The 51,695-nt window shown below is 40.0% G+C and carries 49 protein-coding genes (1 of these 49 running past the window's edge); 35 read left to right on the top strand and 14 right to left on the bottom strand.

Features of this window, described 5'->3' with window-relative positions; genetic code table 11:
- Positions 1–306 (top strand): hypothetical protein (locus BP74_RS08900; RefSeq protein WP_496373203.1); only part of this gene is annotated, 306 nt, incomplete at its 5' end.
- Between the two features lie 340 nt (positions 307–646).
- Here the strand turns inward: BP74_RS08900 and BP74_RS08895 are convergent.
- Positions 647–1,618, bottom strand: coding sequence for an aldo/keto reductase (locus tag BP74_RS08895; protein ID WP_496373201.1), 972 nt, complete (start codon positions 1,616–1,618; stop codon positions 647–649).
- Positions 1,619–1,623: 5 nt separating this feature from the next.
- Positions 1,624–2,670: an NAD(P)-dependent alcohol dehydrogenase gene (locus BP74_RS08890; RefSeq protein ID WP_496373199.1), complete on the bottom strand. Its 1,047-nt coding sequence runs from the start codon at positions 2,668–2,670 to the stop codon at positions 1,624–1,626.
- 130 nt (positions 2,671–2,800) lie between these two features.
- Between BP74_RS08890 and BP74_RS08885 the strand changes: the two genes are divergently transcribed.
- The gene (locus tag BP74_RS08885) at positions 2,801–3,274 is read left to right on the top strand and encodes a hypothetical protein (RefSeq protein WP_496373197.1); all 474 of its coding nucleotides are present in this window, start codon (positions 2,801–2,803) and stop codon (positions 3,272–3,274) included.
- Positions 3,275–3,312: 38 nt separating this feature from the next.
- Here BP74_RS08885 and BP74_RS08880 read toward each other — a convergent pair whose 3' ends face one another.
- Positions 3,313–4,236 carry a DUF3078 domain-containing protein gene (locus BP74_RS08880; RefSeq protein ID WP_496373195.1) on the bottom strand — a complete coding sequence of 308 codons (924 nt, stop codon included), beginning with the start codon at positions 4,234–4,236 and terminating at the stop codon, positions 3,313–3,315.
- Between the two features lie 184 nt (positions 4,237–4,420).
- Here BP74_RS08880 and BP74_RS08875 point away from each other — a divergent pair, with 184 nt between their 5' ends.
- The 3 genes from BP74_RS08875 to BP74_RS08865 all read left to right on the top strand — a co-directional run bounded on the left by BP74_RS08875 (position 4,421) and on the right by BP74_RS08865 (position 6,450).
- Entirely contained in the window at positions 4,421–4,585 is a 165-nt protein-coding gene (locus tag BP74_RS08875; protein ID WP_496373193.1) for a hypothetical protein, read from the top strand.
- A 157-nt stretch (positions 4,586–4,742) separates the two neighbouring features.
- Positions 4,743–5,807, top strand: coding sequence for an NADH:flavin oxidoreductase/NADH oxidase (locus BP74_RS08870; protein ID WP_496373191.1), 1,065 nt, complete (start codon positions 4,743–4,745; stop codon positions 5,805–5,807).
- 64 nt (positions 5,808–5,871) lie between these two features.
- Positions 5,872–6,450, top strand: a complete 579-nt coding sequence (locus BP74_RS08865; protein ID WP_496373189.1) for an NUDIX domain-containing protein — start codon at positions 5,872–5,874, stop codon at positions 6,448–6,450.
- A gap of 67 nt (positions 6,451–6,517) precedes the next feature.
- On the opposite strand, the gene BP74_RS08860 is transcribed toward BP74_RS08865, so the two are convergent.
- Positions 6,518–6,859 (bottom strand): hypothetical protein, encoded by a 342-nt coding sequence (locus BP74_RS08860; RefSeq protein ID WP_496373187.1) that lies wholly within the window; start codon positions 6,857–6,859, stop codon positions 6,518–6,520.
- Between the two features lie 198 nt (positions 6,860–7,057).
- Here BP74_RS08860 and BP74_RS08855 point away from each other — a divergent pair, with 198 nt between their 5' ends.
- Positions 7,058–7,639 (top strand): WG repeat-containing protein, encoded by a 582-nt coding sequence (locus BP74_RS08855; RefSeq protein ID WP_496373185.1) that lies wholly within the window; start codon positions 7,058–7,060, stop codon positions 7,637–7,639.
- Between the two features lie 31 nt (positions 7,640–7,670).
- Here the strand turns inward: BP74_RS08855 and BP74_RS08850 are convergent, their stop codons facing one another.
- Complete coding sequence (locus BP74_RS08850; RefSeq protein ID WP_496373183.1) at positions 7,671–8,456, bottom strand: Rieske (2Fe-2S) protein; 786 nt, start codon at positions 8,454–8,456, stop codon at positions 7,671–7,673.
- Positions 8,457–8,656: 200 nt separating this feature from the next.
- Here BP74_RS08850 and BP74_RS08845 point away from each other — a divergent pair, with 200 nt between their 5' ends.
- Complete coding sequence (locus BP74_RS08845; RefSeq protein ID WP_496373181.1) at positions 8,657–9,034, top strand: SnoaL-like domain-containing protein; 378 nt, start codon at positions 8,657–8,659, stop codon at positions 9,032–9,034.
- Positions 9,035–9,092: 58 nt separating this feature from the next.
- Here the strand turns inward: BP74_RS08845 and BP74_RS08840 are convergent, their stop codons facing one another.
- Together BP74_RS08840 and BP74_RS08835 are read right to left on the bottom strand one after the other, a co-directional pair.
- On the bottom strand, positions 9,093–10,292 hold the full coding sequence (locus BP74_RS08840; RefSeq protein WP_496373179.1) for a DEAD/DEAH box helicase: 1,200 nt from the start codon (positions 10,290–10,292) through the stop codon (positions 9,093–9,095).
- Positions 10,293–10,551: 259 nt separating this feature from the next.
- Positions 10,552–11,646, bottom strand: a complete 1,095-nt coding sequence (locus tag BP74_RS08835; RefSeq protein ID WP_496373177.1) for an AI-2E family transporter — start codon at positions 11,644–11,646, stop codon at positions 10,552–10,554.
- A 134-nt stretch (positions 11,647–11,780) separates the two neighbouring features.
- On the opposite strand from BP74_RS08835, the gene BP74_RS08830 reads away from it, so the two are divergent.
- The 5 genes from BP74_RS08830 (at position 11,781) to BP74_RS08810 (ending at position 15,044) form a co-directional block, all read left to right on the top strand.
- Positions 11,781–12,962: an AI-2E family transporter gene (locus tag BP74_RS08830; protein WP_496373175.1), complete on the top strand. Its 1,182-nt coding sequence runs from the start codon at positions 11,781–11,783 to the stop codon at positions 12,960–12,962.
- A gap of 136 nt (positions 12,963–13,098) precedes the next feature.
- Complete coding sequence (locus BP74_RS08825) at positions 13,099–13,224, top strand: hypothetical protein (RefSeq protein WP_496373173.1); 126 nt, start codon at positions 13,099–13,101, stop codon at positions 13,222–13,224.
- A 238-nt stretch (positions 13,225–13,462) separates the two neighbouring features.
- A complete protein-coding gene (locus BP74_RS08820; RefSeq protein WP_496373171.1) occupies positions 13,463–14,467 on the top strand; it encodes a nucleoid-associated protein in 1,005 nt (334 codons plus the stop codon).
- Positions 14,468–14,496: 29 nt separating this feature from the next.
- Positions 14,497–14,745 (top strand): DUF1328 family protein, encoded by a 249-nt coding sequence (locus tag BP74_RS08815; protein ID WP_496373169.1) that lies wholly within the window; start codon positions 14,497–14,499, stop codon positions 14,743–14,745.
- A gap of 134 nt (positions 14,746–14,879) precedes the next feature.
- The gene (locus tag BP74_RS08810) at positions 14,880–15,044 is read left to right on the top strand and encodes a hypothetical protein (RefSeq protein ID WP_496373167.1); all 165 of its coding nucleotides are present in this window, start codon (positions 14,880–14,882) and stop codon (positions 15,042–15,044) included.
- Between the two features lie 298 nt (positions 15,045–15,342).
- Here BP74_RS08810 and BP74_RS08805 read toward each other — a convergent pair whose 3' ends face one another.
- A complete protein-coding gene (locus BP74_RS08805; RefSeq protein WP_496373165.1) occupies positions 15,343–17,736 on the bottom strand; it encodes a hypothetical protein in 2,394 nt (797 codons plus the stop codon).
- A gap of 131 nt (positions 17,737–17,867) precedes the next feature.
- Complete coding sequence (locus BP74_RS08800; protein WP_496373163.1) at positions 17,868–21,269, bottom strand: methylmalonyl-CoA mutase family protein; 3,402 nt, start codon at positions 21,267–21,269, stop codon at positions 17,868–17,870.
- Positions 21,270–21,483: 214 nt separating this feature from the next.
- On the opposite strand from BP74_RS08800, the gene BP74_RS08795 reads away from it, so the two are divergent.
- The 3 genes from BP74_RS08795 (at position 21,484) to BP74_RS08785 (ending at position 25,772) form a co-directional block, all read left to right on the top strand.
- A complete protein-coding gene (locus BP74_RS08795) occupies positions 21,484–22,959 on the top strand; it encodes a RapZ C-terminal domain-containing protein (RefSeq protein ID WP_496373161.1) in 1,476 nt (491 codons plus the stop codon).
- 5 nt (positions 22,960–22,964) lie between these two features.
- Positions 22,965–23,669: a nucleotidyltransferase family protein gene (locus BP74_RS08790; RefSeq protein WP_496373207.1), complete on the top strand. Its 705-nt coding sequence runs from the start codon at positions 22,965–22,967 to the stop codon at positions 23,667–23,669.
- A gap of 156 nt (positions 23,670–23,825) precedes the next feature.
- Positions 23,826–25,772, top strand: coding sequence for a M1 family metallopeptidase (locus BP74_RS08785; RefSeq protein WP_496373159.1), 1,947 nt, complete (start codon positions 23,826–23,828; stop codon positions 25,770–25,772).
- Positions 25,773–25,825: 53 nt separating this feature from the next.
- Here BP74_RS08785 and BP74_RS08780 read toward each other — a convergent pair whose 3' ends face one another.
- Complete coding sequence (locus BP74_RS08780; RefSeq protein ID WP_496373157.1) at positions 25,826–26,932, bottom strand: metallophosphoesterase; 1,107 nt, start codon at positions 26,930–26,932, stop codon at positions 25,826–25,828.
- 478 nt (positions 26,933–27,410) lie between these two features.
- A complete protein-coding gene (locus tag BP74_RS08775; protein ID WP_496373155.1) occupies positions 27,411–27,794 on the bottom strand; it encodes a RidA family protein in 384 nt (127 codons plus the stop codon).
- A 71-nt stretch (positions 27,795–27,865) separates the two neighbouring features.
- Between BP74_RS08775 and BP74_RS08770 the strand changes: the two genes are divergently transcribed.
- From BP74_RS08770 to BP74_RS08760, 3 genes are all read left to right on the top strand, one after another.
- Positions 27,866–28,474 (top strand): 3-hydroxyacyl-CoA dehydrogenase family protein, encoded by a 609-nt coding sequence (locus tag BP74_RS08770; RefSeq protein WP_496373153.1) that lies wholly within the window; start codon positions 27,866–27,868, stop codon positions 28,472–28,474.
- 112 nt (positions 28,475–28,586) lie between these two features.
- On the top strand, positions 28,587–29,201 hold the full coding sequence (locus BP74_RS08765; RefSeq protein ID WP_496373151.1) for a 2'-5' RNA ligase family protein: 615 nt from the start codon (positions 28,587–28,589) through the stop codon (positions 29,199–29,201).
- Between the two features lie 32 nt (positions 29,202–29,233).
- Positions 29,234–30,313: a PA0069 family radical SAM protein gene (locus BP74_RS08760; RefSeq protein WP_496373149.1), complete on the top strand. Its 1,080-nt coding sequence runs from the start codon at positions 29,234–29,236 to the stop codon at positions 30,311–30,313.
- A gap of 125 nt (positions 30,314–30,438) precedes the next feature.
- Here BP74_RS08760 and BP74_RS08755 read toward each other — a convergent pair whose 3' ends face one another.
- Positions 30,439–31,272 (bottom strand): hypothetical protein, encoded by an 834-nt coding sequence (locus BP74_RS08755; RefSeq protein ID WP_496373147.1) that lies wholly within the window; start codon positions 31,270–31,272, stop codon positions 30,439–30,441.
- 144 nt (positions 31,273–31,416) lie between these two features.
- Positions 31,417–32,634: an acyltransferase family protein gene (locus BP74_RS08750; protein WP_496373145.1), complete on the bottom strand. Its 1,218-nt coding sequence runs from the start codon at positions 32,632–32,634 to the stop codon at positions 31,417–31,419.
- A gap of 296 nt (positions 32,635–32,930) precedes the next feature.
- Here BP74_RS08750 and BP74_RS08745 point away from each other — a divergent pair, with 296 nt between their 5' ends.
- The 8 genes from BP74_RS08745 to rfbA all read left to right on the top strand — a co-directional run bounded on the left by BP74_RS08745 (position 32,931) and on the right by rfbA (position 40,818).
- A complete protein-coding gene (locus BP74_RS08745) occupies positions 32,931–33,443 on the top strand; it encodes a UpxY family transcription antiterminator (protein ID WP_496373143.1) in 513 nt (170 codons plus the stop codon).
- Positions 33,440–34,213: a polysaccharide biosynthesis/export family protein gene (locus BP74_RS08740; protein ID WP_496373141.1), complete on the top strand. Its 774-nt coding sequence runs from the start codon at positions 33,440–33,442 to the stop codon at positions 34,211–34,213. The genes BP74_RS08745 and BP74_RS08740 overlap by 4 nt, the downstream gene beginning before the upstream one ends.
- A gap of 14 nt (positions 34,214–34,227) precedes the next feature.
- Complete coding sequence (locus BP74_RS08735; protein ID WP_496373139.1) at positions 34,228–36,639, top strand: GumC family protein; 2,412 nt, start codon at positions 34,228–34,230, stop codon at positions 36,637–36,639.
- Positions 36,639–37,604 carry an SDR family oxidoreductase gene (locus BP74_RS08730; protein ID WP_496373137.1) on the top strand — a complete coding sequence of 322 codons (966 nt, stop codon included), beginning with the start codon at positions 36,639–36,641 and terminating at the stop codon, positions 37,602–37,604. Before BP74_RS08735 ends, BP74_RS08730 begins: the two co-directional genes overlap by 1 nt.
- A 180-nt stretch (positions 37,605–37,784) precedes the next feature.
- Positions 37,785–38,015, top strand: a complete 231-nt coding sequence (locus BP74_RS08725; protein WP_496373135.1) for a GxxExxY protein — start codon at positions 37,785–37,787, stop codon at positions 38,013–38,015.
- A gap of 236 nt (positions 38,016–38,251) precedes the next feature.
- The gene (locus BP74_RS08720) at positions 38,252–38,827 is read left to right on the top strand and encodes an acyltransferase (protein WP_496373133.1); all 576 of its coding nucleotides are present in this window, start codon (positions 38,252–38,254) and stop codon (positions 38,825–38,827) included.
- A gap of 45 nt (positions 38,828–38,872) precedes the next feature.
- Positions 38,873–39,949, top strand: a complete 1,077-nt coding sequence (gene rfbB, locus BP74_RS08715; RefSeq protein ID WP_496373131.1) for a dTDP-glucose 4,6-dehydratase — start codon at positions 38,873–38,875, stop codon at positions 39,947–39,949.
- A complete protein-coding gene (gene rfbA, locus BP74_RS08710) occupies positions 39,949–40,818 on the top strand; it encodes a glucose-1-phosphate thymidylyltransferase RfbA (RefSeq protein WP_496373129.1) in 870 nt (289 codons plus the stop codon). The genes rfbB and rfbA overlap by 1 nt, the downstream gene beginning before the upstream one ends.
- On the opposite strand, the gene BP74_RS08705 is transcribed toward rfbA, so the two are convergent.
- Positions 40,815–43,325 carry a glycoside hydrolase family 20 protein gene (locus BP74_RS08705; RefSeq protein WP_496373127.1) on the bottom strand — a complete coding sequence of 837 codons (2,511 nt, stop codon included), beginning with the start codon at positions 43,323–43,325 and terminating at the stop codon, positions 40,815–40,817. The two genes, rfbA and BP74_RS08705, sit on opposite strands and share 4 nt — an antisense overlap.
- 133 nt (positions 43,326–43,458) lie before the next feature.
- On the opposite strand from BP74_RS08705, the gene BP74_RS08700 reads away from it, so the two are divergent.
- The 9 genes from BP74_RS08700 to BP74_RS08660 form a co-directional block, all read left to right on the top strand.
- On the top strand, positions 43,459–44,457 hold the full coding sequence (locus BP74_RS08700; RefSeq protein ID WP_496373125.1) for an NAD-dependent 4,6-dehydratase LegB: 999 nt from the start codon (positions 43,459–43,461) through the stop codon (positions 44,455–44,457).
- Positions 44,458–44,465: 8 nt separating this feature from the next.
- A complete protein-coding gene (locus BP74_RS08695) occupies positions 44,466–45,626 on the top strand; it encodes a LegC family aminotransferase (protein ID WP_496373123.1) in 1,161 nt (386 codons plus the stop codon).
- Positions 45,623–46,267: an acetyltransferase gene (locus tag BP74_RS08690; protein WP_496373121.1), complete on the top strand. Its 645-nt coding sequence runs from the start codon at positions 45,623–45,625 to the stop codon at positions 46,265–46,267. Before BP74_RS08695 ends, BP74_RS08690 begins: the two co-directional genes overlap by 4 nt.
- Entirely contained in the window at positions 46,260–47,282 is a 1,023-nt protein-coding gene (gene neuB, locus BP74_RS08685; protein WP_496373119.1) for an N-acetylneuraminate synthase, read from the top strand. Before BP74_RS08690 ends, neuB begins: the two co-directional genes overlap by 8 nt.
- An 11-nt stretch (positions 47,283–47,293) precedes the next feature.
- Positions 47,294–48,439 (top strand): UDP-N-acetylglucosamine 2-epimerase, encoded by a 1,146-nt coding sequence (gene neuC / locus BP74_RS08680; RefSeq protein WP_496373117.1) that lies wholly within the window; start codon positions 47,294–47,296, stop codon positions 48,437–48,439.
- Positions 48,436–49,488 carry a nucleotidyltransferase family protein gene (locus BP74_RS08675; protein ID WP_496373115.1) on the top strand — a complete coding sequence of 351 codons (1,053 nt, stop codon included), beginning with the start codon at positions 48,436–48,438 and terminating at the stop codon, positions 49,486–49,488. The genes neuC and BP74_RS08675 overlap by 4 nt, the downstream gene beginning before the upstream one ends.
- Before the next feature lie 62 nt (positions 49,489–49,550).
- The gene (locus BP74_RS08670; protein ID WP_496373113.1) at positions 49,551–50,585 is read left to right on the top strand and encodes a Gfo/Idh/MocA family protein; all 1,035 of its coding nucleotides are present in this window, start codon (positions 49,551–49,553) and stop codon (positions 50,583–50,585) included.
- Entirely contained in the window at positions 50,582–51,343 is a 762-nt protein-coding gene (locus tag BP74_RS08665) for a cytidylyltransferase domain-containing protein (protein WP_496373111.1), read from the top strand. Before BP74_RS08670 ends, BP74_RS08665 begins: the two co-directional genes overlap by 4 nt.
- On the top strand, positions 51,340–51,695 hold the start of the coding sequence (locus BP74_RS08660; RefSeq protein ID WP_496373109.1) for a glutamate-1-semialdehyde 2,1-aminomutase. It continues 943 nt past the right edge of the window; the window shows 356 of its 1,299 coding nt (coding positions 1–356); its start codon is at positions 51,340–51,342; its stop codon lies off the right edge, out of view. The genes BP74_RS08665 and BP74_RS08660 overlap by 4 nt, the downstream gene beginning before the upstream one ends.

Here is a 51,695-nt window from a genome sequence, read left to right as displayed (position 1 = left end):
GATGTATTTACTGCCCTGTACCATTTCCTGGAAGAGCAAAAGCGTATCTCCCTTACCCGGGAGCAGTTTACCCTTTTGCTCTCTTCCTTTGAAGTGGAACTGGATCAAAGGCTGAAAGAGCCAAAGCCCGAAAAGGTAAAGAAGCTAAAGAATAAGCTGGATATTAAAGTTCAGGCACCGCTCAGTGATGAAGACAGGGAGTTCATGGAGCTATACATGAATGATTATGACTGGAAGGTAAGGTTTGAAGGAGACTTTCCACCGGATTATATGATTCCGCTGTTTCTCCTTAAGCATGCTGTTTAAAGAAGTTTGTAGTTTGTAGTGTGTAGTTTGTAGTTCTTTAGGTCTGGGCAGAACTATTATTTGCAATCATACATAAGGTCAAACAATTGGCTTAGGTTGCAGAGCACATTTGTAGGCAAGCTATTGCTTAAAACTACTTTTACTATACTTTTCAAAGTAACAACCTAACCGCAATATATAAACGCCCAGCCTTGTCATCCTGACGGAGGAAGGATCTTTGGACTGCATTGGAGCAATGTTTTTATTCTATAGATAGAATTATATTATACTGAATAGAATGTGTTATGACTAACAGTATAGTATAACCGACCTTTTGCCTCAAGTTTTTATCTTTTTGATTTTACCTTTTAACTTCGACTTCCTCTCCTTCACTTGCCTTATTCAAAAATCCTATCGCTTGTTGGTCAAGATTTAATTGAGCTGCTTCCAGCAGGTCATCCAGTTGTTCAATGCTGGTGGCGCTGGCTATAGGTGCAGTAATGGAAGGCCTGGCAAGTAGCCAGGCAATAGCAATACTGGCTGGCGTGGTGTTATAGTCTTTAGCAACTTCATCCAGCGCATTAAGTATGCGCAGTCCACGATCGTTCAGGTAAGATTTTACCACCCCGCCGCCCCTGGCACTTTTATCCACATCTCCAGGGTTGCGGTACTTGCCAGTTAAAAAGCCACTGGCAAGAGCGTAGTAGTTAATGACACCCAGCCCTTTTTCAAGGCATATAGGTTCATATTCCTGCTCATACTTCCGGCGTTTATAAAGATTGTATTCAGGTTGCAGTGTCTCATAGCGGGGCAGGCCATGTGTTTCACTATATCTAATAGATTCGATCAATCTTTCGGCACTTAGGTTGGATGCACCAATAGCCCTGACCTTGCCTTGCTTTACCAGTTCCGCATAGGTTTCCATGGTTTCCGCTACGGGTGTGTCCAGGTCATCCCAGTGGCTCTGGTAAAGATCTATGTAATCAGTCTGTAATCTTTGCAATGAATCTTCCACCGCCTGGAGGATGTGTTGGCGCGTGAGGGATTTTTTACCTCCGGCCACGGCACCACCCACCTTTGTTGCAATGATCACCTTGTCCCTGTTGCGCCGTTGCTTGAACCATTTGCCAATAATGGTCTCAGATTCTCCTCCTTTATTTCCTGGCTTCCAGTGAGAATAGACATCGGCGGTATCGATTAGATTAAATCCTGCATCCACAAATGCATCCAGCAATTCAAAGGATTTTTCTTCATCAATGGTCCAACCAAAAACATTTCCACCAAAAGCCAGGGGTGCTACTTCTATCCCGGTAGCCAATTTTCTTTTGATCATTGTAATTATTTAAGCGTAGCCATGTCAATTACGAACCTGTAACGCACATCACCTTTCATCATGCGTTCGTAAGCTTCATTGATGTAATTGATATTGATCACTTCCACATCTGAAACTATATCGTGCGCAGCACAATAATCCAACATTTCCTGGGTTTCGGGCAATCCTCCGATCAGGGAACCACCTATGCTGCGCCTGTTACCAATCAGGTTAAAAGCAGGAACTTGTGCCGGGGCGGGTGGGGCTCCTACGCAAATCATAGTTCCATTGGTATTGAGCATATTGAGGTAGATATTATAATCATGCGGAGCCGATACTGTATCAATGATAAAGTCGAAATAATTTTTAAGGTCTTTTAGCTGTTCAGGATCTTTGGTTAAAGCAAAACGGTGAGCTCCTAATCTTTTGGCATCTGCTTCCTTAGAAGGTGAATGACTAAGCATGGTCACTTCTGCTCCAAATGATACGGCAAACTTTACCGCCATATGACCCAGACCACCCAATCCTAAAATGCCAACTTTATGACCCTTTCCCACTTTCCAGAAACGTAATGGGGAATAGGTGGTAATACCTGCGCAGAGCAGTGGTGCAACTGCTTCCAGGTTCAATTTATCAGAAACCTTTAAAACAAAATCTTCGGTTACAACAATGCGATTGGAATAGCCACCATAGGTCACTGTTTTGCCGTCCTTTTCATAACTGTTATAAGTGGCTACAGAACCATTTACGCAATATTGTTCTAATCCTTTTTCACAATTGGAGCATTCCCGGCAAGAATCAACCAGGCAACCTACCCCAGCCAGGTCACCTTCCTTGAATTTAGAAACATGTGCACCGACCTTTGTTACCCTTCCTACTATCTCATGTCCCGGGACAATAGGATAAATGGTACCACCCCATTCGTTGCGTACCTGGTGAATATCGGAGTGGCATACCCCGCAATACAATATTTCTATCTGTACATCATGAAGTCCTGGTTCCCGCCTTGTGAATTCAAATGGGCCAAGAGGAGCTGTATTGTCTTGTGCTGCATATCCTTTCGTTGCTGTCATCTTGCTGTTGATTTAATAATTAGAACAGCAAAAGTAAGCCGTGTAGCATTCAACGAATGGCTGAGGTTGCCATTAGTATTGGCCTACTAAAATTTTGATGCTTTAGATTCGCAGGGTAGATAGTATAAATATGAAGGCTGCAACAAGTAATGAGATCAAACAGGAATTAAAGGAGTTGTCCGGCGCAAAGCTTATGGATCTCTGCCTCCGCCTTGCCCGCTTTAAAAAAGAGAATAAGGAATTGCTAACCTATCTTTTATTTGAAGCAGATGACCTGGAGACCTATTTAAAAAATGTAAAAGAGGAAGTGGACGAGAATTTCATGGAGGTGAATACAACCAGTGCATATTTTGCTAAAAAAACGATCAGGAAGATATTAAGAATGGTGAATAAGCATATCCGTTACACCGGCAGCAAACAGGCAGAAGCTGAATTGCTGATCCATTTTTGTCTAAAACTCAGAGAGCTAAAGATCCCTTTCCGTAAAAGCAATGTGTTGGACAAGCTATTTGATGTACAGGTAAAAAAAATCAAGGCAGCCATAGATACCATGCACGAAGACCTTCAATATGATTATATAAGAGCTCTGGAAGACCTGCAATAGATAGGTGCTTCGTAAAATATTCAGATAGTTTACCCAAATTAAAACTTCGCCTGCAGACCTATTCCTACAAGGGATTTTAACTGTACTGCAGCAGATTTTCCATCATTGCCAAACAAACGCACATCATCATCATAAATAAGATCAACATTCCAGCTTGCAGATAACAGCTTCGACAATTTTAATAAAAGCACATTGGTCATATAGACATCTATTTTTTCCGGGTTGTGCCTGTAATTGGAAAACAGGTCGAGCCGCCCTTTATAACTTACAGTTTTATTGAACTCGTTCAGGTAATTGGCAGAAACAAAAGCGCCGAATTCAGACCGGGAATGTTTGCCAGGTTCTACACCGTAAAGGCCTTTCGCAGAAAGTGAGTCGTCTTTTACAAATACCCACCTGGCTGCTGCAGGTGACATAAAAAGTGAAAAATGATCACCTGGCTTGTAATCCATACCTATACTGGCCAGCAAATAGCCCGGTGATAAAAATGCAGAAGATAAGGTTTGGACATCATTTTTGTAAGTATATCCCTTAAAAAGCTGCGACCTGAAATTGGCCAATGCTGATACATTCCATTTAGGTGCTACTGAGCGTCCATAGATAGAGAGTAGGTCGATCCTGTCATCATTTTTGCGGCTACCCAGGCTCGTGGTATTTACATAACCCAGGTTAAAGTCAAGCGTATTATCCCAGCTATGCTTATCTTTTTTATAAAATGAATAAAGATTAAGTATAGAGCTAACAGCCAGAGAGAACTTGTCGCCGCCTGCTGCCCAATTAGTAAGAGATCCTTGTGAAATATTGAAACTGTACAAGCCTCCTTTTCTCCATACTTTTTGCAAGGTGTCTTCCGGCTTCTTAATTGATTTTGTTGCGTCTTTACTGAGATCTTTTACGGTTTGATCCTGTGCTTTGACCATGAAGAAAGCTAACAGGATTAAAGCAGTTAGTAGCTTTTTCATGTATTAAATTTACTTAAACAATAACGGATAATGTAAAGTACTTTTTTGATAAGTGTTGTAGTTTCCAATTGTTTTTTAAATATGTGCCTGTACCAAATATTATAAATGAAGCAGGTGCTTGTTTTATTAGTTATAGAAATCAATTAATTTGAAACCTCTGCCATTTTTAGTATATTAGAATTAAATGAATAACAATATAGAAGACAGCCTCATTACTATTCAAAACCTTGTAGATCTTACACTTGAGAAGCGACCACCTGCAAATAAAAAGGAAGTATTGCTGCAGAAGCAAATTGAAGAAATTATAGCAAAGGGAAGGATTGTTGAAATTCCTTCTGAGTGGCCTTGAGGTTTATTCGCCTTATTGAATTCTCCCATTCTTTCAGTTTTATGCCTCATTCCCGCATTTCTGCAAACCCAATAAAAAGCTATCAATTTATAAGACCTCGTAAATAATTTTTTGCCTGGTTCAATAATTGGAACGTTAGGTTCTTTAAATTGTTGGTATGTCATTATTGTTTGAACCCCTATCTATCCGCTCTGTCACGTTAAAGAACAGGATCATTGTTTCACCCATGTGTCAATATTCATCTACTGATGGATTTATTAATGACTGGCACCTGGTTCATTTAGGTGCTCGGGCGGTAGGTGGAGCTGCTGCAGTCATAACCGAAGCCACAGCAGTGTCACCTGGTGGACGGATCTCCCCAGGTGACCTGGGGATCTGGAAAGATGAACATACAGAAGGATTAAAAAGAGTTGCAGATTTTATTCATTCACAAAATGCTGTAGCCGGCATCCAGTTGGCTCATGCCGGTCGTAAGGCCAGTCACCATGCGCCCTGGATGGGTGGTGAAGCACTATCCATAGGGGAAGGCGCATGGACGACCCTTGCTCCCAGTCCATTGCCTTTTAAGGATGGTGAACCGCTGCCAGATGAAATGACAATAGAGGAGATCAGGGAATGCATAGAGCAATTTAGGTTGGCAGCCGAAAGGGCATTGAAGGCAGGTTTTAAAATTATAGAGATCCATGGAGCACATGGATATTTGATTCATGAGTTTTTATCACCCGCCAGTAATATCCGAACTGATATATATGGTGGATCCTTTGAGAACCGCACCCGTTTTTTAATCGAAATTATCGAAGCCATTCGCTCCGTGTGGCCACCTGAGTATCCTTTGTTTATTCGTATTTCAGCAACAGAATGGACCCCCGGCGGGTGGGATGGGGATGATTCAGTCAGGCTTGCAAAGTTGCTCCAGGCAAAAGGTGTTGACCTGGTCGATTGTTCCACCGGTGGTAATATCAGTGGTGTTCGGATTGAATTAAAACCCATGTACCAGGTACCGTTTGCGGAAAGAATAAAAAAGGAAACGGGTTTGCTTTCAGGTGCAGTAGGGCTGATAACCACTCCAAACGAATGCGAACAAATTATAGCTGAAGGAAAGGCCGATGTAGTTTTCCTGGCAAGACAAATGCTCAGGGATCCGTTTTTCCCTTTGCATGCCGCCAAAGAACTTGGGGTGGATGTCCCTTGGCCAGACCAATACCTGAGGGCTAAAAAATAATGTTCAGAATACGGTTATCAATTGTTAGAGCATAATAATTGTACAATGTTTCAAAAGCAGTTGTATGGAAAATGTTACAATAAAAAGTAAAGAGACATTATCCAAATGGAAACATGAATTACAAAAGATAAAATTTGAGCGGACAGGGAAAGATGGAGGTGTCCAGAGCCAGGAGCGTGAAGTGTATGATCATGGAAATGCTGTAGCTGCCTTACTCTACAATAAAGACAAAGGTACGGTTTTGCTTACCCGGCAATTTCGTTTGCCTGCCTGGTTGAATGAGGGCGATGGCATGTTACTGGAAGCCTGTGCCGGTCTGGTGGAGAAGGGAGAGGAGCCCGAAGAAACCATGAAAAGAGAGATCAGGGAGGAAATGGGGTATGAAGTGTCCTCTCTCAGAAAAATATTTGAAGTGTATTCATCTCCGGGATCTTTAAAAGAACTATTGATTCTTTTTATTGCTGAATATAACAAGGATCAGAAAGTGGAAGAAGGAGGTGGATTAAAAGAGGAAGGCGAAGATATTGAGGTCATTGAATTGCCAATTGAGCATGTTTTCGAGATGGCAAGTACCGGAAAAATAAAGGATGCTAAAACTGTACTTCTCATCCAATGGATGCATCAAATGGGAATGATACAGTAAATGCCTGTCAATAAAAAAGGTAAACCACCGAATGGTGATTTACCTTTTATGACTGGTTGTAAGATCGTTATTCTTTTACCTTAGGTTTCAACTGGTCCCTGGTAACGAACACTCTTCCACCTTTTTCATTGATCCAGTAATATTTTGTGCCATCATCTACATAGATCTTCTGTCCTTCCGGACCTACCCATTCATCTGATTCCTTGTCTGTAACCTTGGCCTTTCCTTTTGTGGCCAGTTCTGCCGTTTCATTACCCACTGCTTTTGCACCTTTCTTAATGCCATGACCTGCTTTTTTAGCTCCCTTCTTAATGGAATGTCCAACCTTGCTGGCGGTGCTTTGCGAATAGGCAGGTGAACTAATACCAATAAACGCGAATACGGCAATTATTGCCAGGATCTTTTTCATAGTTGTATGTTTTATCTGTTATGCTTAGGAACCACATACATCTAAAAAGGTGCCAGTTGAAACTCAGCAGTTAGGAAGTTTTTATATGATGTGATGCCAACCACAATCATATTTTTCTGTGCCTGATATCATACAAATTGGGAAATATCATCTCTACCTTTTGAGTAGAAATTATTCTTCAATTTTAAAACAGCAGTTATGAAATATTTGACCATTTTAAGCTTTATGCTGCTGTGCACCCCGGGTTGGTCACAGCAGTGGGCTAAACAATACGATTATGTAGATGACTGGTTTTGTGGCCTTTGTATAGTCGAAAAAGATGGTAAGCATGGCTTTGTAGACAAAGAAGGTAACCTGGTGGTTCCGGTCATTTACCAGGAAGTGATGCATTTTAATGAAGGCATGGCGGCAGTAATGAAGGATGGGAAATGGGGTTTCCTGGATAGTACCGGTAAAGTAGCTATACCATTACAATACAGTGAGGCATATACTTTCACCAATGGCCTGGGCCTGGTAGTAAAGAATGATAAATATGGTTTTGTAAATCCTTCCGGTAAAATGGTGATTCCAATGATTTTTGACAATGCGTCCAGTTTTTCCGAAGGCCTTGCTGTTGTAAATAAAAATGGTATGTGGGGATTTATAGATACGAATGGAAAAGAAATCATTCCATTGAAATACAGCTATGCTGTTTCATTCAATGAAGGTTATGCCAAGACCAAAAGGAATGGGAAGTGGTTATTGGTCGATAAAAATGGCAAGGAATCTCCTACAGAGTAGGCTTATAAATAAAAGGCAAGCTGAGCCTGCGCTATAAAAGAAGATAGATATTTCCTTTCTCTTCCTCGATAGTGTAAATATCTATCTTTCCTTTTGCCGGGCCGGCCTTAACCTCCCCATTATAAGTATCGAATTGTGAACCATGCCAGGGACATTGAACCGTACCGCAAATCATGGTGCCATCAGCTAAGGATGCACCCCGGTGGGTGCAGTGGTCACTGAATGCTACATGACCTTTTTCAGTATTGCCAATTACAATTCTTTGGCCGTTGATATGCATGAGCTTCATGGCATTGATCTTTATCTCACCATCTTTCGCCACTTTGATTCTTTTTTCATTTGTATTGATATATTCCTGTTGCCATTTTGCGGCATTGGCATAACGGTGATCAATACCTATCTGGTTACGGTGTACAAGAGTGCCACCCATCCATCCTGCAATGGACAATAATATGACTCCTATCGCTTCTATTCCAAGAATGATATAAGGATTTGCAGAAGCATCCCTCCTGTAAAACCATGCATAGGTGAAGAGTCCAACATTAATGAGGTTGATGATGGCATGCTGGCTTCCTCTTTTTTTAGCAGAGCTTTTTGGAGGAATGGTCATAAAATAATCAATAGCTCCGGGAACAGCGGCTGCCAGTGCGCCAATGATGCCTGCAATATCAAGGTAATAGGCCACTAATGAAAGTGGTGGCCTGTTAGTGATGATCCCAAAAAGATCAAAAACAAATGCACCTATAAAAAAGGCTATTGGAAACGATACCAGAATGGGATGAAGTGGATGTGAAGCCAGGTGTGCTTTACTTTTCATTCTTGTTAGTTTTCTTTACACAATCAAAAAGCTTACCTCAGCCACTGGGACAGATTGAAACTCATATTAAAGATTTCTTCGGGAGCCAGTTTTTTGAACAACAACATGTTGGAAAATATACTTTCCATTTATCATAATAATATGGTGCGGTAGACAATTGTATCTACCTTGTATGTCCTTTTCATCAAAACTTTATTACCATGACAACCAAAGAAGCAACAATGACAACTCAGGAAATTGCAGATCGTTTTTATGAGATGACACAGCAAGGCAAATGGAATGAAATACAGCAGGAGTTTTTTGCTGAAGATGCGGAAAGTATAGAACCCGAACATTCGCAGGGATTAAAAACTGTAAAAGGATTGGACGCTATTAAAATGAAAGGTGAATCGTTCAACCAGATGGTAGAAGAAATGCATGGAGGTTACTGTAGCAAGCCAGTAGTAGGCGGCAATTATTTCAGCGTAGCCATGGGTATGGATGTGACCATGAAAGGCGCAGGTCGCACCAAGATGGACGAAATCGCTGTGTATGGAGTAAAAGACGGTAAGATTATCAGTGAACAATTCTTTTATTAAGAAAATAAAAAAGCGATAGGGTCACTATCGCTTTTTTTATTTTTCAATTCTATAAATATCAGGCTCTTGCCCTTCTTTTAAATCCTGAAGCGGATGTATTGGGAGTCGCTACTTCCTTTCCTTTAGATTCAAAAGGATGTTCAACTGCGGGAATTTTTAAACCTATCAGTTTATTGATTCCACGGAGGTTGCTCATTTCTTCCCTGCCATCGCAAAAAGAAAATGCCATGCCATCAGCTCCAGCCCTTCCGGTACGTCCTATGCGGTGTACGTAGGTTTCAGGTACATCAGGAAGATCATAATTAATTACATGTTCAAGGGCGTCCACATCAATGCCACGGGCAGCAATATCCGTAGCTACAAGCACTTTCAGTTTGCCTCTTTTGAAATTGGTCAGGGCATTTTGCCTTGCCGACTGTGATTTGTTGCCATGAATGGCATCAGCGCCAATACCTGCTTTTTTCAAGTCTTTGGCGATGCGGTCAGCACCATGCTTGGTACGTGTAAATACCAATGTACGTTTGATATTCTTTTCTGTCAATAGATGAACCAACAATGTTAATTTCTGGTTCTTTTCTATGAAATAAACGTATTGATCGATCTTTTCTACAGTGGATGAAACAGGCGTTACTTCAACACGAACAGGTTGCTGTAATAAGGAGCCTGCCAGGTCTGCAATTGCAGGAGGCATGGTAGCTGAAAACAATAAGGTCTGTTTTTGTTTTGGCAATTCACGTATAACCCTTTTAACATCGTGGATAAAGCCCATGTCTAACATCCTGTCTGCTTCGTCCAATACAAACATCTGTAAATGGTCCAGGTGAACATATCCCTGGTTCATCAGGTCTAATAACCTTCCAGGTGTAGCGATCAAAATATCTGTTCCATTGCGTAAGGCAAGGGTCTGGGTGTGCTGAGAAACACCACCGTAGATCACTTCATGGGTTATACCCGTGAAACGACCATAGGATTCAAAGCTTTCACTGATCTGGATGGCTAATTCCCTTGTAGGAGTCAAAATAAGACCTCTTGTATGCCTGTAACCTTTTGTGTTTCGGAGTTCCTGGTGAAGCAATTGAAGCATGGGAATAGCAAAAGCAGCCGTTTTACCAGTGCCTGTTTGCGCCAGACCTAATATATCTTTCCCTTTCAATACTACGGGAATGGATTGTTCTTGTATGGGTGTGGGTGTAGTATAACCTTCTTTCTTAAGAGCCTTTAAAATAGGCTCTATAAGACCTAGTTGTTCAAATAACATGAAATAAATTGATTCTTTTAATTTAAAAAATTAAGCTCTGTAGAGCTTATTTCTCATCATTAGGACCAGATGAGCTTCTACGGAATAGGGGAGAAATTTATCAAGTCTTTAATTCGAGTGCATAGTAAAGATAGTCTTTAGTTTGTAAAAACTATGGTAAATGAGGAGCTTACTTTATAATTGAGGAATGAGTATGAGCATGATATAGATGTTTAAATAACACTACATGGACAATTATTAGCTTTTTGATTGTGCAGGTTTAGGATTTATTTACATTTTTAGAAGCTCTTTTCAAAATCGCAGGAGACTTTGAGCGTTCATCCCCCAATAAAACTCCCCATTGCTTAAAGTTTGTAGTTCGGTCGAAAATAATTTTTAAAACGGCAATAACCGGTAGTGATAAAAACATTCCGGCTATTCCGGCTAATGCTCCCCCAACAATGACCCCAATCACAGTGATCAAAGCATTGATCTTCACCTTAGAGCCCACAATCCGGGGCATGAGGATATTATTATCTATAAACTGCACAAAGGCAATTGTTCCCAGGACTGCGAATATTGGCCATATTTCCTGGGAGGAAGAAAGCGTTAGCAAAACTCCAATGATATTTCCAAATAATGCTCCAATGTAAGGGATCAGGTTAAGTATGGCGAAGATTATACCTATGAGAATGGCATGTTTTATTCCAATCAAAAGCAGGATGCCTCCCAGGGTAATGGTGACATAGCTCACCTGGATCAGTAATCCAATAAGATAACTTTTAATAATAGCTTCCGATTCCCGGATCACCTCTTCAACTTTAGGATGGCTTGCTTTTGGAAACCATAGATAAGTAAAGCGGATAAGGTTGCTTTTATAATAAAGTAAGAGGAAAATGTAAATAGGCAAAAGCCCCAGGAAAATAACAAGTCCTGTGACAGAAGATGCCGCCCCACTTAATAATCCTGCTGCATAATTGAGTAATTTATCATTTTGCTCATTAATGATCTGCACCTGTTTTTCAGTGGATAGGTGAGTTTTGGCATTAATCCATGAACTTAAAGAGGTGAGATGAAGCTGGACATTTTTCTTGAGTTGAGGGAAATCGGAAATAAGATTACTTACCTGGGAAGAAAAAAACCATATCAGAAGCCCAACAATAATAATTAAAAAGAAAAGGGAGAAAAAGATTGCCAAAGATTCCGGTAATTTTTTCCTTTTCAGGAAACGGTAAATGGGTAGAATCATAATGGCCAGGAAAAAGGCCATAACAATTGGCGTAATTACATCCCTGCCCACCAGGATAATCATTCCCAGGAAATAAAGACCCATTAATTCTATAGCTCTTCTTACAGTCAGGGGCAATTGTGTCATGCAGATGATTTGTTATATAAAAATAGTACAGCAGGGTAAATATGATTTAACATGGTCCTGATGATACCCATTTTGAGAAATAGACCAACCTCAACAAATGGTACTGCTTTTGCATTTGGTATACAAACCACCAGATGGAACAAAGACAGGAACCTGAAATATATCCATTTTATGTCAAAGCCAGCATTGTGCTGGTTGGATTAGTAGCAGCCGTATACATTTTATATGTTTTATCGCCAGTGATCATACCACTTGCTTTTGCTGTACTGATCACCATTTTGTTAAACAGGCTATATGTGCAACTGGAAACTCGTTTGCCAAAAGTTATAGCCATTTTAGTAACCATCCTGATCGCTATTTTAATTTTAACAGGCCTGTTTTACTTTTTATCCACCCAGATAGCAGGCTTCATGGAAAGCATTCCTTTATTAAAGCAAAAGATATTTACGCTGCTGCACGAATTGCAGGTTTGGTCCAAGCATAAATTGGGCATTAATGTCGACAAGCAGGTATCATCGATCACATCCGGATTCAGTGAGGGAGGAGGTCAAATGATTACCAACACAATCGGCACTGTAGTAGCCAGCCTGGGTGTGATAGTATTGGTACCCACCTATGTTTTCATGATGTTTTATTATAAGCCCCTTATCCTTGATTTTATTTTCCAGGTATTTAAGGAAGAAAATTCCCTAAGGGTTGCCGAGATATTAAGTGAGACAAAATCAGCTGTTCAAAGCTTCATGCAGGGTTTAATGATCGAAACAGCGATTGTATGTATTCTAAACAGTGTGGCATTGATGATCATTGGTGTGCCATCTGCGATTGTAATAGGTGTAATTGGTGGTATTTTGAATATTCTCCCTTATATAGGTGGCGTAGTAGCTATTGCACTGCCTGTGCTTATGGTAACTATTACAAGAGAAGGATATACCGGGCAATTAATGGTAATAGGTGCTTATGCGGTCATTCAGTTCATTGATAATAACATTCTTGTTCCAAAAATCGTATCAAAAAAGGTACAGATCAATGCCCTTATGTCGATCATTGTGGTATTATTAGGTGGTTTATTATGGGGCATCCCGGGAATGTTCCTGGCTATTCCATTTATTGGTGTTTTGAAGATCATTTTTGACAGGATTGAAGATATGAAGCCCTGGGGCAGATTGCTGGGAGATGAAATCCCAACAGAACATACAGGCCTTGTATGGCAAAAGCGATGGGACCGCATTTTCCGGCGCATGCAGAAAAAGAAAGAGATCGAGGACAATTTGGCGGCTGCAGAGGAAGCAGCGACCAATGATACGGCAGCAACCTGAACCAATAGATTCCTTATGGATCAAGGATTTTATTGCCGTGTAAATTTTGGCATCTTTTTTTCATAGTGAAAGACAAGGTTATTGAGGTATGAAAAAACATTATAAATTCAGATTGCATCATTTTAAAGTCAAAGGCATGAATACGGTTCTGGCCTATGCGGCTTCTATGATGTTGTCTGGCATACCTCCCGAAGTTTGTGAGTCTACGATTTCTGAAGTGTATTGTTCTGTCAAAAAATCTATAGCCGGACTGCTTCATTGATTACTGGTATTTTTTCTTTCATTTCTTCCTTCATTTTCTTTTGCAACTTTGTGTGATCACCATCCCTTTGTATTTAGGAGAATGCTTTTGGTCACTTTAACCAGCTTTAGCATAGCATTTACAAATGTTTCCAGTCAATAAGATGCTTTCGTAAAGGGTAGAAATGATAACTTGCCGCCCTTTATATTGACCTATGATAGCAATGACCTTAGATAACCCCTGCTTAAAAGCTGTAAGTATGCATTATGTGGGGAGTAAGAATAACCTGGAAGCACTTCATATAAGCCAGGAACCATTAGAACTGGATGGTGATAGCATTAAATTATTGCAGGATGGATTCCTGCACAAATTCAAAACGATTCCCGAACAATATTCCTTTCACCATACTGATTCCCTTCAATTCAATGAAGTATATACCTATTGCCAACAATTATTCAATGATCCATCTAAACTGTCCCAGGTTTCAGGCGCAATAGCAAGGCATTTATATGAGTCTTCTACGCATCCTAAAGTAAAAGGGGGCGAATTCTATATCGCTTATTTTGATGGGCTACCTATGGAAAGCAGGATGTATAAGGCCATTGGATTGTTTAAAACCGAAAACAAATCTGTTTTCCTTGATGCCCACAGGTTGGCAAATGGCTTTGAACTTGACATGAAAGAAGGTGTGGAGTTATCTAAAATTGATAAAGGTTGCCTGGTCATTAATTCAAAGGAAGAGCAGGGATATGATGTAATGATATTTGACAACCAGAACAGGGGCGAAGAAGCTCAATACTGGAAAGAAACTTTTCTTGGGCTTATAGCCCAGCAAAACGAATATCACCATACTGCGCATTTTTTGACACTCACCAAGCAATTCATTACCGAACAGTTGGAAACAGAATTGAAAATTCCGAAAACCGAGCAAGTGGAATTGCTCAACCGATCTATTGATTATTTTAAAAGCAAGGAATCATTTGATATAGAGGAATTCCAGAATGAAGTTTTTACCAACGATGAGCTTATTGGCTCCTTCCGTAATTTTGGATCAAGGTATATTGAATCAAGTGATTTCGATATAGCTTCCTCGTTTGATATTTCGCCAGAGGCAGTGAAAAAGCAATCAAGGGTCTTTAAAAGTGTTGTTAAGCTGGATAAGAACTTCCACATCTACATACATGGGCGAACGGACCTCATAGAAAAAGGTGTGGATATGGACGGTCGTAAATTCTACAAGATTTACTATCAGGATGAAGCTTAAGCTCATAAGTTGAATATGGCTTCCACATTATGGGGAAAGATCAGTCTACTGGCATGCTTTATGAAATAATATCAGTATTAATTCACTTAAAACTTAAAGTTATGTTACGCTGGACAGTCATTTTTTTAGTAGTAGCTATTATAGCGGCCATATTTGGCTTTGGTGGAATTGCAGCTGGTGCTGCCGGTATAGCTAAAATTTTATTCTTTATCTTTTTGATCTTGTTTGTATTGAGCTTAATTGCTGGCAGAAGAGGCAGCGTTGGCGATGGTATATAATCATTTAAATATTGTGTAAGTGCAATCCTGCAAAGGGTTGCACTTATTATTTCAGTAAGCGCAGGTTTGCCTGAACTGAACTATAAGGGGTGTCAAGTCTTTTAAAGTAGTAAATTTGATCAAAACAATACACTATGGGATTACTTACACCTAAAGGCAAGAAAGGAGATAAAAAAGGTTCTGCGGCTCCAAAGCATGCAAACCAGGGATCAAAATTCATTACCAACAAAAGCACTAAAAGTGCAGGTGGTGGCTTTGTCAAAAAAGGTATGACAGGTGGATCTCAGCGTGGTAGTTAAAACCGGGAGATCTGAAAAATAATAAAAGGGTTGCCTTTGGGCAACCCTTATTTTTTTAAAAAAAGCGAGCCCGATGGGACTCGCTGATCAGATAATTTTGGTTGCTCTTACGACAAGATCTTTCGGCAAATGAGGATGGTGACGGCTTTTCTTTCAGATGATGGACTTAAAAACGGGCTTTTTCAAAAGGATATATCGAAGATAGCAGGTAGTTAGACTCTTGTGAATAACTTATCGGCGAAGTCCATAAAATCAGCGGTGGCCGTGCTTTGGTAGTTCGTTGATCATTAATACCCTGTTATTCTATGATTTCTTCATGGTGTGTTACCAAACCTTCTTTAGATATCCCCTCAATAACTACCCTGAAAGCTTTTGAGACATCATTGTTGTAAAACTGCAGTTTCACCGCAGTGCCGTTTGCTGGAACAAGAATGATAGGATTCCAATACAATGTAGTTCTGAGGTCCGGCTGTTCATTTCTCTTATCAAACCTTGAATAATTGGGAGAATAAAATTCCCTGATAGGGGTGTAACCGGCAATTGTATTAGTGTTCAAACCACCGGGTCTTGATTTTATATCATCTCCTTTGCGTGTATAGACGGCTATGGCGCCTCCGCTGCCATTAAAGCCACCCATAAACGGTGGGCGGAAAACTTTGACAAATGCTATATCCGTAACGGGTATTGTATTTAAAAATTCCGCATCAATAGGCATTTCATCAAGATACAACTGAGGAGACCCTCCGCGCCAGGAGAGAGTTGGAGTACTTCCGGTTGAGTTGATTTGTAAGCCTGCCACTTTTCCCTGCAGGTAATTGAAAACATTCATTTGGCCAATTGCCATGGGATCGTTGGCAAGATCAAATTGGTATCCATCGCCGCCACTAAACATGCCTTTGGTATACTTTTCATCCATTTGTTTTAATAAAGGCTTTGATTTTGCAGTGATGGTAATATTCTCCATCATTTTACCTTTCTCAATTCTTTGCAGGCGTAGCAATTCCGCCGCAAGGAGTGTATGTCTGTAAAAACCTGAAGTGTCAGTTGTCGGGAGTTTGATAAAGTTTTTACTGGCAGCTATGTAATTGGGAGTGGACAACCTGTCAATCATAAACTTTGCATCAGCATTGCTGAACAGTTTTGATTTTAACTGGTAGTAGACTTTTAAAGTGTCAAAAAATATAAAATCGGGATCCTTGAAACTGCCATCAGCATGTATGGGAGTAAACACCGTTTGTGTAGCTGAATCTTTTGCGGTTACAAAAAGAAAAATGCTTTCCTTTCCTGTTAACTGGCTTCTTGTAACACCATACACTTTCCCAGAAAGTGACAGGTAAGAAGTGTCACGTGGTTGAGTTATGACAGGAAATTTTCCTTTCGTGATATCCTCCCATTTGAATCTCCTCCAGCCATGTGTTAGCATTACCAGGTCCAAGTTGCGAACAACAGAATCTTCTTTTGAAGAGAAATAATAAGAGGGATGATGAACATAACCTTTCAAATCTCCGGTAAGCAGGAAGTGGCTGATTATACTGGAGGATGTGTCTTTTTCAATGCCCGCGTCGGTAATAGAAACGGAGAGGTTTGCACCTTGCAATCCGGCAGGAATATTTAACTGGATGTCATTCTGGGCTCTTTTATTCAATCCCCAGTGTTTTACTTCCAGGCTGGTAGCAAAGCTATAATCACCATTATCAATGAATGTGATCCGTTCTGCAATGGCATTCCATGCAGCATCAAATAAAGTGATAGTGAGTATGCCTGAAGGAAGACTTTCTGTAGGAATTACTTTTCTGGCGCTATTTGCGGCAGATAGGCTTACATCGGTCTTGAATGCGGTTCCGCTATTCATTGTGCCTACCAGGTGAAGTTGCTGGAACCTTTCTTCTGTTGTATTGCTTTTTTGAACTACTATATAGCGTTTCTGCCCGGATATGGTAACCTGCATGGAAGCTCCTGAACTCTTAATGGCCGGTAGGTTTGTAGTATGTGAAGTGTTTTTGTTGTCTTTCCACCTGGCAGAATAGGTAACGCCTGAAACAGGTGTGAATACAAAGCTGCCCATGCCATCATGCATGGTAAGGATAGAGTCGACGACAGTTCCTTTATTGTCTTCTATAACACCACGTACATTTACCGGCAAGCCCCACTGGTCCGTAGCTTTAAAAGCTACCCTGTTGGAAATGCCTGCAATGGCATCTCCGCCCTCAGGAAAGAATTCAAGTGTAGCAATAGAAGCTGTTGTATTAATTTTCGAAGCGTTGTTTTTGTTTAGTATCCTGATATCCTTACTATAAATGAATGAACTATCAAAATTGAGCATCCATTTGGTATAACTTTTTACATGAATAAAATTCCCTGTATAATTATCCGGGATTTCAAGCTGGCCATTGGAAGTGCCTTCAATTACCGGGCTAACAGTATGTGCCAGCACTTCTCCATTATCACCTACCCAATCAATATACATGGTCTTAGTCTGTTGGGCTGGAAATAATCCATCCATTACGTAAGCTTTGAACCAGATAGTTTCTCCCGCCTGGTAAACATCTTTATCATAATGCAGCCATACCTTTTCAGGTTGATAGTTACGGGTATAATGGGCAAGAGTGGAATCAATATTTTGAGAACGGGCAATAGTACTCATGGCAACAATAGCGGCTATGAATAGCAGTTGTCGTAAAAATTTGTTCATACTGAAATTGAAAGCTGTTAAGATACTATAGTATAAAATAATAATACAGGGAGTTTAACAGATCATCAACAATTCGCCGCCTGTTTGACTAACTCATTAAAAAAGGCTCCTTTCGGGAGCCTTGAAATTTGTTACATATTCCGCCTGTATTGTCCACCGACTTCGTATAGGGCATGCGTTATCTGTCCCAGTGAGCAATACTTGACTGTCTCCATTAATTCGGCAAATAAATTACCGTTATTGACAGCTACCTCTTTTAGCTTTTGTAATGCCTGGCTGTTTTTAGCTTTATTCCGTTCCCAAAAAGCATGAAGATTCTGAATCTGTTGTTCCTTTTCTTCTTTGGTTGAACGTATCACTTCCCCGGGCAAAATTGTGGGGCTACCCTTTTTATTCAGGAAGGTATTCACGCCAATCAATGGCAATTCGCCAGTATGCTTTTGATGCTCATAATACAGGCTTTCCTCCTGTATCTTGTTGCGCTGGTACATTCTTTCCATGGCACCCAATACACCCCCACGTTCCGTTATCCTGTCAAATTCTGAAAGGACAGCTTCTTCAACAAGCCTGGTTAGTTCTTCAATGGCGAAACTTCCCTGGATAAAATTCTCTGTTTTAGCTGATCCCAATTCGCGGTTAATGATCAATTGAATGGCCATCGCCCTGCGCACACTTTCTTCAGTGGGTGTGGTAATGGCCTCGTCATATGCGTTTGTATGAAGAGAATTGCAATTGTCATAAATAGCATACAGCGCCTGCAGCGTGGTGCGTATATCGTTGAAATCTATTTCCTGCGCATGAAGTGAACGGCCCGAGGTCTGGATATGATATTTCAGCTTTTGAGAGCGGTCATTGCCTTTGTATTTATATTTCATGGCCTTAGCCCATATTCTCCTGGCCACCCTTCCGATCACACTATATTCAGCATCCATACCGTTACTGAAGAAGAAGGAAAGATTGGGTGCAAAATCATCAATGTTCATTCCCCGACTCAAATAATACTCTACATAGGTAAATCCATTGGCCAGTGTAAATGCCAGTTGGGTGATGGGATTGGCACCCGCTTCTGCAATATGGTAGCCAGAAATAGAAACACTATAGAAGTTGCGCACTTTATTTTTAATGAAATACTCCTGAACATCTCCCATCAGCTTCAATGCAAATTCAGTTGAAAATATGCAGGTATTTTGTGCCTGGTCTTCTTTCAGTATATCTGCCTGCACTGTCCCTCTTACCTGCGAAAGCGCTTCCGCTTTAAGTTGAAGGTATACATCAGCAGGAACTACTTCCTCACCGGATAGTCCAAGCAGTTTCAGTCCCAGGCCATTATTGCCATGTGGCAATCGCTCTGGAGAGGATGGGTCATAATAAATGGGCTTTGGCAGGCGGCCATATTTTGTTTCGAAGACTGTTTTTACCTTATCCCATTGGCCATTTGCTTCAATCCATTTCTCGCACTGCTGGTCAATAGCAGCATTCATAAAAAACGCCAGAAGCATAGGTGCTGGTCCATTAATGGTCATAGACACGGAAGTTTTGGGATCACAGAGATCAAAACCGCTGTACAGTTTTTTAGCATCATCAACAGTGGCTATGCTCACACCGCTATTTCCAACTTTTCCATATATGTCAGGCCGTTGAGCTGGATCCTCACCATACAGTGTGACACTGTCAAACGCAGTGGATAATCGTTTGGCGGGCTGCCCTTCAGAAACGTAATGGAAACGCTTATTGGTACGTTCAGGTCCTCCCTCGCCGGCAAACATCCTGGTAGGATCTTCCCCTTGTCTTTTCAATTCAAAAACACCTGCTGTATATGGAAATTCGCCCGGAATATTTTCCTGTAATTGCCATTTCAGCAAGTCACCCCAATCCTTATACGCTGGAAGCACCACTTTGGGAATATGGGTGCCACTTAAGGATATGGTGGTCAATGATTGCTTAATTACTTTATCGCGGACCTGGTATTCAAAAAAATCGGAGGTATATTTTTTTACCTGCCCAGGCCATTTATCGATCAGTCTTTTGCATTCGGGATGCAATGCATCTTCCAATTGCCTCCGTAAAACATCCAGCTCATTGTAGGCAGATGTGTCCTTCCCTATGGCTTCCAATGCGCCATTTACCTGGTACAGCTTTGATGAAAGGGTACATTGTTCAGCCACCCATTGGTCATAATTGCGGTTGTTATCTGATATCTCGGAAAGATACCTTATCCTTTTTGGCGGGATGATCTGGGATTTGGTGGTAGTATCTTTTATATGGGCATGCGTTTCAATTCCGGCAAATTCCTTTCCCGTCTTATTTGAAATGGCCACCACCAGCTTTTCAAATAGCTCATTTACGCCCGGATCATTGAACTGTGCCGCTATGGTTCCTACAACAGGTAATTCTTCATCTTTGGCTGTCCAAAGCTGGTGATTGCGTTTAAATTGTTTGCGCACATCGTGCAGGGCATCAAGAGCCCCTGCCTTATCAAATTTATTGATAGCCACCACATCAGCATAATCAAGCATATTGATCTTTTCCAGTTGAGATGCAGCTCCATATTCAGGTGTCATGACGTACAAGCTGATATCGCAATAATCCAGGATGGATGCATCGCTTTGACCAACACCTGCACTTTCAAGTATAATAAAGTCAAAAGCCGCCTGACTGCACACATCGATGGCATCCTGTACATATTCACTAAGGGCTTTATCGCTTTCCCTTGTTGCCAGGGAACGCATATACGCCCTTGGCGATGAAATGGAATTCATCCGGATACGGTCACCCAATAAGGCTCCCCCGGTTTTTTTCTTTGAAGGGTCAACTGATATAACCGCGATGGTTTTGTCGGTGAAAGCATTGAGGTAGCGTCTTACAATTTCGTCTGTAACAGAAGATTTTCCAGCTCCTCCGGTACCCGTAATTCCCAGTACCGGCGTTGTTTCATTTTTAGTCTTTGGAGCTGCTGAAATATCTGCATCTCTTTTTAATCCTGCCTCCGCCATGGTAATAGACCTGGCTATGCGCCGGATGTCTTTTTTTTCACCCAATGGTAATTTTCCATTCCATTTTTCTGAAGCTTTCCAAAAATCCGAATTCTTTTCACCAGCTTCTGTTTGACCATCCTTACATTTATTAATAACATCTTCTATCATTCCCTCCAGGCCCATCTTTCTTCCATCATCCGGGGAATAGATACGTGTAATGCCATAATCCTGTAATTCTTTAATCTCCTGTGGAAGTATGGTGCCACCACCACCTCCAAAGATCTTTATATGGCCACAACCGCTTTCATTAAGCAGGTCCTTGATATATTTAAAGAATTCCACATGCCCACCCTGGTAAGATGTTATGGCTATGCCCTGGGCATCTTCTTCAATAGCACATTCCACAATTTCATGGGCGCTGCGGTTATGTCCAAGGTGAATGATCTCTGCGCCCTTGCTTTGCAATATGCGGCGCATGATATTAATGGCAGCGTCATGACCATCAAAAAGAGAAGCGGCTGTAACGATACGGACCTTTTGGGTTAATTCTTTATTCATATAATTGGGAAATCGGGTATAAAGGTAGCCAAGGCCTGATTACCGGAGGCCAGGGACTGTTTTGATACCTGGTTATAATTTTTGCAAAATAAAGGCTTCCGTGAATTCCTTAAGGCCAACAGGCTGAATTCTGTTTGTGAAACCATTTTATGTCAGTTGAAAAGAATTACCTTTCTTAGCCAACCCTTATTAACCAGGAAGGTATTTTTGTTGTATGCAGTCTATAATAGATTCCGTTTCGCATTTGTATAGAAGCTGGTCCGGGAAAGATCCCCACCACGTAGATGTGTTGCCCCAGTCAGGAAGTGAAAGAAGGTATTTCAGATTGTATAATGAACGTGGAGAGACCGTGATCGGCACCTATGGGTTAAATGTCGCAGAGAATGAGGCATTCATTTATTTTTCCGGTCATTTTGCTAAAAAAGGATTGCCTGTTCCCCGCATTCTTGGGATCAACCATGACAGGATCGTTTACCTGCAGGAAGATTTCGAAAATGTTTCTCTATTGGATATGCTCGAAAAGCATGGGTTTACAGACCAGGTGTACAGCTTATTCAGGGAAAGCCTGCACCAGCTGGCAAGGCTACAGGTATATGGCGACGAAGGATTGGATTATAATAAATGCCTGACCAATAAGGAATTTGGCAAGCAGGCCATCATGGCCGATCTTCTTTATTTCAAATACTATTTTTTAGATGCATTACGTAAACCTTATGATAAGCAGAAACTGATAGATGATTTTGAAGCCCTTAGCAATTACCTCACGCATACAGAGTATAAATATTTCATGTACCGTGATTGCCAAAGCAGGAATATCATGGTGAAGGAAGACAATTCTGTTCATTTTATAGATTACCAGGGAGGCATGAAAGGGGCCCCTCAATATGATGTGGCAAGTATGATCTGGCAGGCAAGGGCCAATCTTCCCGATGACTGGAAAGCAAACCTGCTGGAAGATTATATGAACTCCTTTGAAAGCATCATCCAGGATACTATCGATAAAGAAGTGTTTCGCAGCCAGTATAATGGGTATGTCCTCATAAGGCTTTTACAGGTATTGGGTGCTTATGGTTTTCGTGGATTGTTTGAAAGGAAAGCCCAGTTCCTTACCAGCATACCCCTGGCATTAAAAAATCTAAGCTGGTTCATTGAAAATCATAGCCTCGGCATTGTTGTTCCTGAATTCAAGAAGATCTTACATATATGTATTGATGAAGAAGTGATCCAACGCTTCAACCCCGTGCAGGCAGATGAAGAGACTCCATTGCTGGTTAAGATCAGCAGCTTTTCATACCGCAAGGGAATACCTGAAGATGCCAGCGGCAATGGTGGCGGTTTTGTATTTGATTGCAGGGGCATCGATAATCCTGGCCGCCATGATATATACAAAGAGGTGCATGGCCGTGACAAACCCGTAATTGAATATCTGGAGCGCCAGACAAGGATGGAGGATTTTCTGAATAGTGTTTTTGATATTGTCGACATATCAGTAGAAGCATATATAAAAAGAGGCTTCACCAGTCTCTGCGTAAATTTTGGCTGTACAGGTGGTCAGCACAGAAGTGTATATGCGGCGGATGCATTGGCAAGACATTTGAAAACAAAGTATAAGGTGAAAATAGAACTAAACCACCGTGAACAGGAATCCAAAGGATGGAAGAATCCATTGGTTAAAAAGGAGGAATCGTGAAAGCAATGATCTTTTGTGCCGGCCTCGGCACTCGCTTTAAGCCCTGGACAGATACACATCCCAAAGCATTGGCCATAGTAAATGGTAAAAGCCTGCTGCAACGAAATGTTGAATATTTACAGAAATATGGTATAACTGATGTTATTGTGAACGTACATCATTTTGCCGACCAAATTGTTGAGGCCATTGAAAGATCAAAAGGGTGGGGAAGTAACATAACCATCAGTGATGAAAAAGACGAAGTACTCGAAACAGGAGGTGGTTTGGTCAAAGCCAGGAAATTTCTTGAAAATGATACCTTCCTGACGATCAATGTAGATATTCTTACCGATGCAAACCTGAAATATTTTCTTGCTTCGCACCAACAGGAAAATTCATTGATCACACTGGCTATTACCAACCGGAAAACAACCCGCTACCTGCTTTTCAATAAGTATAACCGCTTGTGCGGCTGGAGAAATACACTTACCAGGGAAGAGAAAATTGCCCTGGAAGCAAAGGACATGTTTGAAAAAGCTTATAGTGGGCTGGCCATTTTTGAGCCAAGTGTATTTGACCTGGTAACCTTACAACATAAGTTTTCACTGATAGATCTTTACCTCTCATTGGCGCACGATAATAAAATTGCTGGCTACGATCATAGTGAAAGTAAATTACTGGATGTTGGCAAGCCGGAAAGTGTGGACCTGGCTGAGCAGATATTTGAATAAGGTACCTTTTATTAAATGTTTTTCAAAGGCTATTTCAGTCATCTTAATAACCCTGACATTTAACACCAGGAAATGCTAAAATAATTCTCTTGAACAATTGCTCTTTTACCACTACACTATAAAATCATTTAATTTACAACCCTTATTCTTTACAATATGAAGAAACTTGCCTTGTTAGTAATGGCGAATTGCCTGGTAGTATTGGTATTTTCCCAATCAAATTATGACCATAAAAAATTATTTGATCCTCAATTTTACCCGGTAGCTGCTAACGAGTTTCGCAGTTCTGGAGGAGAGCCCGGACCAAAATACTGGCAGAATCGTGCGGACTATAAGATCAATAGCACCCTGGACACTGCACAGCATAAGGTGACAGGAACAGTTGAGATCACCTATACAAACAATAGTCCGGATAACTTAAGTTTCCTCTGGTTGCAAATGGATCAAAATATTTATAAGGAAGATTCAAGGGGTTCTGCAACTACTACCCAAACAGGCGGAAGATGGGCAAATGCTAATTTCACGCAGGGAGATGTGATCAAAACTATTTCTATTGAATCTGACGGTAAGAAATATACGCCGGAATATAAAACCACAGATACAAGAATGCAGGTTTGGCTGCAACAGCCTTTAAAGGCTTCTGGTAATAAGACCAAAATCACACTCAGTTATGAATTTGTGATTCCCGAATATGGTACTGACCGCATGGGAAGATTAAATACAAAAAATGGATGGGTGTATGAAGTGGCTCAATGGTTTCCACGGATGGCGGTTTACGATGATGTACAGGGTTGGAATACTTTACCATATTTAGGTGCTGGTGAGTTTTACCTTGAATATGGTGACATTGAATATACTATCACTGCTCCTGCAAATTTGATCATTGTGGGTTCAGGTGAATTGCAAAATGAAAAGGAAGTTTTAACGCCATCGCAGGTAAGCCGGCTTGCCACTGCCCGCAACAGCGATAAGACTGTTGTATTGCGCAGCGCCGAGGAAGTTAAAGATCCAAAGTCAAGGCCATCTGCTGCCAATCTTACCTGGAAATTTAAGATACAAAATACAAGAGATGTGGCATGGGCAGCTTCAAAAGCATTTGTTTGGGATGCAGCCCGGATTAATTTACCCAGTGGTAAAAAGTCATTGGCCATGAGTGCTTATCCGGCAGAAAGCATAAAAAAGGATGGATGGCAGAGGAGTACCGAAATGGTGAAGGCTTCCATAGAACATTATTCCAATCAATGGTTTGAATTTCCTTACCCTGTTGCTACCAATGTTGCCGGCATTGTAGGTGGGATGGAATATCCCGGGATCGTATTCTGCAGCTCTTCAGATAGTGGTGGTGATCTGTGGGGTGTAACAGACCATGAATTTGGACACACCTGGTTTCCTATGATCGTTGGTAGCAATGAGCGTAAATATGCCTGGATGGATGAAGGATTTAATACTTTCATTAATGACATTTCAACAAAAGCATTCAACAAAGGTGAGTATGCCCAGTTTTCTTTTTTCCCACAGGATGAGATGATAAAAGCTGCTTTTAATGAAAATATGGATCCATTATGGACAACACCTGAAGTCATACAACAGCATAATTTAGGTACTGCTGCTTACCTGAAGCCTTCTATGATGTTGCATGCTTTAAGAGATGTGGTTCTGGGCCCTGAAAGATTTGATAGGGCATTTAGAACCTATATAAGCCGCTGGGCGTTTAAGCACCCTACACCCTATGATTTCTTCAGGACCATGGAGAATGTGGGTGGAGAAGATCTAGCCTGGTTTTGGAGAGAATGGGTTTTTACCAACTATAAGCTGGATCAGTCAGTAGCCGGAGTAAAATACAATGATAACATACCAGAAAGAGGCGCATCGATCACTGTCGAGAACCTGGAAGAAATGGCTATGCCAGTTACGGTTTTGGTAAAAGAGGCTAATGGAAAACAACAACGCATCAACCTGCCTGTTGAAGTTTGGCAAAGAGGATCAGAGTGGACATTTAATGTAAACACTACCAGCCGGATCACAGATGTGGTGCTGGATCCTGATAAAAACCTTCCGGATATCAACAGGAAGAACAATAGCTTAAATGCGAAAGGTTTTTAAAAGCTGAATCGCAAAAAATAAAAAGGCGCTATGTGAAAAATATAGCGCCTTTCTTATTTTGTTGCATTAATAGTTTCCAGTAATTCCTCAATGGGTGATTCTTCCAGGATGATTCTTTGTGGGGTGCCTTGTTTGGAATGCCATTTAATAAGGCGAAAACAGTTTTCTTCTATTTCTATACCTGTAATATCTCCATCGCTGAAACAACAGCAACCAGAATTGAAGTAGGTAGGTTTTAAGCGAAGGTAATCTTCTGAAATATTGGAATACTGAAATTTGCGAAGCTGGATCTCTTTTTCCAGGGCCTCTACCATTCCTTTGTCATTGAGTTTTTGAGCGTATTGCAATTGCCTATATAATCTTTCAATATGTGTTAATGCTTCAAATACGGGTTGATGGGTGTGGCCGGTAATAAGAAAAAGATCTTGTTGCTGGGCACTCCATTCATACATCATCTCATTGTGCACTGTTTTCAATTGTGCATCGTATGCAGGCGTATTTGGGTTGATTTTTAAATAAGATTGTAACGGTCCCCAGATCCTGGAAATAAAGAATTTACTCAGCATATTACCATCGCTTATCTCATCACCCTGGTGCCCATGTGTACAAAATATATTAATGGTCCTTTCATTGATACTGGTCTGCAGGATCACTCCCTCATAAATAGGAACATCATAACCATAGGCTTCTTTTAATTGCATGCCTGCAAAAGGGTCGTTATCCCAGTAAAGGTCATGGTTGCCGAATATTTTTATAAATGCATTTTTGGGAATGAAGCGGGCTTCTTTTTCAAAAGATGGCTTTTGTGCTTTCTTTACCGAAGGCCAAAGGTTTTCCCAGAGTTCTTCGCTGTCACCTAACGCTATATAATGAAAGCCTTTTGTTTCATAATAATCCAGTGCGGCAAGATAGTTGGGTTCGCATAGCATAAAGTCGTCTGCTCCATTTCTTCGTCCTTTATGCATGTCTGAAAATATGATAAACTTACCTGTGTGAATATCAAAAGGGATCACCAGGCCTTTTTTGGTCTTGCCATTTAAAATGCAGGATAAAAGATCACTAAGAGCGGTGAATACCCGTTGTTTGTTTGGATGTGAAGAGTATTTTGCGCTAAGCCATAACACTGGTTTCAACAATAATCGTCTCAAAAATTTTTGCATTGCCCCGGGATAAATGTATTGATCTGTTGTTTCATTTTTGAAATTAAGGAAAAGCAATTGTCTTCAGGAGGTAACTTATATTTTATTAATGAATTTATAATTCCTGCAACTAGTTTCTTAACACTTATCCTGGTACTTCATCCACACGTAATACTGTGCTGCCTTAATGAATCGATAGTGTATTGTTATAGTTACAGTATCATATACCCGTAGGAAGTCCGTAGTATCCCCGTACTATCCCCGTTGTTTCCCTGTATACGAGCGGAGGAACTGCGGGGATAGTATGGAGACGAAACAGGTAAGCTTCGGGGAAAGCATACTGTTGCCTTGCCTTTAGCCTAACGTTGATATTTACCTGCAATTCAGATAATTTTATTGGAAGAATAAAATAGTAAAAGAGTGAAGCAGGCTGGCCTAATAAAAAAGGCTATACTGGTTTCCAGTAAAGCCTTTATGAATAGTTAGATTGTTTAATAAACTATGCCTTCACACCGATCATGCTGATCTCAACATTTACAAATTTGGGAAGCGCTGATACCTGGACTGTTTCCCTTGCCGGAAAGCATTCTGAAAAATATTTTCCATAGATCTCATTGACCTCGCTAAACCGGTTCATGTCGGTGATGAATATAGTGGTCTTTACCACATCATTAAAGCTCATTCCTGCTTCCTGCAAGATTGCTTTTAGGTTTTGCATCACCTGGTGAGTTTCTTCCTGTATATCGCGGTTTTTTAGATTTCCTGTTGATGGGTCAATGCATACCTGGCCTGAAATGTAAATGGTGTCTTTGACAATGATGGCCTGGTTATATGGGCCTATGGGTGCGGGAGCGTTTTTGGTAGTAATGATCTTTTTTTCCATACCACGAATTACACGATTTTATGTGGATTCCAGGAAAATATTTTAAGGCATAAAGACATGAATTTGTATAAATGAGGATTATTAAGGTAATTCGTGTCATGCAGATCGTAGTTCTAACCAATGAAGCTTTAAAAGAAGAATTAGTAAAAAATGGAACAGAGCCATCCCTTGAATGTCTTTATGTAAGCAAGCTGGATGAAATGCTACTTCATGCTAATGCCGATGGGTTTATTGACCTTCTTTTTGAACCAACGACTGAACGATTAAACGCCTTACAAAAATTATTACCTAAGCCGGTGATTGTTAATAGTGTCATACAAACATTAAATGAACTATCATCTAATTTTATCAGGTTCAATGGTTGGCCAACATTTTTAGCATCTGATTTATTGGAAGGCTCAGCCTCTGAAGAACAAAAGGTAAAGGCTGAGGGAATATTGAAGCTGTTTCATAAACATATTACCTGGCTGCCGGATGTTCCCGGTTTTATATCTGCACGTGTTATCAGTAAGATCATCAATGAAGCCTGGCTTGCAGTGGAGGAAGGAGTAAGTACTCCCGGGGAAATAGATATTGCCATGCGCTTGGGAACCAATTATCCCTATGGCCCATTGGAATGGGCTGAAAAAATTGGGGTGTCCAGGGTAAAATCCCTGTTAGAATGCCTGGATCATAATTAAATGGTGAGATAGGTTGCATTACACGCCTGTGGTTGTGGATATTTTTTTGATAGCACATGCTAAAAATGTTAGTAAATTGCAAATAGATTGATCACCCTTAATAATAAATAATATGGAATTCGACGATTTAAAAATGATGGGGTATCGTATAAATGAATACCAATTGGTTTTAAAACCTCATGAAGAATTGTGGAACCGGTTGAAGAAAATAAGGAACGAGTTTGCGGAAACCTATGAACTGCATTTAAATAAATACAACAAGCCACATATCCCGCTTGTACGATTCTACGCTTTGGAAATGAATGAAGAAAAGTTGTTGCAGCGTTTCAATAATATCGCCATGGGGTTTGCTCCTTTTAAAATAGAGTTGAAAGATTATGGAAGCTTTCCTTCGCATACCATTTTTATTAATGTACTTTCTAAACTCCCTATTAAAAAATTGTCTGTTGCTTTAAAAGATGTGCAGGTTTTAATGAAGACAGATAAAGAGCACAAACCACATTTTCTTGATGATGCCTATATAACAATTGGTTCAAAATTAAAACCCTGGCAATATGAAAAAGGATGGTTGGAATATGCGCACCGTCACTTTACCGGAAGGTTTATTGCTGACCATATGTTACTATTAAAACGAAATGCCAGTACCAAAGGTTCCTACCAGATTGCAAGGAGGTTCGATTTCCTGAACCTGCCCGTTTTGACCAGGCAGGGTGCCTTGTTTGCCTAAGTTTTTTTTGCCGAAATATTTATTGAATTCTTATGGAAGACTCTAACCATGATGCTATTGCCCGCAATTATAAAAAAGGAAGGGGGGCACAGTTTAATACACCCAATAAATTTCTCAAAACAGAAGTTGCCAGGGAGCATATTGAAGCAATAGATGATTGGATTGAAGAAGATATCCGCACGCAGTATTTAGAGATCTTTCCGAAAACAATTGTCAATAAGGTGGATAGTCCTGATGTAGGGATGTGGTACAGCATGAATCCTTACCAGGGATGCGAGCATGGTTGTATTTATTGCTACGCGCGAAATTCTTTTGAATACTGGGGATATAGTGCAGGTGTTGATTTTGAAAGTAAGATACTGGTGAAGAAAGATGCTCCCCGTTTGTTAAGAGGTTTCCTGATGCGCCCTAAATGGGAATGTGTGCCTATTGGGGTCAGTGGGAATACCGACTGTTACCAACCTGCAGAGAAAAAGTTCCGCATCACCAGGCAATTGCTGGAAGTATGTAATGAGTTCAATCAACCTGTGGGAATTATTACAAAGAATGCGGGCATACTCAGGGATAAGGATATATTGGAAGAAATGGCCCGGAAGAAAATTGTTTCGGTGCTGGTATCCATTACCTCCTTCAATGAAGACCTTAGAAGGGCTATGGAGCCGAGGACTACTACCGGGAATCAAAGGATAAGGGTCATTCATGAGCTAAGCAAGGCAGGCGTTCCGGCAGGAGTGATGTTAGGACCAATGATACCGGGTTTAAATGATCATGAAATGTCCTCTATTTTGAAGGCAGGGAGTGAAGCTGGAGCATCTTTCTCAGCCTATACTTTTGTCCGCCTGAATGGGGCTGTTAAGTTTTTATTCCATGACTGGTTGTATAAGAACTTTCCAGACCGGGCCGATAAGGTTTGGCACATGATTGAAGACGGTCATGATGGAAAGGTTTCAGATAGCCGCTATGGAGTGCGGATGAGTGGGGAGGGGCATGTGGCGAGATTGATCAACGATCAGTACCATACCTATTCCAATAAATATGGATTAGTTCATGAAAGAATGGATCTGGATTGCAGTCTCTTCAGAAGGCCAGGGGAACAGGGAACGTTGTTTTAATGCAAAAGATTAACTGCGTTTGTTGTTTTTATCTATTCAACTTCTTAATTATTGAAAAATAATTGTGCTTCATTAATGTCCGATAAATAGGAATAATTCAATTATTGACAAGGTAGATCTATTATTTAACCAGCATTACTATTATAAGCTAATCTGAATTTATAAAATTGTACAAGCCTTTGAGTTTTCAGGTTACTCAATAACAAGAAAGCAAATAATACACTGCAAAACATAAAACCCCACGATTGCAATACAAAACAGGATTTGTGAAATAAAGTGGCAACGGGTGCCGGATCTGCATTGACCATTCCGTATTTGGGATGAGAAACTGATTCGTGAAAATCAGTAATACTTTTTTCGGGAATGCTATAAACAGAATCAAACCTGTTGCTTGTTAATAATAATTGTAAGGATTCTCTTTTGTTATTGAAGTCAGGTTCCAGGTTGGTATCGAAATATTGCCATTTGCCATCAATTTTACCCTCAACAGTATAATGATTGGGGAAGCCAACTTTTCTGAAATCAATTCCCTTCCGTTTAAAAATTTCCATCATAACTATAGCCTGCTGACTGCAGGCAGCCATAGGATGTTTCATGATGTCATCGGGAATAACAATAGCAGATAAATGATTCCAGATGAATGCTCCTGAGAGCCAGGCGAATATATTATCAGCAGCCGAATAATGGGAATAGCCGTGATAGAAGCGCTTCCGCACTATCTCAGCTACATAATCGAAATACGCCAGGTCATTTTTGCTTTTATCCTTAAATTGAAAATCGGAAGCAACTATAATATCATTAATACTCTGAAACCTGGTGAAAAAGGAAGTATCGAATTCTTCCCAGGGATGTCCAAGATTCCTGGAATGGTCTTCTGATGGCTTAGCAACCATCCTGCTGGCAAAAGAACAGCAGGCTATGAATAAGAGTAAATAAGCAAAGATGGATTTGGATCTCATTTGGATGGTTAGGATATTGTTTACATATAAAGCCCTAGGCGTTGACAAATATAAATTTTACAATCCTAAAATGCAACCAGGTTGAGAAAGTTGTTGAGTATAATTCGTTTATTGTTACAAGTTGCCAATTAATATGTATTTCATTTATACTTTGATGTATATTTTTTTCTTATCCAGCATATAACAAATAGCCCACATAAAAAGGATCACTGTGATAGCAAATGCAAGTGAACCTATTTCAGGTGCACCGGGTATAAATTTATACACCCTCTCATAGATCCAGCTCCATGGACTGGTAAACAAGGCTTCTCCTTTGTCATTAAATCCGTTAGGGATGCGGATCAGGCGCAATCCCTTTGGCAGGAAGGCGCTTAAGGCAAAAACAAATAATGCATTTTTCCCAAAAACATCAAAGAACCTTGTAAGCCATCCCCGGATGCCTTTAACCTCAATAGCATAGATCAATGTGGATAATATAGCTATCGCCATACCTGTAGTGGCCATAACATAGGAACTTGTCCATATTTTTTTATTGATAGGAAAACTCAGCCCCCAAACATATCCTGTGATCAAAAAAGCCATGGAGGCAACGAATAATACAGTAAGGGTTTGATAGACTTCAAATCCTTTAACGGCATTGTCAGCCAGTTGCTGGATATGTTTTCCTCTTTTTACAATATAATCTCCCACCAGGTAACCAAATATCACCTGTACAATTGCGGGTATAGTGCTCATAATGCCTTCAGGGTCAAATACCACCCCTTCTCCATGGTACATGTGCTGGTCATGTAATAGGGCCAGGTCTATATTGGTTCCAAACCAACCCTGTAAACTATAGGGATCTGTGGGATTACCCACGAAACAAAATAGCCAATACAATAGAAGAAGGATCAATCCTGTCAGGAAAGCTCCTCTTGCTTTTAAATAATACACAATGATGGAAGCAAAGAAATAGCAAACGGCAATCCGTTGCAGTACTCCGAAAATGCGAACGCCCACCAGCTTACCCTGGCTATTCGTCCATGTCCAGCCATTAGCCAGTAATTGATCGCCTTCCCAACGGCTGAAAGGCCACCAGTTTAAGAACAATCCTATGGCAAAGATTAAAATACTTCTCCTGATCACCTTAGTCCAAAAGATTCTGTCGCCTGCTTCCTCCAGCCGCGGCATGACAAATGCCATGGCATTTCCTACGGCAAAAAGGAAAAAAGGAAAAACCAGGTCGGTGGGTGTAAGTCCATGCCAGGGAGCATGTTCTAAAGGTGCGTATATATGTGACCATGAACCTGGGTTATTCACCAGTATCATAAGCGCAACGGTGGCACCCCTGAAAACATCAAGAGAATAATATCGCTGTTTCAAATTGCATATTTTGATAAATGTAGCGATTTGATCAATAGAATTGAAGTCTATAGTAGTCAAAATCAATCATTTATAATCCTAATTAGCCTTCTAAGTATTTCCCTTTATTGTAAAAGAAGTTTATTTGAGTAACTTATTCAAAATCTGTGTATTTTGAACATTTGCCAGTCACAGGGCAACTGTTATATTTGCACGGCAGGTTTTACCAGGTCGCAAAAATCAGCATGTGACTGAGGGGGCGAAGCCATGCCCGTTTTATCCCGTTCTGGAAAGTTAACTACTTAAAATACAGGTATTTGAGTTCAAAATGGTATGCCATCTATACCCGGCCCAGGTGGGAAAAAAAAGTCAATAATCTTTTGATCCAAAAAGGGATCGAAAGTTATTGCCCATTAAACAAGGTGCACCGTAAATGGAGCGACAGGGTCAAAATAGTAGATGAGCCTTTATTTAAATCTTATGTATTCGTAAAAGTAGGAGATGAGGACAGGTCCAATGTGCGGATGACGGATGGTGTGGTCAATTTTGTATATTGGAACGGGAAACCTGCTATTATAAAGGATAAAGAGATCGTTGCCATTCAACGTTTCCTTGATGAATACCATGATGTGGAGCTGGTAAAACTGGAACTGGCGCCGGAACAAAGAGTAAGAGTTATAGCAGGACCCATGATGGACCAGGAAGGAAAGGTGCTGGAAATTAATAATAAAACCGCCAAGATTTGTATAGACAGTCTTGGCTATATGTTGGTGGCATATATTGAAAAGAAAAGGTTGAACCCTATTCAACTTCCAAATCAAACTGAATGAGAATTTTTACAGGTCTGTTCATTGCGGTAATTATTTGTTTGACTACATCCTGCAGGGTACAAAAAAGGACGTTTAGTAATTATTTAGAAAATGTCGCTGATACCACAACGCCCATTCAGAATCCCATACCTGATCCCCTGATCCAAAAAAATGATATTTTATCTATAAGGGTATATAGCATGAGCATTAACCCGGCAACAGATATTCCCTATAACTTGCCCGAACAGGCTGTGGCTGGAGGATCAGGAACCACTATTGCAGGCTTTTTAGTGGACCAGAAAGGCAATATTGAATATCCACGGATCGGAACCATTCATGCAGAAGGTTTGACTAAGGAACAGCTTTCTGACGCTATTAAGGATAAATTGAAAGACCAGTTGACGCAACCTTCGGTTATTGTAAGGTTTGTCAATTATAAGATAACTGTGCTGGGAGAAGTTCGCTCACCGGGAACCTTTACACTTCCCACTGATAAGGTAACTATACTGGAAGCGCTTGGATTGGCGGGGGATATAACAGATTTTGGTAAACGGGCCAGCGTTAAAATTCTCAGGGAAAACAACAATCAAAGAGAGATCGGAACGGTAAACCTGACGTCTAAAGAATTGTTTACTTCTCCTTTTTATCATTTACAGCAAAATGATGTCGTATTTGTGGAGCAGTTAAGCAGGAAGATAAGACAACAGGAACAACAAAACCTGGCACAGCAAATAGGTATTGCTACCAGTATCATAACAGCTATTGCTTTAATACTAAATTTTATCAAATAATCTAATATTCCTTCATGCTAGTGGAAGAACAGGTACAACCGGCGAGATCTGAAACAGCGAATCTGAGTGTTAAGGATCTATTTTATAAATATGTCCGTTTCCTGCCATTATTTGTCATATCGGTAGCCTTATCACTCCTGGTTGCATTCCTCTACCTGCGCTATGCTACACTGGTTTACCAGTCCGTAGGGACGCTGGTGATCAAGGATGAAAAAAACTCCGGTGGAGGTAGCAATGATAAGCTGGAACAATTATTGGTTTCGGATGGCAAGGTCAACATCCAAAATGAAATTGAATACCTGCAATCAAGGCCATTAATGGAAAGAGTGGTAAAGGCATTGAATCTGAACTTTACCTACCTGGCAAAGGGGAATATCAAAGAGCTGAATGTTTATAAATCATGTCCGTTCCGGGTAGAAGCATTTCAAATCAATGATTCAGCATCTACTTTCTCACTCAACATCAAATTTGAAGACGAGAATCGGTTTACAATAAACCAGGATCCGGCAACCTTTCAATTCGGGCAGGTTTTTAAAAACAAAAATGGAGTATTCAGGCTTGTCAGGATCACACAGGGACAGTTAGGTAGTGAATACCATGTCATATGGAAACCTACAGCCTTAAGTGCTTTAGAACAGATATCAAACTTGGTAGTAGCTCCCAAATCAAGCACTGGCATCCTGGTGATCACTAAGGAGGCGACCAATCCACAAATGGCTGCTGATGTCATCAACCAGTTGATGGAAGAATATAAGGGAGCAGTGATTGAAGATAAAAATGACGCTACACAAAAAACAATTGCTTTCGTTGACACCCGGTTGGCAGTAGTACAGCGTGAACTCGATAGCATCAACAGGCAGTTGCTCGTATTTCAGCAAACCAATAATATTATAGATCCTGAAGCCCAGTCAGGTAATTATCTTTCAAGAATTGAAGCATCTGATAAGGAAGCTATCAGTCAATCCCTCCAACTGAATAATGCAGAGATGATCGATGCTTATTTGAAAGATAACCGTACAGGCAGGGACCCGGTGCCATCATCCTTAAGCATTGAGGATCCTACCCTGGCTGCAATGGTGGCCGCTTATAATAAGTCCCAGATCGAGTTAAAAGCATTACAGGAAAATGCACCTGCAGGAAATGTGGCCGTCCAGCAAAAAGCAATAGAAACAGAGCTGTTAAGGAATAAGATCATTGAGAATCTGAAAACAGTCAAATCGGCTTATAGTTCTGCATTGAGTTCAACCCTGCATTCTAAGAATAGTGCACAGGGTGAGGTCAGGACCATGCCTTCAAAAATGCAGATCCTTACCGATATCAAAAGGGCACAGCAAACCAAATTGGTGGTATATAATTCATTGTTGCAAAAAAGGGAAGAATCAGCGATTGCCCTGGCCTCCCAGATCTCTAATACCAAGGTTTTGCAGGATGCATCTCCCAATTCCAATCCCATTAAGCCCAATCGAAGGAATATCCAGATGCTTTCTATTTTTATTGGATTGCTGATCCCGGGTTTATTCATTTTTGTTATCGAATTGCTGAATGATAAGGTAACCAGCCGTTCTGATATAGAGCGTGTAACCGGAGCTACAATACTTGGTGAAGTAGGTCATTCATTTGGAAAGGAAACATTGGTCGTTACCAACAATAACCGCAAAGTGGTAGCAGAACAGTTTCGTATGTTACGCTCCAATCTTCAATACGTGTTAAACCATATTGATAGGCCGGTTATTTTAGTGACATCATCCTTCAGTGGGGAAGGAAAATCATTCATCAGTACCAATACAGGTGCAGTAATGGCGCTGACGGGTAAAAAAACAATTATACTCGAATTTGATATCCGCAAACCAAAAGTGCTTTCTCATTTAAACCTGGGCAAGCGTCCGGGTTTGACCAATTATTTATTGGGGAAAGTAAAACTGGAGGATCTTCCCGTACCTGTAGAGCAAAGTGATAATCTATATGTATTGCCTTGTGGTCCTGTACCTCCCAACCCTGCAGAATTATTATTAGACCCAAAGCTGCAAGAACTATTTGCTTATTTAAAAGCTTCATTTGACGTGGTGATCATGGACACCGCACCTGTTGGAATGGTGAGTGATGCATTGACGCTGAGTAAGTTTGCAGATTGCACTTTATATATAGTCCGGCAGGGACATACTTTCAAGAAGCAGGTCAACCTGATTGATGAATTTTATCAAACGGGGAAACTTCCTAAGATCTCCATCGTTTTGAATGATGTAAAAGTCCGGTCAGGGTATGGGTATTATGGGTATGGCCGCTATGCCTATGGATATGGTCATAGTCATGGTTCAGGGTATTTTGAGGAAGAAACGCCACCTGCAGGAACCCTTGAAAAATGGTTTGGCTGGTTGGATACCAAAAACTGGAACAAGAAGAATAAAAGAAAAAAGACAACAGTATAATGCACATATTAATAACAGGAGGAGCAGGCTTTATTGGATCAAACCTTACTGAGCATTTGGTTTCTTTACCAGGAGTAGAAAAGGTACGTGTATTGGATAACCTGTCTACCGGGAGTATGAAGAACCTGGAAGCTTTAAAAGGAAATCCCAAATTTGAATTTGTGGAAGGTGATATCAGGGATTATGATACCTGTGTAAAGGCTTGTTCCGGTTTAAATCTTATTTCACACCAGGCAGCCCTTGGCTCAGTACCCCGTTCCATCAATGATCCGCTCACCACAAATGAAGTGAATATAACAGGCACCCTAAATATCTTTACGGCTGCGAAGGAAACTAAGATCAATAGAGTGGTTTATGCCGCCAGTTCTTCCACCTATGGAGACCATCCCGGCCTTCCCAAACTGGAGGATAAGATAGGCAAACCGCTTTCTCCATATGCGGTAACTAAATATGTGAATGAACTCTATGCCCGGGTGTATGCAGATGTATATGGAATGGAATTGATCGGGCTGCGTTATTTCAATGTTTTCGGTCCGAGGCAAAATCCCAAGGGTCCATATGCAGCCGTAATCCCTTTGTTTATTAAAGCAGTATTGGATAACCAGCCGCCGTTAATCAACGGAGATGGCGAACATAGCCGGGATTTTACATTTGTGGCTAATGCGGTGGATGCTAATGTGCGTGCGCTTACAACTACGAATCCTGGAGCTATTAACCAGGTGTATAATATTGCCTATGGTGAACGCACCAGTTTAAATGAAGTTTTTGAAATGATAAAAGCTGTGGCAGGAAGCGACCTCGTTCCCTTGTATGGCAGCGAACGTAAAGGAGATGTAAAACATAGCCTGGCGGATATTTCAAAAGCCAAAACCCTGTTGGGCTACCAACCCCTGACCAGTGTCAGGGATGGCTTAAAAACTGCTTTTGAATGGTACAGGGAGCACCACCATTTTAGTTACTCTTAAAAAAACAAATTCAAACCGCTGCGATCGCAGAGGCCGCGGAGAAATAACTAATATACCTGCGTTCACAGCGCTCGCTGCGATTTGTTTTCTGCGAATGCTTCAGTTAAACTTTCAGACAGTTCATTTCCTATATGCATGAAAACGATTTAGGAACCCTTGTTCTAGACGCGGGCATTTGAAGTGCATAAAACCCTGGGCCCGGGATTATTAGAAAGTGCTTATGAACATTGCCTGGCATTTGAACTTCTTCAAAAAGGATTAAATATTAGAACCCAATGTCCATTGCCTTTAGTTTATAAAGATGTAAAGCTCGATTGTGGATATCGTTTAGATGTAGTTGTTGAAGATAAAATTGTTGTTGAAGTAAAAGCAGTTGAAGCCTTAAACGACATACACCTTGCCCAGAGTTGACGTAATTAAAGTTAACTGGCTGCAAACTTGGATACCTCTTAAACTTTAATGTAGTTACCTTAAAGACAGGTATCAAAAGAGTTGTAAATAACTTATAGAATTTTAATAAATAATCTTAATGACAACCGCTGCGATCGCTGCGTTCGGTGTTGTAAATTAAAAATTGTTAGATGCGTACCCTGCGAACACTGCGGTTTAGTTTTCTGAGTATTTTATTTAAAAATTAACCTTCATTAATGGCCTACTTCGCACATCCAACTGTAGTTATTGATGAGGGTTCTCAAATTGGAGATGAAGTAAAAATCTGGCATTTCTGTCATATCATGACCGGTTGCATCATAGGTGAAGGTTCTAGCCTGGGTCAAAACACCTTCGTTTCTTCCAATGTAGTGCTAGGCAAAAATGTACGCGTCCAAAACAATGTTTCCATATATGAGGGAGTCATTTGTGAAGATGATGTTTTCCTGGGACCTTCAATGGTTTTTACAAATGTGATCAATCCCCGAAGCGCTGTCAATCGCAAAAATGAATTCAGGCAAACAATTGTAAGGCGCGGGGCCACCATTGGCGCGAATGCAACGATCATTTGCGGCAACGAAATTGGAGCATTTGCCTTTGTGGGAGCAGGATCGGTTGTTACCAGGCCTGTACCAGCCTACGCCTTAGTAGTAGGTAACCCGGCCAAACAAATTGGATGGGTAAGTGAATGGGGACATCGTCTCAATTTTACTAAAGAAGGAATAGCTATTTGTGAAGAAAGCGGGGAAACCTACCAGCTTCAAAATAACACCATAATAAAATCCATACAATAGGAAGCAGAAGGCCTGCTGACAATTTAAAAATTTAGTGCCTTTACAATGAACAACAATCAAACAATTATTATTACCGGTGGGGCCGGCTTTATCGGTTCACACGTGGTTCGATTATTTGTAAAAAAATATCCGAATTATAAAATCATCAACCTTGATGCGCTGACCTATGCAGGGAACCTGGAGAATTTGAAGGATGTTGAAGGTGCTGCAAATTATATTTTTGAGAAGGTCAATATCCTGGATGTCGCAGAGCTGGATCGAGTCTTTGAAACATACAGCCCAGATGGTGTCATTCACCTGGCGGCAGAGTCGCATGTGGACCGGTCAATTGTATCACCCCTGGATTTCGTTTATACAAATGTGGTAGGCACAGTCAATCTATTGAATGCTGCAAAAAAGCATTGGATTATAACCAACCCTTCCCCACTAAACGCTAAACGTTTCTACCACATATCTACTGACGAAGTTTATGGTGCCTTGGGCGATACGGGATTTTTTACGGAAGAAACAGCTTATGATCCCCATTCGCCCTATTCAGCTTCGAAAGCTTCTTCCGATCATTTTGTACGTGCCTATCACGATACTTATGGCCTTCCGGTAGTGATCACCAATTGTTCCAACAATTATGGTCCCAACCACTTCCCGGAAAAGTTAATTCCATTAATGATCAATAATGTCATTCATAAAAAGCCGCTTCCGGTATATGGTGATGGTTTGTATACCCGTGACTGGCTTTTTGTAAAAGACCATGCAACCGCCATTGATGCCGTGTATCATAAGGGAGAGAATGGTGAAACGTACAATATCGGCGGATTTAATGAATGGAAGAATATTGATTTAGTAAAATTGCTTTGCAAGCTTGCAGATGAAAAGTTGGGAAGAAAAGCTGGAGAGAGCGATCAACTGATCGCATATGTTAAAGATCGTCCCGGCCACGATAGGCGTTATGCCATTGATGCTACCAAAATCAATAAAGAGTTGGGATGGAAACCTTCTGTAACTTTTGAAGAAGGCCTAAGCCAAACCATAGATTGGTATTTGCAAAATACCGATTGGTTGAAGCATGTAACCAGCGGTGAATATCAAAACTATTATCAAACCCAATATTCAACGACGCAATAATGAAAGGAATTATACTGGCAGGCGGCAGTGGTACCCGTTTGTATCCTATCACGAAGGCCATCTCTAAACAACTGATGCCCATTTACGATAAGCCAATGATCTATTACCCTCTTTCGATTTTAATGATGGCAGGGATAAGGGAAATTCTGATCATCACAACGCCGGAGGATAACCCTTCTTTTAAAAGATTGCTGGGTGATGGCAGCCAGGTAGGATGCCGGTTTGAATATGCCATACAGGAAGTGCCCAATGGTTTAGCCCAGGCCTTTGTAATCGGTTCAAGCTTTATTGGAAAAGATAAAGTGGCGCTTGTTCTTGGGGACAATATATTTTATGGTACAGGGCTAGGCAGACAATTGCAGGCACTGAATGATATTGAAGGGGGTTATGTCTTTGCCTACCAGGTCAGCGACCCGGAACGTTATGGAGTTGTGGAGTTTGATGGTGATCATAAAGTGCTTTCAATTGAGGAAAAGCCTGATAAGCCGAAATCCAATTATGCTGTACCGGGGTTATATTTTTATGATAACCATGTCGTTGATATTGCCAAAAATCTAAAGCCATCACCAAGAGGTGAGTATGAGATTACTGATGTAAATAAAGAGTATTTGGAACGCGGTGAATTAAAGGTAGCGATATTGGATAGGGGAACGGCGTGGCTGGATACCGGCACTTTTGATTCACTAAGTGATGCTTCGGAGTTTGTGAGAGTCATTGAAAAAAGACAGGGCACTAAGATTGGGTGTATAGAGGAGGTGGCATATCGAATGGGTTTTATTAATGAACAGCAATTAAAGCACCAGGCAAACACTTTGATTAAAAGTGGCTATGGCAACTATCTTCAAACAATAATTAATAGGTCAAATTAATTTTTTGAAATTAGTAAATAGCGGTCTGGAATATTTAGCATATTGTAGTTAAAGTTTCCGGCTATTACGGCCTTCCATATGGTACCTGTTTCTTCTTGAGGAATTATGAGCTCTCGTATTTCAAAACCTCCATATTCCTTAATTAAAATATTTGAGTTAGGATTAAACCCTGACGGAGATGTGAGTTTTAGGGCATTTAGCTGAACTTTATAATTTAATTTATTTATATCCTTCGGTAAATAAATATAGGATGGATAATATTTTGGATCATAAGTCGCCTGGTTTACATCATCTGAAAAATTCTTATAAAAGTTAACAATGCCTCTCGGGGAAGAGTTAAAGTAAAATAACCCTTCACTGATTTTTACGTTGAAACGGTAAGTGGTATAATCACTGGCATTCATAAAGAAGTTGGTTTCTCCAATTGGTAAAGCAAATTCAATATTGCCTGATGGTTTGTTTAATGTAAATGTTATAGGCATACTGTAGTTATTATCTATACCGCTTATAATCAATTTTTCGTTGCCGTTGGGGTTTGTAAGCTGGTAATTGATTATAATTTTAGTAGACTTCTCAGAATAAACTGAAAAATAACTTCTCGTAGTATAGTTGCCTCCAATGTTCATTTCATGAATTGGTTTATAATCTTTGGAAATGGCTGTTTTTACTTGTGACAGTGAGTAGGAAATGTTAGGGGAGGATTGATGGTAAAGGTTCTGAAGCAATTGAAAATTTTTGTTTATTTCTGCTTGTGATCTAGATTGTGGTAATGATCTCCACGCTGCTAACCTTTTATCTGTTTCCGGAAACCAATCCAAATGTAGTTGGTGGTGTACAGGATAATCCGATTCGTTTTTATTCATATTTAAAAAACTATAGCTAATCAATTGCATAATACGGTAACTGTCAATGATGCCCGAGCGGTAAATTTTCCATGCATACATAGATACAGGCAAAAGACGATCTTTGAGTGAAGTTTTCGAAACATCCCGGGAAACAAAAACAAGATGAATAAAAAAAAGATATTCTTTAAGTTCATTAATTCTTTGTTGAAGGATAGTATCTGTAGTTTTTTCAGTGGCTCTCTGGATTAGAGTCACTGAGGTACTTAAATTATTGGTTCCATAAACAACATCATTATAAAATAGTGAAAAAAGTTTTTGTATTGGAAGCTTTGCCTGTTGGTAAAGATCAGATACTAGTAAATCTAAATTTTTATTCCAATCACTATCTCCATCTGCTAAGTATCGGGCTATGATCCATAAAGGAATCCCTGTAGAAAATTTGCTATACGAAGATTCAAATGTCGTGCCTTCTGACCCGATATTTATGCTATAGATAAGTCTTTGCATTGTTTCCTTCAATGTCATACCTCCAGGTAAATCATATGCCTGATCAGGGTATTTAAGGTAATCGTAGATCCCATATCGTTTGGCTTTTGATGCCCACATTTGGATAAAAGAAGGACCAAAGGCTATATTTTGAAATTGGTAAGGAATGATCTGCACAAATACACGTGGATTTAGTTTAAAGCTTGGTGGTTCGGCATGTGAACTGTAGGCATATAAATTGACTCCAATGTTTGGGTTGTTAGGGAATAGCTTATCTAATTTGGCTGCAGCAATATTAGCTGCACCAAAGACCTGGTCGCTAACAGAAGGTGTATTTTTCTCTGAAAGATATCCACCGCCATCAGAAGGCTCCATAGAAACAAATTGTGTGATACCCCGGGCAGGTGGTTGAAAATCAGGTTTTGTAAAAGGTTTAATGCTCCAATTGGTATAAAATTCAACTGCTTCTTTGTTGAGGTAATTTATTTTGGTCCCGGGATCAATTTTCCCATTACTGACCTTTGGTGACACTAACCAGTTTAGGTGTTGAAGTAGCTCATTATTGTTTTCGAGAATAAAGTTTTCACCACGATGGCCTGCCAATGCATAGGCAGTTCCAAACCCGTTACGAACGCGCCAAAGATTCCAGCTTTTTTCCACAATTTTGTCAGTGTCAGAATTACCGGATCCAAACCCACCAGTACCGAAAAAATCCCGGATTTGCACAAAAGGTTGATCAACATAATCTTTTTTTGGAGCGAATAGACTTAAGCTTTTAGGAATAATGGTGTATAAATCGCCTGGTAAATAAAATTTGAAGCCTAAAGAGCGGAGGTATTTATAAATGCCAAATTCTAAACCTTCAATGGAGGAAGAGGAAATAGTTAGAATAGATAAGCCATTAGTTTGAATGCGAAAGCTTTCTTTGGTTTTAAAATATGTCTGATTGCTAATTTTTAAAATAATTCCCCTCTCCACTTTTTTGTGTGAAGCATCAGTATACCATTGATAAGGTGTGGCAGTATTTAAAATTTTGATAAGATCCTTACTCGTTTCTTCTGGAAAACCTGCAGGAACTGAAATGTTATACGAAATAGATTTTGCGCTTACGTAGTGACCAGGCATGATAAGCATTGACAAAAATGACAGAAAAACAAATTTGAATTTATAATCCATTGTATTATTATGTTTTTTCTAAAGGCAATATCCTTCTATTTTAAAGCATTCTAGGTAAAAACTTTCCTAATTATAATAGTCATCATTGCTACATTTATAGCCCAAATCATTATTAACTGTTGATTTTTAAAGAATGGAATTAAAAGGGAAAAAGGTATTAATAACAGGAGCAGATGGTTTTATTGGCAGCCACCTTGTCGAAAGTTTGCTGTTGGAAGGATGCTCCATTAGAGCTTTCTGCTATTATAACTCTTTTAATAACTGGGGCTGGCTTGATTCTTTCCCAAAAGAAAAATTAACCCAGCTCGAAATATTCACGGGTGATATCAGGGACCCTAATGGAGTTAGAATGGCTATGAAGGATGTTGATATCGTTTTTCACCTGGCTGCTTTAATTGCCATTCCTTTCAGTTACCATTCTCCCGATTCCTATATTGATACAAATATCAAAGGGACGTTAAATATTATACAGGCTGCAAAAGACCTAAAAGTGCAAAGAGTGCTGGTAACATCTACTTCTGAAGTATATGGCACTGCCCAATATATACCTATAGATGAAAAGCATCCACGTCAGCCACAATCACCCTATTCAGCTTCAAAAATCGGTGCCGACTGCTTAGCAGAATCTTTCTACCGTAGCTTTGATCTGCCTCTAACTATTGTAAGACCTTTTAATACATTTGGCCCAAGACAATCTGCAAGAGCTGTCATCCCAACGATTATTACACAATTACTTAATGGGCAAACAGAAATAAAATTGGGCGATATTACACCAACCCGTGACCTGGTGTATGTAAAAGACACGGTAGATGGCTTTATAGAAATTGCAAAGGCTGACAAACTTATTGGGCATGATTGTAACATTGCCACCCAATCAGAAATTAGTGTAGGTGATCTTGCCACAGAATTGATCAGTCAAATCAATCCTGAAGCAAAAATTGTTACAGATGGGCAACGAATGCGGCCCGGAAAATCGGAAGTTTTCCGCTTATACGGATCTAATGCTAAAATTAAAGAACTCACTAACTGGCGACAGAAATATGATCTTAAAACAGGCCTTACAGAAACTATAGCCTGGTTTAGCGATAAAGAAAATTTAAAACAATACAAATCCAATATCTACAACCTTTGATCAAGCAAATGGAATCGGATAAATCCTTTGAACAAATCCTTGCTTTTATTCGCAAGTCTTTCCAGAAACCTGAAGGCTTTATACCACTGCACGCACCTTATTTTGGAGGCAATGAAAAAAAATATGTGCTGGATACAATTGAAAGCACATACGTTTCAACTGTAGGCGCTTATGTAAATCGTTTTGAAGAAATGATGCAGGAGATTACAGGAGCGAAATTTGCAATTGCCACTACAAATGGAACCATTGCACTACACCTGGCCTTATTAGTTGCAGGAGTAAAACCAGGTGACGCAGTTCTTACGCAACCATTAACCTTTGCTGCCACTGCCAATGCCATTGCACATGCCGGTGGCTTGCCGGTTTTTGTAGATGTTGACCGAAATACCTTGGGTATTTCCCCTGTTGCATTAAAGGAATGGTTGAAGGAAAATGCAATGGTTAAGGAGGGTGCTTGTTTTATAAAATCAACCGGCCAACGAATAACTGCTTGTGTTCCTATGCATACTTTCGGCTTCCCATTACACATAGAAGAAGTGGTTGATGTTTGCAGTATGTACAATATTAAAGTGGTGGAAGATGCGGCAGAATCCTTAGGTAGTTTTGTGGGAGGCCAACACACCGGAAATTTTGGATTGCTGGCTACATTTAGTTTTAATGGAAATAAAACCGTTACATCCGGCGGCGGCGGAGCTGTGATCACTAATGATGTAGCACTTGGTAAACTGGCGAAGCATTTATCTACCACAGCCAAGGTTGCTCATGCTTACGAGTTTTCGCATGACATGCTGGGCTATAATTATAGAATGCCCAATCTCAATGCTGCATTGGCATGCGCCCAATTGGAACAACTGGAAAGTTTTTTGAAAAATAAAAGAGAACTGGCAAACAATTATGCTGGTTTTTTTGCCAATCGATCAGAGACATTTGTAACAGAAAGACCTGGAACGGTAGCCAATTATTGGCTGAATACTATTTTATTCAATAGCCATGAAGAGCAACAATCATTTCTAAATTATAGCAATGCGCAAAAAGTAATGACACGGCCCATTTGGCGCCTGATGAATAAACTTCCGATGTATAAAAATTGCATAGCAGGCCCGCTTGACAATGCAGAGTGGTTGGAAGATAGAGTGGTGAATATTCCAAGTAGCTTCAGACCTTCATGATAAAACATTCCCTGATATTAATTGGAGGCGGTGGTCATTGCCGTTCATGTATTGATGTTATAGAACAGGAAGGCAGGTATGCTATCCATGGAATACTTGATGCAACAGAAGTAAAAGGCGCTGCAATTTTAGGCTACCCTGTTTTAGGCAACGATGATTTGCTGGGTCAGCTCATTGAAGAAGATCACCATTTTTTAGTGACTGTGGGACAAATTAAATCTGCAGCAATCAGAATTCAACTGTTTGAAAAATTGCAAATGCGCAGGGCAAAATTAGCTACTGTCATTTCTCCAAAAGCCTATGTTTCGCGTAGCGCTTCTATAGCAGCGGGTACTATTGTTTTACATGGTGCAATTATAAACACAGGGAACTCTGTTGGCTTTAATACGATAATTAATTCAAGGGCATTAGTTGAACATGATAGCAGGATTGGTAACCACGTTCATATTTCAACCGGTGTCACAATTAATGGAGGTTGTTCAGTGGATGATGGAAGTTTTATCGGAAGCTGCAGTGTAATTGCAAATAATATCAATATTGGCACCCGGGTAATAATAGGGGCAGGTTCTGTGGTGATAAAGGATGTTTTGGAAGAAGGTGTATATGCTGGAAACCCCAGTAAAAAAATAAATAATGAGTAAGGTTTTAATTATAGCGGAAGCAGGTGTTAATCATAATGGCAGTATGGAGAATGCCAAAAGGCTTATTGATGTAGCTGCAGGTGCAGGAGTGGATATTGTAAAATTTCAATCGTTTAAAGCAGAGAAAGTTGTAAGTAAAAGAGCGGGTAAAGCCCATTACCAGCAACAGTCAACAGATAAAACAGAAAGCCAGTTTGAGATGCTAAAGAAACTGGAACTTTCTGAACAGGATCATGATGAACTGATGGCATATTGCCATGAAAAAAACATTGCTTTTTTATCAACTCCTTTTGATGAAGAAAGCATCGGGTTGTTAAAGGCAAAGGGCATAAAGATTGGAAAGATCCCGTCTGGAGAAATTACAAACTTACCTTACCTGAAGGCAATGAGCAAAGCATTTCCTCAAATTATTCTCTCCACAGGAATGGCCAATATGCAGGAAATTAATGAGGCTTTACAAATATTGTTAACTTCTGGAACAAGAAAAGAAAACATCACTATACTTCATTGCAATACTGAATACCCAACACCTATGGAGGATGTTAACTTGCGGGCAATGAATGCAATTGCAAAAGAATTCAATGTACCTATTGGTTATTCGGATCATACGCTTGGCATTGAAGTGCCTATAGCGGCTGTTGCATTAGGCGCTACCGTAATTGAAAAGCATTTTACGCTGGATCGAAATATGGACGGGCCAGACCACAATGCCTCCCTTGAACCTGCCGGGTTGAAAGCAATGGTTGTAGCTATTCGGAATATTGAACGGGCGATAAGTGGAACAGGGGTAAAGGAACCTAGCCCATCCGAAACAAAGAATAAAGATATAGCCCGTAAAAGCATTCATATTGCTAAAAATATACCAGCTGGTCACATATTGACCAGTGAAGATCTGGTTATGAAACGACCGGGCAATGGAATTTCTCCCATGCAAATTTCGAGGGTCCTTGGGAAATCAATAATAAGAGATCTGGCGGCAGATCAATTGCTTTCGCTTGATGATTTGGAAAAATAATTTCAGACAATTTGTATAAAATTACAGTCCTTACCAGTTCTCGGGCAGATTATAGCATTTACCGGCCCTTGCTTAAAGTGCTACAGGAGCATCCTGAAATAAATTTGCAGATCATTGCTTTTGGAACACATACATCAAATGATTTTGGGTATACCATTGATGCTATCAGGGCCGACGAATTTCAAATTGAAGTGCAGGTGCCCTGTATACTGGATGGAATTTCTCCTTTTTCTATAGCTCAATCGATAGCAAAGACTGTGGAACAATTTTCTGTTGTTTGGAAAAAAATGAACACTGACCTGATTATTTGTTTAGGTGATCGTTATGAAATGTTTTCAGCCGTAACTGCGAGTGTTCCCTTTTCCATTCCTGTTGCGCACATACATGGAGGCGAAACCACACTTGGCGCCATCGATAATATTTTCCGGCATAGCTTGACCCACATGTCCCGCCTGCATTTTACAAGTACGGAAGCATATCGCCAAAGAGTAATTGCATTAACAGGGAGCCCAAATTATGTATTTAATACAGGTGCATTGAGTATAGATAACCTTCAATCGCTAAATCTATTAACCATAACTGAGTTTAGAAAGCAGTTTGGAGTTGATTTAGGCAGACCTACCTTACTTACTACATTTCATCCGGAAACGGTTTCTTTTAACCGTAATGAAGAATATGGTAAAATCCTGGCAGACTCCCTGGATGAGCTTTCTGATCAATTTCAAGTGTTGATTACTATGCCAAATGCAGATACCATGGGGAATGTTATTAGAAAAGCTTTACAAGCCCTTGTTGCCAGGAACAAAGAAAAAATGTTTGCATTTGAAAACCTGGGAACAATTGGTTACCTAAGTGCAATGAAACATTGTGCAATGCTGGTAGGAAACACTTCCAGTGGATTTGTTGAGGCTTCTTATTTTCCCAAGTGGGTGGTAAATCTTGGTTGCAGGCAGGAAGGCAGATTATTAACGGAAAATATATGGACCATTGCAATTGAGCGCAGTGAAATAATTAATACTGTAAAGAAGTTAAGTCAAATGAAGGTTCCTTCCTTAATGCAACCTTATGGCAAAGGATCTGCTGCCATTGAAATAACAAAACATGTATTGGAGTTTTTGGAATCAAACAAAAGTTACAAGCAACAAGCCACCTTATGAGTTTAATTAATAATCATATCATTTTTGAAAATGAGCCGGTTAGGTCTGCGCTTAAAAAACTCGATAAATTAGCTTCCGATGCTATACTATTTGTTGTAAATGAAAATAAGAAATTGATTGGCTCATTGACAGATGGTGACCTTAGGAGAGGATTTATCCGGAATTTAAATTTTGAAAATTCAATACTGGATTTTATTCAGGAAAACCCTATATCTATAACCAGGAAAAATTATACTTTAAAACAACTGGAAGATTACAGGAAGAAAAATTATAAGATAATACCAATATTGGATGAAGGTGGAGTTATAATTGATATCCTTAATTTCCGGGTACAACAAACGATTATACCTGCCGATGCATTGTTAATGGCTGGTGGTCAAGGCAAACGCCTCATGCCTTTGACAGCAAATATTCCAAAGCCATTATTAAAGATTGGAGATAAACCTATAATTGAACATAACATTGACAGGTTGATTAACTATGGTATTAAAAATATAAAGCTGAGCATCAATTACCTGGGCCATCAATTGGTTGATTACTTTGGTGATGGAAGTATGAAAAATGCAAAGATCGGTTATGTAAAAGAGGATAAGCCATTGGGTACAATAGGGTCAATATTATTGGTTGATAAATTTGATCATGAAGATATCCTGGTAATGAATAGTGATCTGTTGACAAATATTGATTTCGCAGATTTTTACACAACTTTCAAAGAGGCCGATGCCGATATGGCCGTGGCGGCTACTTCCTACCATGTAGATGTTCCATATGCTGTGATAGAAATAGATGGTAAAAATTTGGCTACCTCATTAAAAGAAAAGCCACGGTATACGTATTATTCAAATGCTGGCATTTATTTTATCAGGCAAAGTTTATTAAAGATGATTCCTGCAGGAGAATTTTATGATATTACTGATCTAATGGAAGCTGTTTTGGCTACAAATAAAAAATTGATTACTTATCCCATCACTGGTTATTGGTTGGATATTGGCAAACCCGAAGATTTTAAAAAGGCGCAGGAAGATATAAAGCACATAAATTTATTTTAGGAAAATCAGTATCTCGCTTGGTTTTTTATAAATAACAATTTTATATAAATATTTATTTCTGAATGAGTAAACAGTATGTTGACCTAAAGATTCTTGTAATAGGATTAGGTTCAATGGGCAAAAGAAGAATTAGAAACCTGAAAGCCAATGGCGTTACAAACATATTTGGATTTGACCCGAGACCAGACCGGAGAGCTGATGTTGAAAGCACTTATCAAATACCTGTTTTTGCTGACATTGAAACGGTAACTGCACACAACAGTTATGATGCCTGGATTATCTCTGTTCCCCCAGATGTACATCATATCTACATAAAGCAGGCATTAAAGCTTAATATTCCATCTTTTATTGAAGCAAGTGTAGTAGATACAGATATGGAGATGATTATAAACGAAGCAAGGTCAAGAAAAATACTTTTGGCGCCTTCCTGCACTTTATTTTTTCACCCTGCAATAAAAAAAATTGCAGCAATCGTTGCTGCTAAATCACTGGGTAAAATATCAAACATACTTTACCACTCCGGACAATATTTGCCCGATTGGCATAGTTATGAAAAAGTAAGCGACTACTATGTATCCAAAAAGGAAACAGGAGGGGCAAGGGAAATTGTTCCATTTGAATTAACATGGCTCACCATGCTATTAGGGTTTCCTGAGCGTGTTACAGGTTTTTATAAAAAAACAATAAACATAGAAGGAGCTGAAAACATAGAAGATACTTATAATCTTCTTCTGGACTATAAGGATTTTATTCTAAATCTTTCTGTGGATGTTGTTTCCCGCTGTGCTACCAGGAAGCTTGTGATCAATGGTGAAAAGGGTCAATTATTATGGGACTGGAACGAAAATCTTATCCGGTTGTACAATGCAGAAACAATGAATTGGAAGAGCGTTCCATACGAGATTAGTGAGGCACACAGCGGCTATAATAAAAATATTACAGAGACCATGTATAACCAGGAAATAGAAGCTTTTTTAAATGGTGTATTGAACAATGGTCATTATCCCAACACATTGGTGAACGATCATAAAGTATTGAAGGTATTGTATGCTGTGGAAAAAAGTTCTGACACCAATACGATACAATCTTTTTTATGACAGGTATCATGATTGTAGCAAGGTTGGGCTCGACTAGGCTGACCCAAAAGCATTTAATCAAAACAGCTGGCAAAACCTTTATTGAGTGGTTAGCAGAACGTTACATCTTTGCATTTAAAAGGGAAATTGAGCAGGGCTCGATGGCGGTTTTTATTGTAACTTCTTCAAAGGAAGAAAACAAGAGGTTTGAAGTTGTTTTTGCTAATAACCCGGCTGTAAAAATATTTTATGGTGCTGATTCCAACATTCCACTCCGGCAGTGGCAATGTGCAGTGGAAAATGGTATCGATAACATCATTAGCATTGATGGGGATGATATACTATGCTCTACAGAAGCCGCCAGGCTAATTAGAAATAAGTTGTTACAGCATTGTGATTATGTAAAAACTTCAGGTTTGGCTTTGGGAATGAATGTGATGGGTTATAAAACAGCTTTTTTAAAAACCTCCCTTGATAAGGCTCAAGCTAGTACATTGGAAACAGGTTGGGGCAGAATATTCAATGAAGAAAAGGCAGAAAACATATCGCTGGGCAATTATGATCTAGATAAAAGATTGCGGTTGACACTTGATTATAAGGAAGATTCCGAATTTTTTAAAAAATTGATTGAAAGCCTGCAGGAAAAACTTTTTGAAACTAACGACGCCACACTTATTAATCATATTATTCAAGGGAATTATTATCAACTGAATGAAAATGTAAATGATATTTATTGGCAAAATTTTGATCAACAAAAAAAGGCTGAAACCAAATCATGAAAAACAATTATAAAGAACAATTGCATCAACTAATACCTGGTGGTGCACATACATATTCCAGAGGGGATGACCAGTTTCCCGCCAATGCTCCTGCTATATTAGAAAGAGGGGAAGGAGCTTATGTATTTGATCCGGGGGGAAATAAATATTTAGATTATGGTATGGGCTTGCGTTCGGTAAATATCGGCTATGGCAATAAAGAGGTAGCGGATGCTTGTTATAATGAAATACTTAAGGGTAATAATTTAACCCGCCCATCACTGACAGAGCTAAAGGCGGCCGAATTGCTGGTAGATCTTATTCCCTCTGCAGACATGGTAAAGTTTGCCAAACATGGTTCCACAGTAACTTC

It is taken from the genome of Flavisolibacter ginsengiterrae DSM 18136 (assembly GCF_059568575.1).
This window is presented reverse-complemented; position numbering and strand designations above follow the sequence as displayed.

Excerpts from the sequence above, each read along its gene's own strand:
- BP74_RS08895 (WP_496373201.1), bottom strand. The coding sequence starts at position 1,618 with ATGATCAAAAGAAAATTGGCTACCGGGATAGAAGTAGCACCCCTGGCT.
- BP74_RS08890 (WP_496373199.1), bottom strand. The coding sequence starts at position 2,670 with ATGACAGCAACGAAAGGATATGCAGCACAAGACAATACAGCTCCTCTT.
- BP74_RS08885 (WP_496373197.1), top strand. The coding sequence starts at position 2,801 with ATGAAGGCTGCAACAAGTAATGAGATCAAACAGGAATTAAAGGAGTTG.
- BP74_RS08880 (WP_496373195.1), bottom strand. The coding sequence starts at position 4,236 with ATGAAAAAGCTACTAACTGCTTTAATCCTGTTAGCTTTCTTCATGGTC.
- BP74_RS08875 (WP_496373193.1), top strand. The coding sequence starts at position 4,421 with ATGAATAACAATATAGAAGACAGCCTCATTACTATTCAAAACCTTGTA.
- BP74_RS08870 (WP_496373191.1), top strand. The coding sequence starts at position 4,743 with ATGTCATTATTGTTTGAACCCCTATCTATCCGCTCTGTCACGTTAAAG.
- BP74_RS08865 (WP_496373189.1), top strand. The coding sequence starts at position 5,872 with ATGGAAAATGTTACAATAAAAAGTAAAGAGACATTATCCAAATGGAAA.
- BP74_RS08860 (WP_496373187.1), bottom strand. The coding sequence starts at position 6,859 with ATGAAAAAGATCCTGGCAATAATTGCCGTATTCGCGTTTATTGGTATT.
- BP74_RS08855 (WP_496373185.1), top strand. The coding sequence starts at position 7,058 with ATGAAATATTTGACCATTTTAAGCTTTATGCTGCTGTGCACCCCGGGT.
- BP74_RS08850 (WP_496373183.1), bottom strand. The coding sequence starts at position 8,456 with ATGAAAAGTAAAGCACACCTGGCTTCACATCCACTTCATCCCATTCTG.
- BP74_RS08845 (WP_496373181.1), top strand. The coding sequence starts at position 8,657 with ATGACAACCAAAGAAGCAACAATGACAACTCAGGAAATTGCAGATCGT.
- BP74_RS08840 (WP_496373179.1), bottom strand. The coding sequence starts at position 10,292 with ATGTTATTTGAACAACTAGGTCTTATAGAGCCTATTTTAAAGGCTCTT.
- BP74_RS08835 (WP_496373177.1), bottom strand. The coding sequence starts at position 11,646 with ATGACACAATTGCCCCTGACTGTAAGAAGAGCTATAGAATTAATGGGT.
- BP74_RS08830 (WP_496373175.1), top strand. The coding sequence starts at position 11,781 with ATGGAACAAAGACAGGAACCTGAAATATATCCATTTTATGTCAAAGCC.
- BP74_RS08825 (WP_496373173.1), top strand. The coding sequence starts at position 13,099 with ATGAATACGGTTCTGGCCTATGCGGCTTCTATGATGTTGTCTGGCATA.
- BP74_RS08820 (WP_496373171.1), top strand. The coding sequence starts at position 13,463 with ATGCATTATGTGGGGAGTAAGAATAACCTGGAAGCACTTCATATAAGC.
- BP74_RS08815 (WP_496373169.1), top strand. The coding sequence starts at position 14,497 with ATGGGGAAAGATCAGTCTACTGGCATGCTTTATGAAATAATATCAGTA.
- BP74_RS08810 (WP_496373167.1), top strand. The coding sequence starts at position 14,880 with ATGGGATTACTTACACCTAAAGGCAAGAAAGGAGATAAAAAAGGTTCT.
- BP74_RS08805 (WP_496373165.1), bottom strand. The coding sequence starts at position 17,736 with ATGAACAAATTTTTACGACAACTGCTATTCATAGCCGCTATTGTTGCC.
- BP74_RS08800 (WP_496373163.1), bottom strand. The coding sequence starts at position 21,269 with ATGAATAAAGAATTAACCCAAAAGGTCCGTATCGTTACAGCCGCTTCT.
- BP74_RS08795 (WP_496373161.1), top strand. The coding sequence starts at position 21,484 with ATGCAGTCTATAATAGATTCCGTTTCGCATTTGTATAGAAGCTGGTCC.
- BP74_RS08790 (WP_496373207.1), top strand. The coding sequence starts at position 22,965 with ATGATCTTTTGTGCCGGCCTCGGCACTCGCTTTAAGCCCTGGACAGAT.
- BP74_RS08785 (WP_496373159.1), top strand. The coding sequence starts at position 23,826 with ATGAAGAAACTTGCCTTGTTAGTAATGGCGAATTGCCTGGTAGTATTG.
- BP74_RS08780 (WP_496373157.1), bottom strand. The coding sequence starts at position 26,932 with ATGCAAAAATTTTTGAGACGATTATTGTTGAAACCAGTGTTATGGCTT.
- BP74_RS08775 (WP_496373155.1), bottom strand. The coding sequence starts at position 27,794 with ATGGAAAAAAAGATCATTACTACCAAAAACGCTCCCGCACCCATAGGC.
- BP74_RS08770 (WP_496373153.1), top strand. The coding sequence starts at position 27,866 with ATGAGGATTATTAAGGTAATTCGTGTCATGCAGATCGTAGTTCTAACC.
- BP74_RS08765 (WP_496373151.1), top strand. The coding sequence starts at position 28,587 with ATGGAATTCGACGATTTAAAAATGATGGGGTATCGTATAAATGAATAC.
- BP74_RS08760 (WP_496373149.1), top strand. The coding sequence starts at position 29,234 with ATGGAAGACTCTAACCATGATGCTATTGCCCGCAATTATAAAAAAGGA.
- BP74_RS08755 (WP_496373147.1), bottom strand. The coding sequence starts at position 31,272 with ATGAGATCCAAATCCATCTTTGCTTATTTACTCTTATTCATAGCCTGC.
- BP74_RS08740 (WP_496373141.1), top strand. The coding sequence starts at position 33,440 with ATGAGAATTTTTACAGGTCTGTTCATTGCGGTAATTATTTGTTTGACT.
- BP74_RS08735 (WP_496373139.1), top strand. The coding sequence starts at position 34,228 with ATGCTAGTGGAAGAACAGGTACAACCGGCGAGATCTGAAACAGCGAAT.
- BP74_RS08730 (WP_496373137.1), top strand. The coding sequence starts at position 36,639 with ATGCACATATTAATAACAGGAGGAGCAGGCTTTATTGGATCAAACCTT.
- BP74_RS08720 (WP_496373133.1), top strand. The coding sequence starts at position 38,252 with ATGGCCTACTTCGCACATCCAACTGTAGTTATTGATGAGGGTTCTCAA.
- rfbB (WP_496373131.1), top strand. The coding sequence starts at position 38,873 with ATGAACAACAATCAAACAATTATTATTACCGGTGGGGCCGGCTTTATC.
- rfbA (WP_496373129.1), top strand. The coding sequence starts at position 39,949 with ATGAAAGGAATTATACTGGCAGGCGGCAGTGGTACCCGTTTGTATCCT.
- BP74_RS08705 (WP_496373127.1), bottom strand. The coding sequence starts at position 43,325 with ATGGATTATAAATTCAAATTTGTTTTTCTGTCATTTTTGTCAATGCTT.
- BP74_RS08700 (WP_496373125.1), top strand. The coding sequence starts at position 43,459 with ATGGAATTAAAAGGGAAAAAGGTATTAATAACAGGAGCAGATGGTTTT.
- BP74_RS08695 (WP_496373123.1), top strand. The coding sequence starts at position 44,466 with ATGGAATCGGATAAATCCTTTGAACAAATCCTTGCTTTTATTCGCAAG.
- BP74_RS08690 (WP_496373121.1), top strand. The coding sequence starts at position 45,623 with ATGATAAAACATTCCCTGATATTAATTGGAGGCGGTGGTCATTGCCGT.
- neuB (WP_496373119.1), top strand. The coding sequence starts at position 46,260 with ATGAGTAAGGTTTTAATTATAGCGGAAGCAGGTGTTAATCATAATGGC.
- BP74_RS08675 (WP_496373115.1), top strand. The coding sequence starts at position 48,436 with ATGAGTTTAATTAATAATCATATCATTTTTGAAAATGAGCCGGTTAGG.
- BP74_RS08670 (WP_496373113.1), top strand. The coding sequence starts at position 49,551 with ATGAGTAAACAGTATGTTGACCTAAAGATTCTTGTAATAGGATTAGGT.
- BP74_RS08665 (WP_496373111.1), top strand. The coding sequence starts at position 50,582 with ATGACAGGTATCATGATTGTAGCAAGGTTGGGCTCGACTAGGCTGACC.